Here is a 53292-nt window from a genome sequence, read left to right as displayed (position 1 = left end):
CTGGAGGCCGCCCGCCACCAGGCGCGGCGCGCCGTCGACACCGCGGCCGCCCTCAAGGCGGGCCGCACCGCCTGACCCCGGGCGGCGCTCCCCGCCGGCCCGGGGAGCGCCGCCGCACGGCGGCGCGCGGTCACTCGCCGTCGCTCTGGAACGTCGCCCATCGCTTCAGCGCGGCGCGGCTGGGGAAGCGGCCCACGTTCTTGTCGAGGGGGGTGGAGGTGTACTGGTGGAAGAGCCAGTCGTCGTCCTTGACGCGCGGTTCGCCGGCCTTCCGGTAGTCGGCGATCCAGAGGCCGTCGCCGGTGTGGTCGCCGGTGCCGGGGTCGGTCCACAGGTCGCGGTTGCAGTACAGGACGATGCGGTGCTCCGGGCGCAGCTCCTTCACCTTGCGGAGGAACTTGTCCTTCTGCGCGCTGGTGGCGCGCCGGCCCTGGGGATCGGTCTCCCAGTCCAGCGCCAGGATGTCGCCGTCCCGGGCCTGGCAGTGCTTGACGAAGTGCTTCGCCTGGGCGGTGATGCGGGCCGGCCGCAGCCCGCGGCCGGGCTTGAGGAAGTGGTAGAAGCCGACCACGCAGCGGGCCCTGCGGGCGGTCTTGGCCTGCTCGTCGCGGCGGGGGTTGGTGTACGAGGTGCCCTCGGTGGCCTTGATGAAGACGAAGTCCAGGCCCTTGGCCTCGTACTCCGGGTTGTGGGAGGAGACGTCGACGCCGTCCAGCATGGGTCCTCTCTCGTCGCGTTGAGAACTGCCTGTCCCCTTCTTGCGTTTCCGCTGCCGCTCCGAGTAAGGGTTACCGTGGGTTACAGGATGTTCGCCGTCCGTCATGGACCTCTGGCGGTAGGTACGCTGCCCCCATGGACGTCGCCGGCGAGACGGCCCGGATCCGCGCGGCGCTGCGCGACCAGGGCGACGCGGAACGCGCGGAGTACGAGCAGCGCTACCTCAGGAGCGGCCTGCTCCACTACGGCGTGCCGGTCCCGGCCGTGCGCAGGACGGCCCGCTCGGCGGCCCGCACCCGCGACGAGGTGCTCGCGCTCGCGGGCGCGCTCTGGGCCGTGACCGAGGACGGCCGCCGCGTCCACGAGACCCGCATGGCGGCGATCGAGGTGCTCGTTCGCGGCACCCCGCTCCTGGAACCCGCCGACCTGGCCGTCGCCGAACGCCTGATCCGCGACTCCGCGAGCTGGGTCTACGTGGACGGCCTCGCCGAGAAGGTCGCCGGCCGGCTGGTCCTGCGGTTCCCGCCGCTCGCCGCGACGCTCGACGGATGGGTCGCCGATCCGTACCTGTGGATCCGGCGCTCGGCGCTGCTGGCGCTGCTCCCGGGCGTCCGTACAGGAAGCCCGGACCTGGACCGCCTCGCCCGCTACGGCGACGCCCTGCTGGGGGAGTCCGAGTTCTTCATCCGCAAGGCCCTGGGGTGGGTGCTGCGGGAGCACTCCAAGAAGGACCCGGCCTGGGTCGCCTCCTGGGTGGCCCCGCGCACGTCCCGGATCTCCGGCGTGACCCTCCGCGAGGCCGTCCGCCACCTCCCGGCGGAGTCCGCCGAACCGCTCAAGGCCGCCTACAGGGCCGGTTGAGGCGCCGGCGCGGTGGGGACCGCCGGTCGCGGGCCCGCACCGCGCCAGCGCCTCGGTGCGGGACGGTTACCGGTCGAACCAGTCGTCGTCGTCATCGTCGCCGAACCAGAACTTCTCCCACCAGTCCCAGAAGCCGTCCTCGTCGCGGTCGTACCAGTCGGCGGTGACGGGGGCGGAGGGCGCCGCCGCGGGCGCGGCGGCGTGCGCGGGCGCGCCGCCCAGGAGGACGGTCGCGACGAGCGCCGAGAGGGCGAGGCCGGGGGCGAGTATCTTCTTCACTGCGTTCCTTTCCGTGGGTGTTTCGCTTCGGGGTCGGGGCCGACCGCTCGCGGCAGGGGATCTCGCGTCCGCGGGTCCCGGCCGGAGGCGTTCAGGCTTGCCTGCGGTCATGAGCTGGGGCTTGGGCATTGAGCGCTGGTCTCTCGTACTTACCCCCTGCGTGCTCTCTGTAGCCCTGGATGTGCGGAGAGTAATGTCTCTTGAGGGTTCGCCATCGTGTCCCGCCGGTGCGATCCGGTGGCGGCGGTCTCAGGGCAGCGAGGCCGCCTCCTCCGTGATGGCGTCGGCGAGGCGGTCGGCGAACCGGGCCTGGCGGGAGTCCGCGTAGACGGAGATCGTGACGTCCTCGCCGTGGCCGTGGAGCATGATCCCCAGGCCGGTGGACGGGGACACCAGGGTGGTGCCGTAGATCCCGAGCACCGCGCGGCCGTGCCAGGTGTGCGCGCCCGGCGGGATCGGGGTGTTGGAGCAGATCACGTCGGCGTAGGCGCCGCCCGTCATGTACCGCGCCGCCGGTGCCTGGACCCGCCTGCCGCGGGCGGCGGCCGAGGCGCCGTTCGCCGCCACCGCCGCGGCGAGATCGCCGTGCTTGGCGCGGGCGGTGCGTTCGCGCACCGCCTGGATCCGCTCGCCGAGGCGGTGCCGTCCCAGCGGCGGCTCGATCCGGAACGGCGAGGCCCCGTTGCCGAGCTGGAGGAGGCCGCCGGGTGCCCGCACGTCGCTGGGCACGGAGATGTGCCGGACGGCGCGCGCCGCGTCCGGGCCCAGCGTCCTGGACAGCGCGCCGGCGACGAGCGCCAGGTAGACGTCGTTGAGCGTGGCGCCTCCGGTCCGGGCCCGTTCCATCGCGGCCCGGGGGAGCGTCGCCCAGGCCAGGTGGCGGCCCTGGCCCGGGGGACCGGTGAGCGACGACCTGCCGATGGAGGGCAGTGACGCGCCGGTGACGGCGAGCCGCTCCCTACGCGTGACTTCGCGCAGCGTGGGCGCCGCGCCACACTCCGGGAGCGGCTGCGCACCGTCGCGATCGAGCAGCCGCTGGAGGACGTGGGCGTTCGAGACCCCGTCCATGAGCGCGTGATGGGTGCGTACCAGGACGGTGAACTCGTCCTCGCTGTAACCCTCGACGAGGTCGATCCGCCAGGGCGGCCGCCCGGACAGGGGAAGGTTCTGCGCGAGCAGCTCCGCGAGCCGTGCCCGGAGCCCGGCCTCCCCGGCGGCGGCGACGCGGGCGGACACGTGCGCCGCGGGATCGAATCCCGGCAGGGCGATCCACTGCGGGCGGCCGCTGGACGGCGCCAGCGAGTAGCGCAGGATCTCCAGCGGCGCCAGCCGCCTGCGGACCGTGCCGGCGAACTCCTTGAGCGCCGGCGGGCTCCCCTCGATCCGCGCCCAGAACCCGAACGTCATCGGGTCCGGAGCCGGCGGCGCGGCCAGCGACCAGAAGACCATGTCCAGCGGGGACAGGGGGCGCCCGCCGCGCTCGGCGGATGAGGGCGGCGGGCCGGCCGCGGCGCCGGAACGGGAACGGGAGTGGGAGCGGCGCGGGGCCGCCGCCGTGCCGCCGTTCCTGAGGAGCGCCGCCACGGCGTTCTGCCGTCCCAGCATGCTGATGATCCTGCGCGCCACGTGAGCCTCCGATCGGATGGGGTGCTGGCGGGGCCGTCCGGGCACGGTGCGCCGGGAGCGGCGATGGGCCTCCGGGACGTCACTCGGGCGCGCCGCCGAGCGCGATGGCCTCGTCGACCTCGTGCCTGCGCGTGGCCAGTTCCCGCTCGTACCGCTCCTCGTCGGCCTTCTCCGCGATCTCCTCGTCCTGGCGCATCAGGACCTCCAGATCGGACTTGGCGTTGTCGAGCACGCCCATGTCGGCGTACGCGGCCTGCACCTTCTCCCCCCACAGCCCGATGTCGCGCACGCAGGGGACGATGCGGCTGAAGAGCATCGACTGGTAGAGCCGGAACGGTTCGGAGTGCTCGACGTACTCCAGGCACTGCCCGACCGGCAGCCCGAGCCGTTCGAAGATCTCGCGGCCCTGGAACCGGTCGCGCAGGAGGTGGCAGCCCTCGACGACGAACTCCTCGCGTTCGGCGCGTTCCCTGGTGGTGAGTTCGGCGTAGTAGTCCTTGAGCGCGAGCCGGCCGAAGGCGACGTGCCGGGCCTCGTCCTGCATGACGTACGCGAGGAGCTGCTTGACCAGCGCGTTCTGCGAGATGTCGCGGTAGAGCCCGAACGCGGCCAGCGCCAGCCCTTCGATGAGGACCTGCATGCCGAGGTAGGGCAGGTCCCAGCGGGAGTCCTCCAGCGACTCGGCCAGCAGCTTGGCCAGGTCCTGGTTGATCGGGTAGTACATCCCGATCTTCTCGTGCACGAACCTGGTGTACAGCTCGACGTGGCGCGCCTCGTCCATGGCCTGGGTGGCGGCGTAGAACTTGGAGTCCAGGTCGGGGACGGACTGCACGATCCGCGCCGACACGTTCAGCGCGCCCTGCTCGCCGTGCAGGAACTGGCTGAACATCCATGACCCCTGATGTCGCCAGAACTCGTCGCGTTCCTTCTGGGTCATCTTCTCCCAGATGTCGGAGCCGAAGAGGGGACTGAGCTGCTCGGGGAGCTGGGCGACGTTGTCGGGGTCGACCTCCAGGTCCCAGTCGATGCGCTTCTGGGCGTCCCACTGCTTGTCCTTGCCCTTCTGGTACAGGCTCAGCAGCCGGTCGCGCCCGCCGTCGTACTCCCAGGTGAAGCGGGTGTCCCCGCTCATCGAGACGTTCCAGGTGTCCGTCGAAACGGGGGTCGAGTAGAGGTCGTAAGAACTCAAGGGGGAACCTCCGCGTTCTGCCGCCGGCACTGGCCGCCACCAAGAGTAGTGACTAGCGCACCGTGAGTTAGCGGCGCGAGGGTGAGATTCCTGTGGTGGGCGGGTCGCGGTCTCGCGCCGGCCACGGTTGCCTCCCCGTCCGGCCAGCCCGCTGCCGCCGCGCGAGCACTCTTGCTCAAAGTAGCGAGTCACTACTGTGCGTATCGCCATCAGACCTCACCGGCCGTAACGCGCACACGATGGGAAACGAGACGTGACCGAAGTCCTCGCGCAGTTCCAGGGTGACGACACGACCGCCGACGCCGACTCCGCCCTCGCCTTCCTCGACCGCCTCGAATGCAGTCCCATCATGGCCGGGCTCCGCGAGCGCGCCCACGCGCTCATCGGCGACATGACGCGCCCCACGGCGGCCGCCACGCCCCCCAGGGGCGTCGACGTCGGCTGCGGGGCCGGGCGGGCGGTCGCCGAACTGCGCGACCAGGGCCTGCAGGCCACCGGCGTGGACTTCAGCGGCCTGATGCTCGCGGCGGCCCGTCACCGCCACCCGCACCTGCCGTTCCTGGAGGCCGGCGCGGAGGACCTGCCCTTCGAGGACCACTCCCTGGACTGGTACCGGGCCGAGCGCCTCTACCTGCACCTGCCCGACCCGGCCGCCGCCCTGGCGGAGGCCCGCCGGGTGCTGGCACCCGGCGGGGCCATCGTGCTGATCGACCCGATCTGCGACTCGGGGACCGTCGACTCGGCGTACCCCGAGGTCGCCCGCGCCATCGGCGACGCCCTCGTCCAGGCGTGCCCCAACGCCCGCGCCGCCACCCGCAGCCATGCCGACCTGGCCGCCGCGGGCTTCGAGGACGTCACGGTGCACTGCCACACGATCACGGGCAGGGCGCTGGCCGACGCCGCGCCGCTGCTGATCGACCTCGGCCTCGCCACGGCGACGGGCCTCGGCCTGGTGGGGGCCGCCCAGGCCGAGGCATGGCTCGACGACCTGCGGCGGCGCGACGAGGCCGGCGGCACGCTCGCCGTCATGACGTTCACCATCACCGCCGCCCGCGCGCCGGCCGGCTGAGCCCGGCCGCTACCAGGGCAGCGGGCCGTCCTCGCCGAAGAACCCGGCGGTCGGGCCGTTCGCCGGGAGCGTGGCCAGCCGCACCACGACCGCGGCGCCCTGCGCGGGGGTGAGGTGCCCGGTGTGGTCGTTGCTGTCGGTGTCGACGAAACCGGGGGCGACGGCGTTGACGAGGACGCCGTCCTTGCGCAGCTCGTTGGCGTACTGGACGGTCAGCGCGTTCAGCGTGGCCTTCGACGGCGTGTACGCCGCCGACGGCAGCAGCGCCGCGAACGGGCCGTCCGGGTCGCTGGTGAGGGCCAGCGACCCGGCGTGGCTGCCGACGTTGACGATGCGCGGCGCCGCGGACCGCCGCAGCAGCGGCAGCATGGCGTTGGTCACCGCGATCACCCCGAAGACGTTGGTCTCGAACACGGCCCGGACCATGTCCAGGTCGACCGTGCTCGGGATCTGGTCGAGGGCGTCGGCGGGGGAGACCTGCCCGGAGCCGGTGATGCCGGCGTTGTTGACCAGCACGTCCAGGCGGCCGAAGCGCTCCCGGATCCACCGGGCGGCCTCCTGGACGGTGGCGGCGTCGGTGACGTCCAGGGTGACCGCGTGCGCGTCCCCGCCCGCCGCGCGCACCGCCGCGGCGGCGTCCTCGCCGCGGCGCGGGTTCCGTGCGCCGATCAGGACCGTCGTGCCCAGCTCGGCGAGCCGTTCGGCGGTCGCCCGGCCGATGCCCTTGTTCGCCCCGGTGATCAGCGCGACGTTCCGGTCCGGCGCGGTGTGCTCGTTCATCATCTGGCTCCTGCCCGAGAGTGCGCCGCGCGGCTCGTCCGCGCGGCGCCTGACGGGCAATGGATGCCGCCGGCCCGCCGGGTGTGACGGCCCGCCGATGTGACGTGCGCCACCGGACGCCGGGCGGGCCGCTCCTACCAGCTCGACTTGGTGACGCCGGGGAGTTCGCCGCGGTGGGCCATCTCGCGGAACCGCACCCGCGACAGCCCGAAGCGGCGCAGGTGGCCGCGGGGCCGCCCGTCGACGGAGTCGCGGTTGCGGACCCTGGTCGGGCTGGCGTCGCGCGGCTGGCGCCGCAGCTCGCGGATCGCCGCCGCGCGGATCTCCTCGGCGGTGTGCGGGCTGCGGATCAGGCGCTTGAGCTCCGCGCGGCGGGCCGCGTGGCGCGCGACCACGGCGCGGCGCCGCTCGTTGGCGGCGATCTTGCTCTTCTTGGCCATCAGACCTTCCCTCCTCGGGCGCGGACGCGGGCCACGGCGGCCTCGATGCCGATCTCGTCGATCGTCTTGATCGCACGGGCGGACAGCCGCAGGCGGACGTACCGGCCCTCGCTCGGCAGCCAGTACCGCTTGCGCTGGATGTTGGGGTCGCACCGGCGCGGGGTCCGCCGGTGCGAGTGCGACACCTTCCTCTCGGACGACGGCCCGGCGCCAGTGAGCCGGCAACGGGCCGGCATCAGCGCTCCTCCCGGTACGCGACGTGCCTGCGGGCGATCGGGTCGTACTTGCGCAGGGTCAGCCGGTCCGGGTCGTTCCTGCGGTTCTTGCGGGTCACGTAAGTGTGGCCGGTCCCGGCGGTGGACCTGAGCTTGATCACCGGCCGGAGTTCGTTGCGGGCCATCGGTTCTCCTCTCGACACATGCCATGATACCGATAACCGTTTTCATTTGCAGAGGGGGTCCCCGATGTCCGTTCCCGTCGTCCTGGTGGCCGGCCTGCACGGCACGGCCCGCGCCGCCGCCGTCGACCGGCTGCTGCGCGAGCACCCCGGCGCCCTGGCGATCCACCACGACCTGCGCGAGATCGCCGGCGGGCTGGTGACGCGCACCGTCCGGGACGCCGGCTCGACGGTGGAGCGCACCCTCGTCCGGCTGGAGCACGGCTGCGTGACCTGCACCGTCCGCGAGGACCTCGTCCCGCAGCTGCTCCGGTACGCGAACCGGGCGCCGCTGCTGGTGGTGGACCTGTGGGACTGCGTCGAACCGCGCTCGGTCGCCGAGGCCCTCGGCCACCTCGGCGGCATCCGGCTCACAGCGTCGAGGGCACCGGCCCCTGGCTGGCCGCGCTCCCCGAACCCGCCTGGGCGGACGTCCCGCCCGCCGGCTGGCCGCCGCGCTGGACTGGTCGCCCGACCACGGCGACCGCGTCCAGCACCTCGTCCTCACCGGCCCCGGCCTCGACCGGGACCGCATCCATGCCCTGCTCGACTCGTGCCTGCTCGGTCCCGGCGAGCCCGCCACCGCCCTGGACGACCCGTTCGCCGAGATCCTCGACCCGGCGCCCTGAGGGAACGCGGCACCGGCCGGGCCGTGCTCAGGACGCTCCGGCGCCGAGCGTCCCGGCCACGGTCCGGCGGGCCGCGAGGCGCGCCGGCAGGGCGGTGAGCGCCGCCGTCGCCAGCAGGGCCGCCAGCACGGCGGCGAGCACCCACGGCGCCGGGGGCATGCCCACCTCGTCGGCGCTGAAGGGCAGGACACCCAGGGGGATGCCCGCGAGCGCGCCGGGCACGGTCGGCAGGAGCTGCGCGGCCGACAGCCCGGCCGTGATCTGGCCCGGGGTCGCGCCGAGGGTACGGGCGACAGCCATCGTGGGGCGGGCCTCGAGCGCGGTCGTCCAGGTGATCGTGGCGGTGTTCACGAGGGCGAGCACGAGCGCCGTCACGGTGACGGCCAGCAGCATGTGCCGTTCCTGGGCGATGCGCGCCGCGGTCGCCATGGGGGAGCCCGGATAGCCCTTCACGGGCTGCGCGTAGATCGTCAGCAGCGCGGTCGCCACCATCAGCGTGATCGCGATGTTGCATCCGTGCAGGAAGGCGCGCCCGGGCCGGCGGGCGATCAGGCGCAGCCCGAGCAGCAGCGAGGTCGGCAGCAGCGCCGACAGCCCGTTCAGCCAGGGCCGCCGCCTGGGCCGGCGGGCGGTGCCGGCCAGCGCGGTGACGGTCGCGGTCCGCACCGCGCGGACGGTCGGGCCGCAGGTGGTGAGGAGCGCCACGGCCACGGCGACGACGGTCGTGAAGAAGACGGTGTCGCCGGACGGGCCGGCGGGGGCGGAGAGCAGGCTCGCGCTGGGGTTGAGCACGGCGGGCGTCGCCAGCCGCGCAACCGCCAGGCCCAAGGCGTTGGCGAGCAGCGCCAGGGTCAGGTACTCGGCGAGCAGGACCGCGGCGATGAGGCCGGGAGTGGCGCCGACGGCCTTGAGCAGCCCGGCCCGGCGGGCCTGCTTCACCGCCCGGCCCGCCGCCAGGGTGGCCACGCCGCCGATGGCCAGGAAGCTGAGCAGCCAGCTGCCGACGACCAGGATGGGCTGGGTGTCGCGGAACATGACGAAGTCCTGCTCGGCGATGTCCTGCCAGGTCCTGGTGCTCACCCAGGTGCCCTCGAACAGCGGGGCCCAGGCGGGGGCGTGCCGGTTCGCCGCTTCGGCCCCGGCCGGATCCCGCAGCTTCAGGTTGATGAACGAGGTCACCGGGAGATCGGCCGCCGCCAGCGCCCGGGTGTCCCGTTCGGCCAGCCAGACCACGCCGCCGCCGTCGCTCGGCCCGCCGCCCGGCCCGATCCCCAGCCCCCACGGGTAGACGGCGCGGGCCGCGGTCACGGCGATCCCGACGACCGGGATCGAGCGGCCGGCGATGGTGACGCGGTCGCCGACCTCGACGCCCACGGCGCCGGCGAAGCCGCGTTCGAGCACCGCGCCGCCGGGGCGCACCCAGGTGCCCGAGGTCACCAGCGGACGGTCGACCGGGGCCGGCGCCGTGCCGGTGGCGTGCACCACCGCGGCGCCCGTGGAGCCGTGCGCCGTGAGCCTGGTGTAGTACTGGCGGTACGGCCCGCTGTGCGCGACCACCCCGGGCCCGCGCCGCAGCGACTCCAGCGCCGCGAGCGTCTTCCGGTCGGCGCCGGGGGACAGCACCACCAGGTCCGGCCCGGCCGTGGCGTCCCGGGTCTGCCGGTAGAGCGTCTCGGTCCCCCCGGACAGGGACAGGCCGAGGGCCAGGGCGGCGGTGGCGGCGGTGATCGCGACCAGCAGCATCCCGGCCTGGCCGGGGTGGCGGCGCACGTCGGCCAGGACGAGCCGGAACACCAGGAGTACGCGGCCCACGGCGATCAGTCCTCCAGGCCGATGAGACCGGCGAGGCGCCCGGCGCCGTGCCCGCCCAGCCAGGTGTCGTCGACGAAGGCGCCGTCGCGCATCGAGACCAGGCGGTCCGCGGTGGCCGCGACCCGCTGGTCGTGCGTGACCATCACGACGGTCTGCCCGCCGGCCCGCAACTCCTCGAACAGCCGGAGCACGTCGAGCGTCGCCGCGGTGTCCAGGTTCCCGGTCGGCTCGTCGGCCAGCAGCACCAGCGGCTCGTTGGTCAGGGCGCGGGCGACGGCCACCCGCTGCCGCTGGCCGCCCGACAGCTCCCCGGGCAGGTGCCGGGCGCGGTCGGCCAGACCCATCCGCTCCAGCAGGAAGGCCGCTCGGCGCCTGGCCGCACGCGCCGAGCGGCCGGCCAGCAGCGCGGGCAGCTCCACGTTCTCCGCCGCGGACAGCTCCTCCACCAGATGGAAGGACTGGAAGACGAAGCCCACCGTCCGGCGGCGCAGCCGGGCCAGCGCCCGCTCGCCGAGCCGGTCGATCCGCTGCCCGGCCAGCCACACCTCGCCGGCGGTCGGCCGTTCCAGGCCGCCCAGCAGGTGCAGCAGCGTGGACTTCCCGCAGCCGCTGGGCCCCATCACCGCCAGCGTCCGACCCTCCGGAACGTCCAGGTGGACCTCGTCGACCGCCCGGACCAGCCCCTGCCCCTCGCCGTGGCTCTTGCACAGGCCGATGGCCCGCAGCACGGCGCCGCTCTCGTTCAATGCACCCTCGGATTCGTCCGACCATCGCTAACGGCTAGCCATTAGATAGCGGTTAGCTGACGCGGGCGTCAAACGCGGCCGCGTGACCTGGGACGCGCGCGCGGCGCCACCCGGCCGTGCCCGCCGGTGCCGGCCGTCCCTAGGATCGGGCGGATGGAGGAGGAGCCGTTGCGAGCACCGGTGTCGTCGCTGCGGGCCACCCGCTGGTTCGACGACCGGCCGGTGCCCGCGGCGGAGATCGTGCGGGTGCTGGAGGCGGCCCGCTGGACCGGGTCGGCGCGCAACCGGCAGCCGTGGAGGTTCGTCGTCGTCCAGGACCGCAGCCTGCTGCGGGAGCTCAGCCTGCTCGGCGGGTACGCCGCCCACCTGGCCGCCGCCCCCGTGGCCGTCGTGCTCGCCGTGGACCACGCGGCGGGCGGCCAGGACGCCGAGTTCGACGCGGGCCGGGTCGCCCAGAGCCTCATGCTCGCCGCCCACGGCCTCGGCCTCGGAAGCTGCCCGGCCTCCTTCTTCCCCGCCGCCAACGCCGAGCGGGCCGCCCGGCTGTGCGGGGTCCGGCCGCCGTGGAAGGTCCGCACCGCCATCTCGCTCGGCTACCCGGCGCCCGCCCCCCGAGGCAGGTCCGCCATCCCCTCGGGACGCCTGCCGCTGGACGGCCTCACGCGCTGGATCGGCTTCTGACCCTCCCCGTTCATGATCTACTCGTGCGTTCAGCGCACGCGTCCGCGGTGCCATGGATCCGACGGAGTGAAAAGATGGTCGACGACGTCCTCGACCCGGCGACGGGGGCGCACGAGCCGGCCGCCGAACGGCCCGCCGCGGCGCCCGGTCGCGTGCCCCTGGGCCGGCGGCTGGCCGGCATGCTGCCGGCCGCACCGGTCGGCCGGCTGGTGCGGGCCGTCTACCCGCGGCTGGAACCCGAGCTGGCGCGGCTCTCCGACTACGTGCCCGCCGGCGGCACCGCGATCGATGTCGGCGGCTGGTTCGGGCCGTGGACGCGGCGGCTGGCGGGCAGGGCGGACCGGGTGGTGACCGTGGAGGCCGATCCGCGGCTGGCCGGCCTGCTGCGCCGCGCGTTCCCGCGGGTCGACGTCGTGCAGGCCGCCGCGTCCGACGCGTGCGGCGAGATCGACCTGTGGATCCCCGAGACCGGGGCCCTGGCGGGCGTCTCCTCGGTGACGGCCGGGGCCGGCCGTCCCGTCCGGGTACCCCGGGTCACCGTGGACGGCCTGCGGCTCACCGACGTGCGCTTCATCAAGCTGGACGTCGAGGGCCACGAGCCGAACGTCCTGCGCGGGGCGGCCGACACCGTCCGCCGCGACCGCCCCACCCTGCTGGTCGAGGTGGAGGAGCGGCACGGCCGGCTGCCCGAGGTGATCGCCCTCGCGCGCGGCTGGGGCTACACCGGTCATGTGCTGCTGGACTCCGGCTGGGCCCCGCTGGCCGGATTCGACCTGGCCGCCCACCAGCGGAGCGCGGTGCACGAGTTGGACCGCGGCTTCGCCCGCAGGGTCCTGCGCCCCGGCGGGCGCTACATCAACTCCGTCCTCTTCACCATGGACCCTCATGCGCCGCCGTACGCCTGACGCGGTCACGGGCCCGCGGCGCGCCGGAGGAGGACCTCAGAGGATGAGCCCGCCGGTGGCGCGGATGTTCTGGCCGGTGATCCAGCCGGCGTCGGGGCCGGCGAGGAAGGCCACCACATCGGCGATGTCGGACGGGCGGCCGAGGCGCCCCAGCGCCGTGAACGCCACGGTCCGCTCCAGCGCCTCGGGCGGGTTCGTGGCGCGGAGCAGGTCGGTGTCGGTCGTGCCCGGCGACACGGTGTTGACCGTGATGCCGCGGCCGCCGTACTCGCGCGCCGCGACGGCGGTGAACCGTTCGAGGGCCGCCTTGCTCGCCGAGTACATCGCGAGACCGGGCACCGGCAGCGCGGTGTTGAGCGTCGAGATGTTGACGATGCGGCCGCCGTCCCGGAGGACCTCCCCGGCCCGGCGCATCGCCAGGAACGGCACCTTGGCGTTGACCGTCATCACCCGGTCGAACTCCGCCGCCGTGACCTCGGCGATCGGCGCGGGTGAGTTGACCGCCGCGTTGTTGACGAGGATGTCGAGGCCGTCGCCGACCGGCTCGAAGAGCGCCTCGACGCACGCCGGGTCCTCATGGTCCGCGCGCACCGCGACGGCGCCGTCCAGTTCCCGGACCAGCTCGTCCGCCGCCGCCCGGCTCTCCTTGAAGCCGAACACCACCCGGGCGCCGTCGCGGGCGAGCCGCCGTACGATCGCCCGGCCGATCCCGCGCGTGCCGCCCGTCACGAGCGCCGTCCTCCCGGTGAGCGTCATGGCCCGGGAGACTAGCCCGCCGGCCTCCCGTCGTATTGAAGGAATGCGCGCAGCCGCAGCGGCGTGAGGCCGCTCATCGCCCGGACGTCCCGGGTGAGGTGCGGCTGGTCGGCGTACCCGCACGCGGCCGCGAGATCGGGCGCCGCCGCCGGCCCGCTCAGCAGGAGCGCGGCGTGCTGGAACCGCGCGATCCGCGCGACCGTCTTGGGCGGCAGCCCGATCCGCCGCTGGAAGCCGGCCTCCAGGCGGCGCCGGGGGACGCCGAGCTCCCCGGCCAGCTCCTCGATCCGGAGCCGGCCGGCCGATTCCTGGATCCGCCACCACGCGCGGGACACCGCACCGTCCGGAGTCGGGTCCGCGCGCGCCGGCAGCAGCCGTGCCAGCTCCCCGTCCAGGACGGCGAACCGGGCGGCCCAATCCGGTCCCTCGGCCACCCGGTCCGCAAGCCGCCGCGCGCGGCCGCCGATCAGGGCGTCCAGCGGGACCTCGGCGCCGGCCAGCTCGCGCATCGGCACGCCGAGGAGCGCGGCCGCCCCCGCCGACGTCAGCCCGATCGCGATCCCGTGCCGCCAGCCGGACTCGCACACGAGCGGGGTGCTCCGGGGCCCGGTGACCAGGCCGGGCCCGGCGAAGTCGACGATCAGCGTGGCCAGGCTCAGCGGCAGGACCCGGCGGCTCGGGGGCTCCGCCGTTCCCGTGCGGAAGCCCCCGTAGCCCACGACGTACGGGCGAAGCGACGGCCGCGGCCGGGCGGTGACCGTCTCGCAGGGCGCCGCCTCGACCCGTACGGAGATGGAATGGATCACGCGCCCTATCCTGCGTGCCGTTCGAGCAGCCTGCTAGGGCTCGTCCGGCGGATGTGGACCAGGCCGTCGAACGCCCCGCGCAGGGAGGGCACGGTCATGACATGGTCCGAGCCGTCGCCCTCGCCCGCGTACGAGGGGAAGATCATGCGGGCGGCCGCCGGCGCGTCCAGCCAGGCCCGGACCGCGCCCGGCGCGGGGGCGCCGAGGTCGAGCAGGTAGTCGGTGCGGCGCGCCTCGCCCAGGATGGCGTCCAGCAGGCCGGGCGGCGGGGCGGCGATCGGGTACGGCGCCGGGCCCCGCGCGAAGCCGGAGGTGATGACGCCCTCGCGGAACACCGCGCCGATCGAGACGTACCGCCGGCCCAGGCGGTCGTGCAGGTGACCGCCCGCCATCGTGGCCCGCCAGCCCCCGCCGGGGAAGCGGTACTCGATGGCCGGCGCCTTGGACGTGTGCGCGCTCGCCGCCGAGTACACGACCCGGCCGCCGCCCATCGCCGCCCGCCACCAGCGGATGGTGTCGGCGATGAACGCCTCGCGGCGCGGGCTGAAGCCCGGTTCGGCGTACGACTCGTACCAGCCCAGGATCGTCCTCGCATGCTGCTCGGCGTACTCCCGCGCCGTGCGCGGTGCCGTCGCCGGGGCCGCGCGCACCAGGTCGTACGCCGCGCGGGCACGGCGGATGAGGCGGCGGCGCTGGCCGTCCGTCAGGTCCTCCTGGTACCACCTGATCTGGTCGTCACGGGTGGGCCGGAGCGGGTCCAGCAGGCGTTCCAGCTCGGCCAGGCGGCCGGGCGCGACCCGCCGCACGTAGCCGGTGACCTCGTCGAAGCCGCGCTCGCGCAGCCGGGTGAGGTCGGTGCCCAGGAACCGGACCTGCCGGTCATGGGCGACATTGTGCGCGCGCATCCAGCGCACCATGTCGAGGATCTCCTCGCACATCCAGAAGGGGAACCCCATGCCCATGACGATCTCCCGCGGGTCGCCGCGGCCCGTCGCCACGTAGCGGTCGATCTCCACCCCGTGCGTGAAGTCGTGCTCCATCGCGATCGTCCGGAAGCCCATCCGCTCCACGAGGTACCGCGCCATCCGGTGCTTGGCCCGGAACTGCTCCCGGGACCCGTGCGTGGACTCTCCCAGTCCCACCACCGCGGCCTCTCCGGCGATCCCGCGCAGCGCGTCCAGGCCGTCGAGCGGCGCATGCGGGTCGGTGGTCACGGGGACCGCGTTCCGGTCGATCCAGGCGACCACCGCGGGGCCGCCGCCGGCCGGCTCCGCCTGCGCCGGCACGGGGACCGCGACGGCGGTCACGGCCACGGCCGCGCCCACCGCCGACAGGCGCAGCGCGTACCGTCCGGCCGCCGGGGGTTCCTTGCCTCTCATGTTCCGCTCCGTTCGCCGAGTCGTGTTGGCTCGGCCCAGCGTCCGTGAGGGGAACGCCCCGGAACGTCCGCTCTCGGGCGTGTCCGCGCTTACCGCCCCCGACGTACCGCGGCCACCCCGAGGACCGCCCGCCGGCGTACGGCCGCCGCTAGCCCAGCCCGGCGATGAGGGCGTGGACGAACGGCGCGGCGTCCGCGTCACCGTCGCGATGGCCGGGGGAGTCCATGTGGCCGAGGAACGCGTGCTGAAAGCAGGCTCCCAGGAGCAGCCCGGCGGCCGCGTCCGCGTCGACGTCGGGGCGTACCCGCCCGTGCCGCTGCTCGGCGCGCAGGTAGGCGGCCAGCGCCTCGTTGAGCTTGTGCGGGCCCATTCCCTGGGCGCGCAGCTCGTCCTTGTGGGCGGCGAACGTGGCGGGGTCGGCGAACATCGAGGCCAGCATCGGGAACCCGGTGCGGTAGAAGCCGATCGCGGCGCGCGCCACCTGGGCGAGCCGCTCGGCGAGGTCTCCGGTGCCCGGCTCGAGGTCGAGGGCCGCCATCAGCTCGCCGGCCCCGGCGGACCGCTCCCGGATCACCGCGACGATCAGCTCGGCCTTGTTCGCGAAGTGCTTGTAGAGGGCCGCCTCGGTGAATCCGGCCGCGCGGGCGATCTGCCGTGTGGTCACGTTGGCCAGCCCGTGCTCGGCCATCATCGCGGCCGCCGCGTCGAGGATCACGTCCCTGGTGCCCATCCCGTGCCTTCCTGTCCCTGGTCGAATTGACGGGGTGGGTAAACGCTCACTAACCTGGTTAACAAGCGTTTACCTAGCAAGGAGCCTAGCCAGCATGAAGAAGCGGATCACCATCGCGCTGGGCGTGGCGCTGTGCGCCGTCCTCGGCGCGACCGGCCTCGTCGGCTACCTGACCTTCCTCCGGTCGCCCGCCAACACCCCCGCCGACGCCTGCGAGTCCGGGCGCGCCGGTACCGGCCGGCCCCGCCTGGTGGCCGCCGGCGCGAGCATGACGCAGGGCACGCTGGGCGCCGACTGGGTCGGCGCGATCCGCGAGCGGTACCCCCGGTACGAGGTCGTCAACGCCGGGATCAACGGCGACACCAGCGCCGACCTCCGCGAACGCGTCGACTCCGACATCGTGGCGTGCCGCCCGGCGGCCGTCGCGCTGCTCGTCGGCACCAACGACGTGCGCGGCGAGGTCCCCCTGGAGCGGTACCGCGCCAACCTCACCGCGGTCGTGGAACGGGTGAAGGCCACCACCGGGGCACGGGTCGCGCTGCTGTCGCTGCCGCCCCTCGGCGAGGACCTGAACGCCCCGATCAACCGCGTCCTGGCCGGGTACAACGCGGCGATCAAGGACATCGCCGCCCGCACCCGGATCGACTACCTGCCGGTCAACGAGAGGATGGCCGAGCTGCTCGGCCGTTCCGGCCGCGCGCGCCAGGGCTACGACTTCAGCTTCTTCGCCGCGTTCACCGCCGCCGCCCAGCACTACCTGCTCGGGCGCGACTGGGACCGGGTCGCGGAGGCCGCGGGCCGCGAACTCCTCGTCGACCACATCCACCTGAGCGACAAGGGCGGCGCCATCGTCACCGGCCTGGTCGGCCCCTGGCTGGCGTCCGCCTGACGCCCTGCGCGCGGCCGAGCCGCTCGGCCGGCCGGGAGTGTCTAGCGGGTCTTCCGCACGCGGGTGGTCTCGGTGTCGAGGGGGGTGCCGTCGGCGCCGGTCGGGGTGATCTCCGGGACCGGGGTGCCGTGCCGGTCGACGAGGGTGGAGTGGGCCTCGCCGGGGGCGAAGGCGTGGCGCTCTCCCCACTGCCGCAGGGCGACGACGACCGGGAAGAGGTCGTGGCCGGCGCCGGTGAGCACGTACTCCCGCCGGCGGCCGGACGGTGCCGTCCGCTGGGCGAGGAGGCCGTGCGCGGTCAGCTTGCGGAGGCGGTCGGTGAGGATGTTGCGGGCGATGCCGGTACGCCGCTGGAACTCGGTGAACGAGCGCGCCCCGTCCATCGCGTCGCGGATGACGAGCAGGCTCCACCTGTCGCCGACGAGGTCGAGCGTGCGGGCGACGGGGCAGTCCGGGTCCGTCCAGCCGGCGTCCGGGGCGCGCGTGGTGGGGCGCGGCATGGCACCTCCCGATCGGTTGCGGATTGAAACCATTGTGCCGTACGGTCCAATCGGTTGCAATCTGCTACTGATTGGGGGAGCCGGATGGACGTGCGGCGGCGGGTGCTGCTAGCGGTGGTGTGCGGTGTCGCGGTGGCGGGCGTCTACGCCGCGCAGACGGTGCTGGAGCCGATGGGACGCGATCTCGGCGTGCCGGCGGGGCTCGCCGGGTGGATCGTCGCGACCGGCCAGGTCGGCTACCTGGCCGGGCTGGTGCTGCTGGTGCCGCTCGGCGACGTGGCCGACAGGCGCCGGCTCATCGCCGTGCATCTGGCGCTCATCGCGGCGGGCGCGGTGCTGACGGCCGCGGCGCCGGCCGCGTGGGCGGCGTTCGCCGGGCTCGCGGCGGCCGGGTTCTTCGCGGTCGTGGTGCAGACCGCGGTCGCCTACGCCGCGTCGGTCTCGCCGCCCGCCGAGCGCGGCCGGAACATCGGCGCCGTGACCTCGGGCGTGGTGGCCGGCATCCTGGGCGCCCGCGTGGCCGCCGGCGCGCTCGCCGGGATGTGGGGTTGGCGGAGCGTCTATGCGGTCCTCGCGGTGCTGTGCTTCGTCCTGGCGGCGCTCGTCCTCGCGGTGCTGCCGCCGGACGAGCGCCCCCGGCGGCCCGCGGGCTACCGGCGGGCGGTCGCCGCGCTCGGCGGGCTGTTCGGGCAGCGCGTCTTCCTGGCGCGCGGGCTGATCGCGTTCTTCTCGTTCGCGTCGTTCGGGACGCTGTGGAGCGGGCTGTCCCTGCCGCTCGCGGACGCGCCGTGGCGGCTGAGCGAGGGCCAGATCGGGCTGTTCGGCATCGCCGGGCTCGCCGGCGCGCTCGGCGCGGCGCGCGCGGGACGGTGGGCGGACGCGGGACGGGCGGGCCCGGTCACCGGCCTCGCGCTCGCCCTGCTCGTGCTCTCGTGGGCGGCGATCGCGCAGCTGCCGTGGTCGCTGTGGCTCCTGGTGGCCGGGATCGTGGCCCTCGACCTGGCGGTCCAGGCCGTGCATGTGAGCAGCCAGCACCTGCTCACCGCCGCCCATCCGGACCGCGCCGGCGGCGTCATCGGCGGCTACATGGTCTTCTACTCGCTCGGCTCCGCCCTCGGCGCGGCCGCGACCACCGCGGTCTTCGCCGCCCACGGCTGGGCGGGCACCGGGCTCCTCGGAGCCGGATTCGCGGCCTGCGCGCTGGCCGTCTGGGCGGCCGGCGGGATCCGGCGCGCCGGTGACGCCGGCCGCGGGCCGGAGCCCGTTATAGTCAGGAATATTGACCGTCAATATTCATGATGATTTCGGGTGGTGCCCACCATGGCGAGCGAGACCGTGCCCGACCTCGGCGTGCTGACCGGCCGGCTGATGCGCGCGATCCAGGACGAGCTGTTCCAGCGGCTGGCCGAGCGGGGGCATCCCGACGTCAGGCCCCGGCACGGCACGGTGCTGGCCCACCTGAACGAGGGCGGCCTGCGTGCCACCGACCTCGCCGAGCGCTCCGGCCAGCACAAGCAGATCGTCGGGACGATCGTCGACGAGCTCGTCGGGCTCGGCTACGTCCGCCGCGAGCCCGACCCCGCCGACCGGCGCGCCAAGCTCGTCGTCCCCACCGACCGCGGCAAGGACGAGATCGCCGCCGCGCGCGCCATCCTGGCGGCCATGGAGGAGCGCCACCGGGGGGCCCTGGGGAACGGCACGTACGCGGACTTCAAGGACATGCTCGTGCGGATCACCGAGGATCAGCGCGACTGGCGCTCTCACGGGTGACCGCGGGGAAATATAGTCACGAATCTTGACTATCAATAATCGTGACTTTAGTGTGGAGGCAGCGAGATCGGGAGTGGCTCTCCCTCCGCCACGGAGGGTCAGGGGTACCCCGCCGTCCCACCCCGCGCCGGCCCCCGCCGGCGCGGGCCCAGAGGAACTCCTGGAAAGAGCCGCCACCATGAGCACCTTCACCACCGCCCGCCGGCTGCGCGCCGACTTCACCGGACCCGTGCACCTGCCCGGAGACGCCGGGTACGAGAAGCTCCGCGGCACCCCGTTCGCGCCGATCGACCCGCGCCCCGCGCTGGTCGCCGAGGCGACCGGCGCGGAGGACGTGCGGGCCGCGGTCCTCGCCGCCCGCGACGCCGGCCTGCGCCCGGCGGTGCAGGCCACCGGGCACGGCACCCGCGCGGCCTGCGACGGCGGCCTGCTGCTGCGGACCTCCCGGATGGCCGGCGTGCTCGTCGACCCGCACCGCCGCCTCGCCCGCGTCGGCCCCGGCACCCGCTGGGGACGGGTCCTCACGGCCGCCGCGCCGTTCGGCCTGGCCGGCCTCTCGGGATCGCACACCGACGTCGGCGTCACCGGCTACACCCTGGGCGGCGGCCTGGGCTGGCTCTCCCGCGCGTACGGCTTCGCCGCCGACAGCCTGCTGCGCGCCCAGGTCGTCACGGCCGACGGGCGGCTCGTGACCGCGTCCCCCGACGCCCACCCCGACCTGTTCTGGGCGCTGCGCGGAGGCGGCGGCAACTTCGGCGTGGTGACCGCGCTGGAGTTCCGGCTGTACCCGGTGGACCGGGTCTTCGCCGGTACGGCCTGCTACCCGATCGAGCGCGCCGCCGAGGTCGCCGCCCGCTACCGCGACTGGATCGGCGGGGCGCCCGACGAGCTCGGCACCGCACTCGAGCTCACCTCGATGCCCGACACCCCCGAGACGCACCCGTCCGTCCGCGGCCGCCGCGTCCTGCGGCTCAAGGCCATGTACACCGGGAGCGCCGGCCAGGCCCGGCGCCTGCTGCGGCCGCTGGTGCGGGCGGCGGGCCCGGCGCTCGCCGAGGACTTCCGCACCCTGCCGTACGCCGAGGCCGAGATGGGCGGCACCGCCCCCGGCCAGGTGGACCTCCTGCGGGAACTGCCGGACGCCGCCGTCGAGGCGATCGTGCGCGCCGCCGGAACGGACGGCGGGCCGGCCGTGGAGATCCGGCACTGGGCCGGCGCGATGGGACGCCCGGGCCCCGGCGCCGGACCGGCCGGCCCCCGCGCCGCCCGCCTGTCGGTGATCGCCGACCGGCCGGTCCCGGACCTGGCCGCCGCCCTCCGCCCGTACGGCGGCGGGGCGTTCCTGAACTTCCTGCACGACCCGGCCCGGACCGCCGACGCCTACAGCGGCGCCGACCTCCGCAGGCTGGCCGCCGTCAAGCGCCGGTACGACCCCGACAACGTCTTCGGCCTCGGCCACAACATCCCGCCCGCCCCGGCCGCCGCCGCCCGCACCGCCGGCTGAGCCGGCCGGAGGACCTGTTCCGGGACCGGCGCGGCTGAACGGTCGGAACGCGGCGTTCTCCGGAGCTCCGTCACCCCGTCCCGGCGGTCGCGCCGTGGTGGGCGCGGACCAGGGCGATCACCGTGTCGGCGGTGCGGTCGAGGTGGGTGCGGCCGTCGGGCAGCCGCGCCTCCGCGCTGATGTAGCTGCGCCGCCCGATGTGCGTCGCCGGGTCGAGCCGGTGCACGGTGACCTTCCCGGCGCGGCGGGCCCGGTTCCAGCCGCTGCGGCGGAACAGCCGCCAGCGCTGCGGGAAGATCCAGGCGCCGACCCGTTCGATGTGGTCCGCGGCGCTGGTGAGCTGGTGCAGGTGGTCGGCGCCGGTGAGGTCGTTGGCGCCGTTGTGGAACCCGCCGATGTTGATCAGCAGCAGCGGGGCGTCCAGCCGGGTGCGCAGCTCCTCGACCGCGCCGGTGGCGACCTGGGCGCCGCCGCTGTAGCTGAGCAGCACCACCGGGATCCCGCCGCCGGGCCGGTAGCCGGCGTACCGCAGCTGGCCGGCGATCTGGGCGCCCACGGCGCGGTTGTACAGCGGGCGGTACCGGCGGTCGGCGGCGACGAAGATCTGCATGACGTTGTGCAGGAAGAGCAGCAGCCCGATGCGGCGGCGGAGCCACGCCCACACGGGCCGGTCCAGGAGCGGGGCGGCCACCGGGGAGTACGGCTGCACCTGGCCCAGCACCCGCAGCTCGGGAGCGCCGGCGATGATCGCCTTGACCAGCCGGCCCCCGTCGCGGGTGTCGCGGAACCGGCGCTTCCCGATCCCGTCCAGGTAGACCAGGTAGGCGTCCGGCGGACGGTCCGCGTCCGCGCCCCGGGCGTACGGCACGCCCTGCGGGAGCTCGCTGGTGGGCGTCCGCCAGCCGGCGATGAAGACCATCACCTCGTAGCGGGCGAGCAGCGCTTCGGCGAGCAGGACCGCGCCGAGCGCCAGGGCGAGCAGCGGCAACCAGTTCATGTGAGCGGCTCCTGTGCGCTGGTGGCGAGGACCGCCGCGAACAGGCGCCGGACGGCGTCGACGGCGGCGGCCAGCCCGAATCCGGCGAGGGCGAGGCAGCCCGCGGCGGCCCACCAGCCCAGGCCCGCCGCCGCGGCGAGCGGGGCGGCCAGGCCGGCCCCGACCCCCACCAGGAGGAGCAGGTGCAGCAGGGGCCCGAGCAGCGGGAACGCGAGGACTGCGGCGAGGAGCAGCGGCGCGATCAGGCCGGGCGTCCAGGACGGCGCGGGACCCGGCGGGGGAGCGGACGCCACCAGGCCGGCGAGGGCCCAGGCGGTCACCGGCCACAGCGCGATGACGGCGCTCTCGACCACCGCCCCGATCAGCAGCAGCCCGACCATGATGTGCGGCGACATGCCGGACCGGCGGGAGACGAGGGGCAGGATCCGCCCGGCGGCCTCGGACAGCCCGGCGGCCAGCAGCAGGACGGCGACGAGGGGGGACATCGGTCAGCGCTCCCTGGCGGGTGCTGCGGGGGCCGGGCGGCCGTCCCGGCGGACCCGGCACAGGTAGTGCTCGATCTCGTCGGCGGCGCGCACGTACCCGCCGGCCTCGCGCTGGACGTCCCGCAGGGCGGCGGCCGAGTCCCGGAAGCGCGGCTCGCCGAGCAGCCGCCGGGCGAGGGCGCCCACGGACTCCTCGGTGACGTCCCGCACGCCGACCGACAGGCCCGCGCCGAGTTCCACGACCCGCCGGGCCACCAGCGGCTGATCGGCGCCGTGCGGGACCACCAGCATCGGGACGCCCGCGTGCGTCGCCTCGTTGACGCTGTTCATCCCGCCGTGGGTGACGAACATCGCGGCGCGGGCCAGCACCTCCGGCTGCGGGACGAAGCGACGCGCGAGCACGTTGGCCGGCAGCGGGTCCAGCACGGCCGGATCGGTGGACCCGGTGGAGACGACCACCGTCCCGGCCAGCGGTGCCAGCGCGGCGGCGAAGGTGCGCAGCAGCCGCGGATCCGGATCGATCACCGTGCCCAGCGAGGCGTACAGCACCGGGTCCCGCAGGGCGCCGACCGGGAACGACGGGTCGGGCGGCCGCGCGCCGAGGCTCGGGCCGACGAACCGGTACGACGCGTCGAAGGCGTCCGCGCCGGGCTGGAACGTCCGCGAGGTGTAGACCAGGTTGAGCGGCTGCCGCACGTTCGCCAGGTCCACCAGCGGCAGCCCGCCCGTGTCGTAGCGGCGGTGCAGCAGCCACCGCGACCGCAGGTAGGCCGCGGCGGCGCGGGGCCGGGCCGCCGCCTCGGCCAGCAGCTCGCGGGAGGCGCGGGTGGGGCTGGGCACGTCCCCGTTGAACGCGAACGTGGTGAACGACGACGCCGCCGGGACCGCGAGCTCGGCGGCGGCGACCGCGCCCCACGGGCAGGCCGAGCCGTGGACGATCAGGTCCGGCCGGACGCGGCGCAGGCCGGACAGCACGGCGGGCAGCACGCCGGTGGCCGTGCGCGCGAGCCCGGCCAGCATCGTGACCGGCATCGGCGGATCCGGGAGCGGCGGGTCACCGCCGGGGTAGAGCCGCACGTCGGCGCCGGCGGCCTCGATCTCCTTCGCGAACGCGGGCGAGGCGTGGTAGGTGACGGCGTGCCCGCGGCGCACGAGCTCGGCCACGACCGGCAGCGTCGGGTTGATGTGCCCGTGCATGCCGATGTTGAGGAACGCGATGGTGCTCACGGGCCGACCTCCGATACGGAACGGGGCCGCGCCTCCCCGAGACGGGCCGGCGGAACGGCCGGGTCGTCCCGGTACAGGCCGGGCCCGGTGATGCGGAGCCGGTCGAGGAAGCGCCCCGCCGCCAGGGCGGCGGTGTCGATCAGCCGCTGGGAGTGGCCGAAGTCCCACGGCGCGGGCCAGGTGTCGACTCCGGTCGGCGGCACGACGGTCGGGACCCGCCGGGACACCTCGTTCAGGTCGCGCTCGATCTGATGGTGCAACAGCAGCAGCCCGGACCTGACGGCGACCGCGCCGGCCCGCCGCGGCGGCACGGCCGGGCGCAGCGACCACCACTCCGGCCCGGTCGACAGCACCACGATGCTGGCCGCGCCGGCCTCAAGGGCCGCCAGGACCGGGACGTAGGCGATCACGCCGCCGTCGACGAGCGTCCGGCCGTCCCGGACCACCGGGGGCAGGACGCCCGGAATGGCCGCGCTGGCCAGCAGCGCGGACTCCAGATCGCCGCGGTCGAGCAGCACCCGCGCACCGGTGAGCAGGTCCATGGCCACCGCGGTGAACGGGATCTCCAGCTCCTCGATCCGCGCCGGCAGCCCGGCCCGGGCGATCAGCCTGCGCAGTCCCCGGTCGGAGAAGACGCCGCTCCGCCCCGGCAGGTAGCCGAACGGGAACACCTGGCGGCGGCGCAGCGTGGTCCATACGCCCTCCAGCCACGGCGCCGCCCTGCCGGGATGGGCGGCCGCGGTCGCCCCGCTGAGCGCGCCCACCGAGGTCCCGAAGATCATGTCCGGGACGAACCCGCGCCGCTCCAGCGCGTACCCGACACCGCAGTGCGCTGCCCCGTACACGCCCCCGGCCCCCACCACCACCGCCACGGGCCGCGGCAGGTCGCCCAGCCCCGCCGACCCCGCCGGTCCCGTCCCCTCGGCCGGCCGTCCCGGCGGCGACGTTCCATGACCGCGGCCGCCGAGCACCGCGGAGGCCGGTCCCCGACGACGCGTGCCCCTCATGGCTCACCTCTCCCACAGGCGGGATCGTGCTCCCTCGCCAGCTAAGACAGGACCGCCACCGGATCTGTGACAGCGCGCGCGGCGTCGCCGGAAAGGGGACCGCAGGGAATCGGCGACCGCGGAGGCGGGTCAGGTCGTGAACGAGCGTCCGGTGGCGTCGAGGGCCTCGCGGAGGATGCCGACGGCCTTGGGGCCGACTCCGTGCATCGCTCGCAGTTCGGCCTCGGTCAGTTCGGCGACCTGGGCGAGGGTGGTGATGCCGGCGGCGGTGAGCGCCCGGGTGGCGGGGCCGCCGATGGCCTTGGGCAGGTCGCCGCCGGCCCCGGCCGTCGCGGCGTCCGCGGCGGCGGCCCGCGCCGAGAGCCGTTCCGGGGCCCGCGCGATCCACGCGCGCCGCACCCAGTGATTGAGCCGCTGCCCGTCGATGTCCGAGAGCGCGATGCGGACGCCGGCCGCCTTCCCGCCCTCCACGAGCCGCTCGGCCCCCGGGTACGCCGCGAGGAACTCGTCCGCCTCGGCCTCGGGCAGGAACAGGTGCGCGTCGCCGGCGCCGCCCGTCGCCGCGAAGCGTTCGCCGTGCACCGTGAACGCGGCGGCGCCGGACGGCCCGCGCTCCTGGACGGTCTCCGGCAGGGACAGCGCGGTCTTCCGCAGCTGGGCGGACGTCGTCACACGGCCTCCTTCAGGTGTCGTTCCGGACGTTCCGACCATCCAACACCCGGGAACTCATCGGTGCCGCGAGCACGCGATCCTTCCGGACGGCCGCCCGCCGCCGGGAAGCGCGACCGGCCTCGCGTTCCGCCCGGGCGCATGGTCACCTTGGGGTGATGGCCGAGCCTCCCGCGGAAGGTGTCCCCATGGTCCCCGAAGGTCTCGTACGCGCGCTGGACGGATTCGAGGCGGTCCTGGCGGCCGTGCCCCCGGACCGCTGGCTCTCCCCGTCTCCCTGCGAGGGCTGGTCCGCCGCCGACGTGGCGGGCCATGTCATCGCCGGGCTGATGGCCGTCCGTGCCCGCGCCGCCGGCCGGCCCCTGCCGGAGAGCGAGCCCGACCGGCGGGAGGCGGCCGGCGAGGACCCGGCGGCCACCTGGCGGGCGGTGCGCGGCGACATGATCGCCGCGCTGACGCCCGAGGCGCTGGCCCGCCCGGTCGAGCTCGCTCTCGGGGTGGAGGTGACGCTGAACGAGTGGCTGCGGCAGTACCCGCTGGAGTTGCTGGTCCATACGTGGGACCTGGGCAGGGCGACGGGTCAGCCGGTCGTCCTGGACCCCGATCTGGTCGGCCCCGCTCTGGAGACGGCCGGACGCTTCGCCGCCCAGGGACGCGCGGCGGGGATGCTGGGTCCCGAACGCGCCGTCCCCGACGGCGCCGACGACCAGGCGCGCCTGCTGGCACTGTTCGGCCGCGACCCCGCCTGGGGCTGACGGCTCAGCTCAGGCCGCCGTCCACCCGCAGGACCGTTCCGGTGACGTAGGAGGCGCGGTCGCTGAGGAGCCAGGCGGCGGCCTCGGCGACCTCCTCGGGTTCGGCCGCGCGCCGCAGCGCGGTCCGCGCGTTGAGCCGCTCGACGATGCCGGGCGAGACGGCCTCCCGGGCGAACGGCCGCGCCGCGGCGGCGCCGATGCCGCGCCCGGCTCCGGTGATGAAGGCGGCCTTGCCGGCCAGTAGGCCCGTTCTCGTGTTCTCCGTCATGGCATCGAGCCTGGTTTCGGGCGCGCGGTGCTGCCAGGTACCGGCCGTACCTGGCTGAGCGCGGCACCGGCCGGCCGCGGCTCGTCTCGGGATCGGCGACCGGCGTCGACATGCCAGGCCGACCGCCGTACCGCGCGGGCGCTCAGATGCTGCGCAGCACCGACACGACGATGCCGAGGATGACGGCGCCGTCCCCGTCGATGGCGTCGTAGGCGGAATTGCGGGGTTCGAGGAGGACGCGGCCGTCGCGGCGCCGGTACACCTTGACGGTGGCCTCGCCGTCCAGCATCGCGGCGACGATCTGCCCCGAGTGGGCCTCGGGCTGCTGCCGGACCACGACGATGTCGCCGTCGCAGATCGCGGCGTCGACCATCGAGTCGCCGCGGACGCGCAGCCCGAACACGGTGCCGCGCCCGGTGAGCTCGCGGGGCAGCGACAGCGTCTCGCCGGCGTGCTCCTCGGCCGTGATGGGGGCGCCGGCGGCGATGTCGCCGACCACGGGGACGGTCACGCCCTGCCCGGCCGTGCGGTCCGCGCCCTCGTTCAGGAACGCCCGCACGTCGATCGGGCGGGACACCGACGCGCCGCGCCGCAGGAACCCCTTCTCTTCCAGGCTCGCCAGGTGGCGCGAGACCGACGAGGCGGACCGCAGGCCCACGGCGTCACCGATCTGGCGCGTGCTCGGGGGATAGCCGTACCTGAGCACCCAGTCCCGGATCGCGACCAGGATCCGCTGCTGGCGCTCGGGCAGCGCGGACGCGCCCAGGTCCTCGAACGCTTCAAGATCGCCGTATCCGGTCACCCTCGGAAGTGTAGGGGTTCGGCGAGGGGCGGGCATCGGCCGGCAGGAGCAGCGCGAGCGCGAACGCGGCGGCCGGGACGAAGCAGAGCAGGGTGAACACCGGCGGCGTCCCGTGCGCGTCGGCCACCAGCCCGAAGACCGGGGTGAGCAGGCCGCCGACGCTGACGCCGAGCCCCAGCGTCACGCCGGCCGCGGTCCCGGGGCGCGCGGGCAGGTAGTCCTGGCCGAGCCGGACCAGGACCGCGAACGGGACGTTCAGCGCCAGGCCGGCCAGCGCGGCGAACGCCAGCGGCGCCAGCGGGCCGGGCGCCAGCCGCAGCGCGGCGAGCATCGGCACGGCCAGCAGGGCGCCGATCCGTACGGTGCGGACCGGGCCGATCCGGTCGGCGAGCCGCCCGCCGGCGATGGTGCCGGCCACGCCGCCGCCCAAAAAGCACGCCAGCGCCGTACCGGCCAGCGTCTGCGAGCCGCCGAGATGGCGGATCCAGTACAGGCCGATGAAGGTGGCGACGGCGGCGAACACCGCGGAGCGGACCACCGAGATCATGGTGAGGACGGCGAACGGGCCCCAGCGGTCCCGCCCGCCGGCCGGCGCGGAGCGCGCGGCCGCGCGCCGGCGCGTCGCCCGGGCCAGGACGAACGCGGCCAGGACCGCCGGGGGCAGGAACACGACGGTGCCGCCGGCGCCCCAGGCGGTCAGGGCGGGGACGGCCAGTACGGGGGCCAGGAAGAAGCCCACGCTGCCGCCCGCGGCGAAGACGCTCATGCCGGTGACGCTGTCGCCGGCGGCCTCGCGGGCGGCCTTGCCCGCCGCCGGGTGGAACATCGCCGCTCCCAGCCCCGACAGCAGGAGCAGCAGCCACACGGCCGGGTAGGAGTCCGCGAGCCCGGAGAGCCCGAAGCCCAGCCCGGCGAGCAGGACCCCGGCGGCCGCCAGCCGCGGCAGCCGCAGCCGGTCGACGGCCACGCCGATCAGCGGCTGCGGGAGCGCGCTGCCGAGGGTCGCGGCGAGCGTGAGACCGCCGGCGGCGAGGTAGCTGTAGTGCCGTTCGAGGACGAAGTAGGGCACGGCGGCGGGGACGAGTCCCTGGTAGAAGTCATCGACGGCGTGGGCGGCGGCCCACGTCCAGATCCGCCGGGCGGCGGGCGCCGCCGGCGCCTCCGGTCGGTTCCGGGGCACGGTCAGGTCGTTGCTCGCTGTCACGCCGTCCAGGATCATCGCCGCCGGCCGTTGCGGGCTAGCGGTATTCTGCCGAGATATGTCGCCGACCCGCCAAGATCCGGGCGCGGCGCGGCTCCTGCCGCTCGCGCACCGGCAACGCGTCGACTGGCACGACCACCCGCACCACCAGCTCGCGTACCCCAGCCACGGCGTCCTGCGGGTGTCGACGGCCGCCGGCACCTGGGTCGTGCCGCCGCACCGGGCCGTGTGGCTGCCCGCCGGGGTCGCGCACACCCATCAGGCGCACGGGCCGACCCAGCTGCGCACGGTGAACTTCGGCCGGCCGGTCGGCGGGTTCGGCGGGCCGGCGGTGCTGGCGGTGTCGCCCCTGCTGCGCGAGATCATCATCGCCCTGACCGCCGACGAGGCACCGTCCGGCCGGCGCCGCCGCGACCTGGAGCGGGTGGCGGTGGACCAGCTGCGCCAGGTGGAGGAACTGCCCCTGCGGCTGCCGCTCCCCGCCGACGACCGGCTGCGCTCCATCGCCGCCGCCCTGGCCGACGACCCGGCCGACCGGCGCACCCTCGCCGAGTTCGGCCGCGCGGTCGGCGCCTCGGAACGCACCCTGAGCCGGCTGTTCCGCCGCGAGACGGCGATGAGCTTCCCCCAGTGGCGGACCCAGATGCGCCTCCAGCACGCCCTGGTCCTGCTGGCGGACGGCGCGTCGGTCACCCGCGTGGCCGACGCCTGCGGCTACGCGGGCCCGAGCGCGTTCATCCAGGCGTTCCAGAACGCCTTCGGCACCACGCCCGGCCGTTTCGCGAACCGATGCTCCCCCTGCACGCCGACGCCCGCGCGACCAGCCGGATGAGCGCCGCCTACGTCCTGGAGGCGCTGCACGACGAGGACGTCCACGAGCGGGCGCGCCGCGGCCTCCTCCAAGGGCGCGCCCTCGTCGAGCGGCTGGTCCGCGATGCGATCGCCGGCGGGCACATCGACGCCGCCCGCGACCCGGCGATCGAGACCGACCTGCTCCTCGCCCTCACCGGCTTCACCCCCCTGCTCGAACTGGGCGTGATCAGCCCCGAGGCCGCGCTCGCCGCGATCGACCTCCACCTGGACAGGCTCTTCACCACGAGAGGGCCCGGCCCCCTTTGAAGGAGAGAACGCCGGGACGTGGCCGCGGGGGGCGGTCAGGTGTCGGCCGGGCTCCGTTCGGAGTGGAGGGACCCGTCGCCGGCGGCCCAGCTGGCCAGGAGGCGGAGCCTGTCCTCGGAACCGCTGCCGGGCTCGGCGCCGTAGGCGACGAGGGTGAGGTCGTCGGCGGCCAGTTCGAGGGCCTCGTAGGTGAGGTGGAGGGTGCCGGCGACAGGATGGTGGAACGGCTTGGCGCCCTGGTGGTGCTGCCGGACCTCGTGCCGCGCCCAGCGGACGCGGAACGGCTCGCTGCGCGTCGACAGCTCCCCGATGAGGTCGGTGAGGCCCTTGTCGTACGGGTCGCGGCCGGCCTGGGCCTGCAGCAGGGCCACGGTGTCGTCGGCGGCGCGCTCCCAGTCGCCCCAGAAGTCGTGGGACCGGGAGTCGAGGAAGATGAACCGGGCGTGGTTGGGAACGGCGCCGCGGGCGGCGTCGATCATGGGGGCGTACAGGGCGCGGCCGAGGGCGTTGGTGGCCAGGATGTCGCCGCGGCCGTTCATGACCAGCGCGGGGGCGTCGGTCATGGTGTCCAGGAGCCGCTGCACCGTGGGCCGCACGGCGGCCGGGGCAGGCCGGCGCCGCCGGCGCGCGGCGGGGCCGGCCGCCCGCGCGAGGTCCTCCAGGTGGGTGCGGTCGCCGTCGTCCAGCCGCAGGGCGCGGGCCAGGGAGTCGAGCACCTGGTCGGACACCCCGGACAGGTCGCCGCGCTCCAGCCGGGCGTAGTACTCGACGCTGACGCCGGCGAGCTGGGCGACCTCGGATCGGCGCAGGCCCGGCACCCGGCGGGTGCCGTAGGAGGGCAGCCCCGCCTGCCGCGGGGTGATCCGGGCCCGCCGGGAGGTCAGGAACTCGCGGACTTGGCTGCGCTGGTCCATGCCTCCCAGGCTAGGCGCCCCCGCCCCGGGCAGGGGTGCACTGCCAGTACACCCCTCACCGGCACGAACCGTCAGGGCATCCCGCTCACCAGACGCCGTTCCCGCCGCCGAGGCCGCCGCCGTCCCTGACGGGCTCCGACTCCACCGCCGTTCCGCGGACGCGGTAGAGGCGGTCGCCGATCAGCACGGCGTAGCCGTCCCCGCCGCGGCCTTCCACGAGCTCGCCGCCGCCGATCGCCCCGTCCTTCGCCGAGGCGCCGGGCAGCGGCACCCGGCGGGTGATCGTTCCGGTGTCCAGCGAGTACCAGACCATGCGGAGCGTGTCGCCGGTGGCCAGCACGGCGACGACCTCATCGCCGTCGGGGGCGACCGTGCCGACGACGAGCCGGGCCGCGGGGTCCCCGAACGTGACGCGCCGCACGTCGTCGCCGCCGCCGAAGACCCACAGCTCGTACCCGTCGGCCCCGTCCCTGGCCAGCTTGGCCGACACGTGCTCCTCGTCCCGCGCCCAGCGCAGCTGGCTGGCGGTGGCGCCCGGGATCAGGTCGATGTGGGTACGGGCGCCGTTCCCGGTGAGCACGATCGTGATCCGGCCCTCGCTCGCCGCCCCGGGCCCGCACCCCACGGTGGAGTACGCGAGCCTGCCGCCCCCCTTGGCGACGGCCAGGAGGCCGAAGCCGTCCGCGGGACGGCCCGGGATCGCGAGTTCGGGCATCGGCTCCAGCGGTCCCGGCGCGCCGTCCTCGCCCAGGACCAGCCGGTGGAAGCGGACGAGGCAGGCGCGGGCGTCGGCGGTGGCGAGATAGAACGTCCGGTTGTCGCCCGCTCCGGCGGCGTGCAGGAAACCGCCCGAGCCCGCGGGGGCCCGGACCCGCCCGATCGTGCGGCCGGTGGCCACCTCCTCGATCGTCACCTCCGCCGCCGGTCCCATCCCGGTGCCTTCGAGGACGTACTCGGCGCCCGCGTACGCCGCCGGCGACATCGCGGGACCGCCCCGGCCGCCGTCCCACACGCGCGGGACGGCCAGCACGAGCAGGGCGAGCAGGGCGGCGGCGAGCATCGCGACCCCCGGGAACGCCCACCGGAGCCGGAGCCGCCCCCGGCCGCCGGACACGGGGGCGGCGAGCGGGCGGAGGCCGTCCTCGGTGACGGTGCTGGCGGCGTCCTCCAGCGCGGCGCGCACGAGATCGTCGTTCGGCGTGGTCATCGTTCCTCCTCGTAGCGCTCGCGCAGCCGGGCCAGCCCGCGTGCCAGCGTCGACTTGACGGTGCCGGGACGCACGCCCATGGCGGCGGCCATCTCGGCCTCGGAGAGGTCGAGGTAGTAGCGCAGCACGATCGCCTCACGCTGCCGCGGCGGCATCCCGGCCAGCGCCTTCAGCACGCGGCGCCGGTCGTCGGCGATCAGCGCGTCGCTCTCGGCCGACCAGACCGGCGGGGGCGCCGGGACGAGGCGCCTGGTCAGCGCCCGGCGGCGCAGCAGCGTGCGGCACGCGTTGAGCACCGACGCGCGGGCGTAGGCGAGCAGCTCGTCCGGCGGGTCCGGGATCCGGCCGCGGCGCCCGTGCAGGCGGGTGTAGACGTCCTGGACGACGTCCTCGGCGGCGGTCCGGTCGCCGAGCATGAGCAGGGCGAGCCGGACCAGCGCGAGGTGGTGGGCCCGGAACAGCTCCGCGACGCCGTCGCCCGCGGCGGCGCGCCCGGAGGCGGCCGCGGGGAAGGTTCGGTCGAACGTCATGCCAGAAGAACCATCGAGAGGCCCGGAGGTTGCGTCCGTTCAGGAGATTTCTCGATTCCCGCGGGCGGCGCGGAGGACGAGGGCCAGGCGCAGGACCACGGTGACGGCGCCCGCGGCGGCCGCGGCGCACAGGGCGATGAACATCCGGCACCGGCGCCCGATCTCTACCGCGACCCCGCCGGCGTGAACGGCGTGCCCGCCGCCGAACTGGCGGCCTCGATCCTCGACGCCGAACTCGACACCGTCTTCACCGGCCGGTGCCGCCAGTACGGCGAGGACCCCGGCCCCTGATCAGCACACCTCCGCCCGGCACGAGCGCGCTCCGCAGCCGCAGCGCGCGGCCCGCGCGACGTGACCGCCGCCGATGCCGGGGGAGTCAGTTCGGCGGCGCCGGGCGGAGGGGGCGGCCGTTCAGCTCGGTCTCACCCGCGAACGTCCACCACAGCTCGCGGCCGGCGATGAGGTAGGGATGCCGGACCCGTACGGGCCCGCCGGTCTCCAGCGCGTCCGCGGTCTCGGTCAGGTAGGCGCCGAGGGACGGCCACGCGTTCAGGAAACTTCCGGCGTCGTCGTGCGCCGCCGAGCCGAGCCGCCCGTACCCCGGTCCCGGCCGCAGATCGATGATCTGCGAGTCGCCGTCCGACTCGGCGAACGGCAGCCAGAGCGGGTGCCACCAGGGCTCCTCGCCTTCCTCCAGGAACTCCTCGGCGTCGTCCTCCAGCTCCGCGCAGCACATCTCCCAGTGGGCGACGATCCGGGCCACGGGCAGCGGAGGCTTTCCGGGGAAGATGTTCGCCCATTCCAGGAGGCCGTCGTGGCAGAGCAGCGACTCCACGAGTTCCGGCGGGAACGCCAGCCCGGTCGCCTCCTCGGCGGCCCGGACGTCCTCGCGCCGGGCGGGCGGTGCCAGCACGGCCGCGCTGTCCGGGGCGTGCCGCGCCAGCCAGCCGTCGATCCGCGCCCACGCATCGGCCACCGCACCCATGCGGCGATCCTAGAAGCGCGCCACTCCGCGGTGGACCGATTTCCCGCAGAGCGCGGGAGTGCGGGTCCGGCGATTCAGGCGGTTCAGGCGGGCGTTCGCCGGCTCGCGGCCGCCACGTCCCACAGCCTGGCGGTGCCGTCGAGGCACGCGGTGGCCAGGGTCCTGCCGTCCGGGCTGAACGCGACCGCGCCGACGTCGTTGGGGTGCGTGAGCGGCCACCCGGCAGGGGCGCGGGTGGCCAGGTTCCACAACCGCGCGGTGTCGTCGCCGCTTCCGGTGGCGAGGGTCGTGCCGTCCGGGCTGAACGCCAACGAGTCGACGGTGCCGGAGTGCCCGCTGAGGGAGCGGCCCTTGGGCTTGCGGGTGGCCGGGTCCCAGAACTGCACGGCCTCCGTCCGCAACGGCCCGTTGACATAGAGCCCCATGGCGAGGGTCGCGCCGTCGCGGCTGAAGGCCAGCGTGCTGGCGGTGTGCGCCTGGCCGATGAGGGGCCGGTGGGTGGGCGTGCGGCGGGCCACGTCCCACAGCCGTACCTCGAGGCTCGAGGTGGCCAGGGTCCTGCCGTCCGGGCCGAACGCCACGGCGCGGACGCCGCCGTCGTGCGCGAGGGGCTTGCCGACCTGCGTGCGGGTGCGGACGTTCCAGAGCAGCACCCGGTCGTCGTAGCTCGCGGTGGCCAGCGTCCTGCCGTCCGGGCTGAACGCCAGCGACTGGACGACCCCGCTGTGACGGGTGAGGGGTTCGCCGATCGGGGTGCCGGCGGCCACGTCCCACAGCCGCACCGTCTCGTCGTCGCTGCCGGAGGCCACCAGCCTGCCGTCCGGGCTGAAGGCCACCGCGCCCACCCGGCGGGTGTGGCCGGTGAGCGGGCGGCCGATGGGGGTGCCGGCGGCGACGTTCCACAGCCGCACGGTGTTGTCGCCGCCTCCGGTGGCGAGGATCCTGCCGTCCGGGCTGAAGGCCACGGCGAGGACCGCTTGGGTGTGGCCGTTGAGGGGGCGTTCCGTGGCGGGCCCGCCGGTGGGCGCGGTGGCGCGGCGCGAACGGGGGGTCTCGGGCCGCCGGTCGCGGGTGAGGAGGTACCCGGCGGGGACGGCCCCGGCCAGGCCGGCGGAGCCCAGCGTGACGAGGACGGCGCGGCGGGACGGCGCCGGGTACTGCGGGACGCCGAGGAGGCCGGCCGGGTCCGGTGCGATGGCCGTGGGTGCGGAAGCGGGTGCGGAAGCGGGTGCCGTGCCGGCGGGCCCCGCGGGGGCGGGCGGGGCGCCGGCCAGCGCGTTCAGCGTGGCGGCGGCGGCCTCGGCGGTCGGGCGCAGCGCCGGATCGCGCTGGAGCAGCTCGGTCAGGACCGGCGCCAGCCGGCCGGCGCGCTGCGCGGGCGCCGGCCGGCCCTGGGAGATCGCCCACAGCAGGGCGCCCGGGGTGCGGCCGGTGAAGGCGGGCCGGCCCTCGACGGCGGCGTACAGCGTGGCGCCCAGCGACCAGATGTCGGACGCCGCCGTGGCCTCACGGTCGTCGATCTGCTCGGGGGACAGGTAGGCGGGCGTGCCGACCAGGGCGCCGGTGGCGGTGAGGGTGGTCTCGTCCGGGACGACCGCGATCCCGAAGTCGGTGACCACCGCCCGCTCGCCTTCCAGCAGGATGTTGGCGGGCTTGATGTCGCGGTGCACGATCCCCGCCTCGTGCGCGGCCGCCAGCGCCGAGGCGACCTGCGCGCCGATCCGCGCGACCTCCGCCTCGTCCAGCGGGCCGCCGTCGCCGAGGACGGCGGCCAGGGAGCGGCCCCGCACCAGCTCCATCACGATCCAGGGCAGGCCGTCCTCGTCGTGGATCTGGTCGTACACGGTGACGACGCCGCGGTGCTTGAGCATCCCGACCGACCGCGCCTCCCGCTCCATCCGCGCCACCAGGACCCGGCGCGGTCCGGGCTCCAGGCCCGGGGGGAGTTTGAGCTGCTTGAGCGCCACGTCCCGGCGCATCCGCTCATCGCGCGCGCGCCAGACGGCGCCCATCCCGCCCTCGCCCAGCATCTCCACCAGCCGGTACCGGCCGGCCACGACTCTCTCGCTGCCCTGCGCCACAGCGGCACATAACCATGGGCACCACGCGTACCGGAAGTGTCACCGGCCCGATTGTGACCAGTTCGGCGGCCTACGGAGAGCGGCGGCGGCCGGCGCGGCCGCCCCCGGCCCGGGCCGGTTGCCGCCGGCGGTCGGCGGCGAGACAATCAGGCGCTATGCCCGCACCATCGACCTCGTCCAGGACGGACTTGCGCGAGGCGCTCCTGCGCGCCGCCGAGGAGGCGATCGACGAGCACGGCATCGGTCCGGTCGGCATGCGGGCCATCGCCCGGCGGGTCGGCGTCTCGCACCAGGCGCCCGGGCATCACTTCGGCGACCGCCGCGGGCTGTTCACGGCGCTGGCCGCGAAGGGCTTCCGCACGCTGGCGAGGCGGATGCGCTCGGCGCGCCGGCGGATCCCCGACGACGCGACGCCCGCCGAGCGCGTCGCCACGCTCGGCATCGGCTACATGGTCTTCGCCAAGCAGCACCCCGCGCTGTTCGTGGTGATGTACCGGCCCGAGCTGCTCAACGCCGACGATCCGGAGCTCGCCGAGGCGCGTGCGAGCGCGTTCGGGATCCTCCTCGCCGAGATCGACGAGGCTCGCGCCACGGGCTGGGGGAGGGACCACTCCGCGACCGCGCTGGCGCTGACGTGCTGGTCGACCGTTCACGGCGCGGTGATGCTCTGGCGCGACGGCACCCTGGACACCTTCTTTCCCGGCCTCGGCGGCGTCGAGGCCGCGGCCCGGCTGGTGACCGAGACGCTCAACAACGCTCTCGCCGCCGAGGCGGCCGGCTGACCCGGCTCGGCCGTGGGCGCGGGGCCGGCCGGATCACCAGCCGAAGCCGGCGCCCGGGAAGGTGACCTCCAGGGTCGCCTTCGAATCCGGCGCGCACGGGGCGTTCAGGGTCTCCCTCAAGGTCACGGTGCTCGTCGCCGACAGCGTATCGGCGCCGTTGGCGATCGACCCGGTCACCGGCCCCCGGTAGCGGCACTCCCCGCCGAGGGCGTTGGTGATCACGATCGAGATGGTGCCGGTCACCGCGCCCCTCCTGATCCGGAAGTGGAGCGGCACGTCGTGCCCGGCCGCCGTGATGACGCCGGCGCAGGACGCGTCGAACCCGCGGACCCAGACCTTCCCGCCCTGCCGCGTGCGATGGGCTCGCGCGGCCAGGTTCGTCAGGGTGCAGACGGACGGCCCGACGCTGGAGTCCCCGGTGAAGCGGCCGCTGCCCTCGGACGTGCTGTAGTGGCGGCCGGGCGGCGGGGCCGGCGCGGACACGGAGGCGGAGGCGGACGCGGCGGGCGCCGGCATGGCGAAGGCCGCGAGCGCGACCGCGGCCGGGACGGCGCCCTGCTTGAGGATCTTCATCGGAACCCTTTCGCGGATCGTCCGGTCGGCAGGGGCCACGAGCCCCGCCCGTCACTTGACAGCATCAAGCAAAGCTTGACGGTGTCAAGCGACTTGGGCTACGAATCTATGCCGTAGGAGCCGAGCCACGGCGCCGACGCGGCGGCACCGGCCGCAAGGAGAGACCATGACCCTCGCCCCCACCGGCGGCGCCGGCCTGCTGGGATCCCCGCTCACGCTCCGGTCGGGCGGGGTCCTGCCCAACCGGCTGATGAAGTCGGCGCTGAGCGAGGGCCTGGCCGACCCCGGCGGCGCTCCCGGCACCCGCCTGACCAACCTCTACCGCCGCTGGGGCGAGGGCGGGTACGGCCTCCTCGTCACCGGCAACGTCATGATCGATCACCGGCAGCTGAGCGAGCCCGGCCAGGTCATCGTCGAGGACGACCGCCACCTGGCCGCACTGGCCCGCTGGGCCGGGAGCTACCACGAGCACGGCGGGCAGATCTGGGTCCAGCTCAACCACCCCGGCCGCCAGGCCAACCAGCGCACCGGCCGGCACCGGCCGGTCGCCCCCAGCGCGATCGCCGCCCGCGTCCCCGGCGCCGCCAAGCCCCGCGAGCTCACCGACGCGGAGATCCGCGAGATCATCACGCGGTTCGGCACCGCCGCCGCCGTCGTCGAGGCCGCCGGATTCGACGGCGTGCAGATCCACGGCGCCCACGGCTACCTCGTCACCCAGTTCCTGTCCCCCCGCACCAACCACCGCGATGACGGCTGGGGCGGCGACCCCGAGCGCCGCCGCGCCTTCGTCCTGGAGGTCCTGCGCGCCATCCGCGCCAACGTCGGTCCGGGCTTCCGCGTCGCCGTCAAGCTCAACTCCGCCGACTTCCAGCGCGGCGGCTTCACCGAGGAGGAGTCCCGCGAGGTCGTCCGCGCACTGGTCGCCGAGGGCATCGACCTCATCGAGATCAGCGGCGGCTCCTACGAGGCCCCGGCCATGATGGGCGTGCTCGCCGAGTCCACCCGCGAACGCGAGGCGTACTTCCTGGACTACGCCCGCACCGTCCGCGACGTCGCCGGCGACGTCCCGATCGCCGTCACCGGAGGCTTCCGCACCCGCGCCGCGATGGAACGCGCCCTGGCCGACCGCGACTGCGACATCATCGGCATCGGGCGTCCGGCGTGCATCACCCCCGACGCCCCCAGGGCCCTCCTCGAACGCGGCCAGCAGCGCCTGGACGCCCCGACCATCCGGATCGGCGCCCGCGGCCTGGTCGGGCGCCTCACCGACCTGCGTCCCGCGGACAGCGCGCTGAACCTGCTCTGGCACGCCGAACAGCTCCACCGCATGGCCACCGGCCTCGACCCCGACCCCGCCCGCCCGTGGTGGCGCACCCTCGGCTCGGCGGTCCGCATCGGCCCCAGCGCCCTGCGTCCCAAGCGAGGCTGACCCCCCGGAGGCGCTACGCGCCGACCTCGGCCGCCAGCAGCCGCAGCGCGTCGGACGAGGCGGCGCCGTCCGGGGTGTAGACCTCCAGGCGGTGGTCGGGGCTGTCGGGCTGGAGCCACACCTGGTAGTCGACGTCGACCCGGCCGACGGTCGGGTGGGACAGGCGCATCGGGCCCGTCGTGCAGTCGGCCACATCGCCCTCCGCCCACAGCCGGGCGAAGTCGCCGCTGCCCATGGCGAGTTCGCCGATCAGCTCGGCCAGGGCGGCGTCGTCCGGGTAGCGGCCCGCGGTGAGGCGGAGGTACCCGACGTGGGTGCGGGCCAGCTCGTCCCAGTTGCGCAGCGAGTCGCGGGTGAGCGGGTTCAGGAAGAACATGCGCGGCATCGACGGCCGCCGGTCCGGATCGGCCGGCGCGCCGAAGTCGACGTGGGCGGCGTGCAGCGCGTGGCCGGTGCGGTTCCAGGCCAGGACGTCGCCGCGGCGGCCGAGTACGAGGGCGGGCATGGACTCGCCGAGGGACGACAGCAGCGCCAGCACGCGCGGGTGCGGGTGCTCGGGCTCGGGGCGGACGAGGCGGGACGTGGCCGTCCGGCGGGCGAGGTTGCGCAGGTGCGCCGACTCGGCCGCGTCCAGCCGCAGCACCCCGGCCAGCGCGCCGAGGACCTGGTCCGAGGCCAGGCCGGCCTGGTCCTGCTCCAGCCGCGTGTAGTAGCCGACGCTCACTCCGGCGAGGTGGGCCAGCTCCTCGCGGCGCAGGCCCGGCACGCGGCGGGTGGCGCCGTACGTGCGCAGGCCGACGTCGGCCGGCGTGACGCGGTCGCGGCGGGCCTTGAGGTAGGCGCCGAGGCTTTCGAGCTGCATGACCACGAGCCTAGGCGCCAGGGACCGCGAACGAGAGGCCCGAGGGTACCCCTGCGAGGTGTATCCATCCCAGGGGCCTGGCTGGCCGGCCCGCCCCGGCGGAGGGTCGTCGCCATGAACGAGACACGCGCTTCCCGCTCCCCGGGCCTGCGGGCCTGGCTCGGACTGCTGGTGATCCTCGGCCCCGTGCTGCTGGTGGCCATGGACGGCTCGGTGCTGTTCCTGGCGATGCCGCGGATCTCCGCGGAACTGTCGCCGACCGCCGACCAGTCGCTGTGGATCCTGGACGTGTACGGCTTCGCGGTCGGGGCGCTGCTCATCGCCTTCGGCAACCTCGGCGACCGGTACGGCCGGCTGAGACTGCTGATGATCGGGACGGCCGCCTTCGGAGCCGGCTCGCTGGGCGCCGCCTTCGCGCCCACCCCCGAACTGCTCATCGCCTTCCGCGCGCTGATGGGCGTCGCCGGCGCCACGCTGCTGCCGTCCGCGCTGGCCGTGCTCAGCGAGCTGTTCACCGACCGCCGGCAGCGGGCCCGGGCGATCGGCATCTTCGCGGCCGCCTTCGCCGCCGGGTTCGCCATCGGGCCGATCACCGGCGGTCAGCTGCTGAGCCACTTCTGGTGGGGCTCGGTCTTCCTCATCAACCTCCCCGTCGTGCTGCTCTTCCTGGCGTTGGCGCCGGTGCTGCTCCGCGAGGTGCGCTCTGGCGGCACGGGCCGCGTCGACGCGCCGAGCGTGCTGCTGTCGGCCGCCGGCATCGTGCTGAGCGTCTACACGATCAAGCACCTGGCGGGGGAGGGCCCGGCCCCGGCCCTGGCGCTCACCGGCCCCGCCGGCATCGTCCTCCTCGCGGCCTTCGCCCGCCGCCAGCTCCGGCTGCCGCGGCCGCTGGTCGACTTCCGGCTGTTCCGCGACCGGGTGTTCTCGATCGCGGTCGTCACCGGGCTGCTGCCGCTGGCGGCGTGGTCGGCGGTGGCGTACCTCGGCGGCATCCACCTGCAGTCCGTGCTCGGCCTCAGCGCCTTCGACGCCGCACTGGTCGCGGTCCCCGGCGCGATCGTCCTCACCGCCACGTCCATCGTCACCCCGGCGCTGGTCGCCCGCACCGGCACCCGGGCGGCACTGCTGGCCAGCCACTTCACGATCGCCGGAGGGCTGCTCCTGCTGCTGCCCCTGGGCGTCTCCGGCGGCCTCGGCTGGTACGCGGCGTCCACCGCCGTCGCCGGCGTCGGCTACGGGATCTCCTTCGCCGTCGTCGCCGACACGGCCGTCGCCGCGGCGCCGCCGGAGCGGGCCGGTGCCGCCGGGGCCATCGCCGAGACCAGCAACGAGCTCGGCAACGCCCTGGGCATCGCCCTCCTCGGCTCGCTGGCCACGCTCCTCTTCCGCCTCCAGGGCCCCGACCTGGCCGCAACGCTCCCGGAGACCCTGCACCTGCCCGGGATCAGCGCGGCGGCCGTCGCCGACGCCAAGAGCGCTTTCACCACCGGACTGCACGCCGTCGCCGTCACCGCCGCCGTGCTGCACGCCGCCCTGGGCGCCTTCACCCTGCGCCGCGTCCCGCGTCCGGGCTCCAGCGCGCCGCGGCCGGTGGACGACGCGTCCGCGCTCCTGGCAGCGGAGGAGGCGCCATCGAGCCGCTGAAGCCGCTCCGAACTCCGCCGGCACGCGCAACTCTCCCGTTACGTTACAGTAGAGATTGTCGCGGGCCCGGCCCGCGACGATCCCTGGCCTGCGGGACGGCCGATGTGATCCCCGCGGCGGTCCGGCCGCGTCCCGCACCAGCGGACTGAACGGCCTTTCCCGCTCGCCCGGCGACGTGGCCGGGCGCCCGCCCCACGCTCGTCACCCCCGATGGGCCCGCGCCCGCGCCGGCGCGTGCCCGGTCCGCCTGTGTCTGGAGTGCCTTGTCCCTGCCCGCCGTCATGGCCCGCCTGAAGCCGTCCCCGCGGCCGTCGGCACCGATCACCGCCAAGCTGCTGCGCACCGAGGTGCTGGCCGGGCTGGTGGTGGCGCTGGCGCTGATCCCCGAGGCGATCTCGTTCTCCATCATCGCCGGGGTCGACCCCAGCGTCGGGCTGTTCGCCTCGTTCACCATGGCCGTCACCATCGCCATCGTCGGCGGCCGGCCCGCCATGATCTCGGCCGCGACCGGCGCGATCGCCCTGGTCGTCGCACCGCTGTCCCGCGAGCACGGCCTGGGGTACCTGATCGCCGCCGTCATCCTCGGCGGGCTGTTCCAGATCGTCCTGGGCGCGCTGGGCGTGGCCCGGCTGATGCGGTTCGTGCCGCGCTCGGTCATGGTCGGCTTCGTCAACGCCCTGGCCATCCTGATCTTCATGGCCCAGGTCCCCGAACTCCGCGACGTCCCCTGGCCGGTCTACCCGCTCGTGCTCGGCGGCCTGGCGCTGCTGGTGCTGTTCCCCAAGGTCACCAGGGCGGTTCCGGCGCCGCTGGTGTCGATCGTCATCCTCACCGCGCTGACCGCCGGCGCCGGGATCGCCGTCCCCACCGTCGGCGACAAGGGCGCGCTGCCCTCCTCGCTGCCCACCCCGGGCCTGCCGGACGTGCCGTTCACCCTCGGCACCCTGACGCTGCTCGCCCCGTACGCGCTGGCGTTCGCGCTGGTCGGGCTGATGGAGTCGCTGATGACCGCCAAGCTCGTCGACGACATGACCGACACGCACTCCGGCAAGACCCGCGAGTCGATCGGGCAGGGCATCGCGAACATCGTCACCGGGTTCTTCGGCGGCATGGGCGGCTGCGCGATGATCGGCCAGACGATGATCAACGTCAAGAACGGCGCCCGCACCCGGATCTCCACGTTCCTGGCCGGGGTCTTCCTGATGATCCTGTGCATCGTCTTCGGGCCGATCGTCTCCGACATCCCCATGGCCGCCCTCGTGGCCGTCATGGTCCTGGTGTCGGTCGGCACGTTCGACTGGCACTCCATCGCCCCCGCCACCCTCAGGCGGATGCCGATCGGCGAGACCTCGGTCATGGCCGTCACCGTCGCCGTCGTGGTGGCCACCCACAACCTGGCCATCGGCGTCATCGTCGGCTCCCTCACCGCGATGGTGATCTTCGCCCGCCGGGTGGCGCACCTGTCCAACGTCTCCGCAGTCCGCGACCCCGACGGCGGCCAGGCCGTCTACTGCGTCACCGGCGAGCTGTTCTTCGCCTCCAGCAACGACCTCGTCTACCGGTTCGACTACGCCGGCGATCCCGGCCACATCGTCATCGACCTCACCGGCGCCCACATCTGGGACGCCTCCTCGGTCGCCGCCCTCGACGCCGTCACCGCCAAGTACCGGGCCCGCGGCAAGACCGTCGAGATCATCGGCCTGAACGAGGGCAGCGCCAGGATGCACGGCACCCTCAGCGGCGAACTCGCCGGCAGCCACTGACGCCCCGGCGGCCCGGCAGGCGATGGCAAACTTGACCGATCGGACACGGCCGCCGCCGTCCGACGGCCACGGAGGGAACGTGATGGGCGCGGAGCGCATGCAGATCGGCGAGGTCGCCGACCGGACCGGGCTGAGCCTGCGCACCATCCGGCACTACGAAGAGGTCGGCCTGGCCCCGCCCTCGGCCCGTTCCCAGGGCGGTTTCCGCCTCTACACCGAAGCCGACGTGGCCCGGCTGATGGTGATCCGCCGGATGAAGCCGCTGGGCTTCACCCTGGACCAGATGCGCGACCTGCTGGAGATCACCGACCGCCTCGACGCCGAAGGACTGGACGCCGGCGAGCGGGCGGCGCTGCTGGAACGGCTGCGCGGCTACCAGCGGACCGTCGCGCAGCAGATCGACAAGCTGCGGGTGCAACTGGAACGGGCCGAGGACTTCGCCACCACCCTGCGCACCCGCCTGGAGCAGGCCACCGCGCCTGCCCCCGGCACGCAGGAGGACTGACCGCCCCTGCACCGGCCGTTCCGCCGGACGCGTCCTGACGACGGTCATCGACCTGGACTCACCAGGTGATTCTGGCTGCGACCGGGCGGTGGTCGCTGCCGGTGGCGGGCAGGACCCATGAGCTTTTCGGTTGGACGCCGCGGACGAGGATGTGGTCGATGCGTGCTACCGGGAGTGTGGCGGGCCAGGTGAAGCCGAAGCCGTCGCCGGTGGTGTCCTGGGTGGAGTGCAGTTGGGTGGTGAGGGGGTGCAGGGCGCGGTCGTGGGTGGTGGCGTTGAGGTCGCCGAGCAGGACCACCCGCTGGTTGGGTTCGGTGGCGATGGTGTGGGCGAGGGCGTGGGCGTTGCGGTTGCGGTGGGTGGTCCAGAAGCCGGTGCGGGGGGTGAGGCGGGCGGAGCCCAGGTGGGCCACGTACACCGCCAGCGGCCCGTGGGGGGTGGTCACGGTGGCGCGCAGGGCGCGGTTGTAGGCCTGTTTGGTTTCGGGTGCTTTGGTGGCGGCCAGGGGGCCGTGGTCCATCTGGATGTCGACCGGGCGGATGTGGGTGAGCGGGAGTTTGCTCCAGAGGCCGACCGTGCCCTGCACGGTGTGGTGCGGGTAGGTGTGTGCCAGTGCCTTCTCATAGGCCGGCCGTGCTTGGGGGGTGAGTTCTTGCAGGGCCAGCAGGTCGGCGCCGGTGGCGGTCAGGGTGCGGGCGGTGCCGGTGGGGTCGGGGTTGGCGGCGCCGAGGTTGTGGCCGGCCAGGGTGAGGTCGCCGCCCGGGCGGGTCTTGTCGGTGAGGGTTGCGGTGAACAGGTGCAGCCAGACCGCGGCCGGCAGTAGCAGCGCTACCGCCGCCGTGGGTGAGCGGCGCCACAGTGTGGCGGCGGCCAGTGCCGGGATCGGCAGGCCGGTCCAGGGCAGGAAGGTCTCCACCAGGCTGCCCGCGTTCCCGGTCCGGTTCGGGATGTGCGGGTGCAGCAGCATGAACAGGCCCAGCAGCAGCGCGAGCACGGCCAGGACGGGGCCGCGCCTCCACGGCTCCGGCCAAGAGCCGATGCGGATCGTCCGGCCGATGCTCGCGCGGCGGGTCCCGACCCGGGTCCCGGTTTCCAGGCGGTCGCCGCCCGGTTCCGGTACGGCCGTGTCCGCTCGGGCCAGCGCCCGTCCTCGCTCACTGCCGGTCACTTCTGCATCCTCGGGTCCTGGGTGGGGTCGGAGTAGGTGCGCGGGCAGCCGCGACCGGGCGCGTCCGTGCGCAGTTCGTAGTGCCAGGGTTCGTTCCTGTAGATCTGGCACAGCCCGTACTCGGCGCCGTGCCTGGACAGCCATGCCGTCGCTTCGGAGCGGCCGATGTCGACCGCGTCTCCCGACACGTGCGGGGACGTCGCCGGGGTCGCCACCCAGCGGGCGGCCGCGGCTTCGGACCCGTACTTGGAGACCGCCCTGCGGAGCAGCCGGTTCTGGTATTCCGCGGAACGCCAGCCGCTATTGACGTAGATCTCCACTCCGTCGTCCGCGGCGGCCGTCGCGGCCTGGCGGAGGGCCTTGAGCAGATCCGGATCGAGCTTGGCCACGGCCGGGATCGTGTCATCGAAGACCGTCACGCCGTCCGGGACGGCCCCGTCGGCCGTGCCGGGCGCACCACGGCGCTCGCCGCGCGGGGCCTTCGGGGGCGGCGCGGCCGAGGAGGAGGGGGACGGCACGGGCGAGGAGGACCGCAAGGAGGGAGCGGGCGACGAGGAGGGAGGCGAGTCCTGTGACCGGCAGCCGCCGAGGGCCGTGGTGATCGCCGCTGTGACGGCCACCAGGCCGACGGCAGGGGAGCGGTGGATCGGGCGGGGGATCGTTGTTCGCGCCGATGGTCGAGTTCGGGTCATACCGGCAGTCAAGGGAACGCGGCGTTGCCGGCTCGTATGCCTTTTTCGATACGCCGACGATATGTGCCGCCTCGTAGCATCGACCGCATGCGCGTGCTGATCGTCGAGGACGAGCCCTACCTGGCCGAGGCCATCCGCGATGGCCTGCGCCTGGAAGCGATCGGGGCCGACACGGCGGGCGACGGCGACACCGCGCTGGAACTGCTGAGCGTCAACGCCTACGACATCGCCGTTCTCGACCGCGACATTCCCGGGCCTTCCGGTGACGAGATCGCCGAGCACATCGTCGCCTCCGGCGAAGGCATGCCGATCCTCATGCTCACCGCCGCCGACCGGATCGACGACAAGGCCTCGGGGTTCGAGCTCGGCGCCGACGACTACCTCACCAAGCCGTTCGAGCTCCGAGAGCTCGTGCTGCGGCTCAGGGCGCTCGACCGCAGGCGCGCGTACGCCCGGCCCCCGGTCAGAGAGATCGCGGGCCTCCGGCTGGACCCCTTCCGCCGGGAGGTGTTCCGCGATGGGCGCTATGTCGCGCTCACCCGCAAGCAGTTCGCCGTGCTCGAGGTCCTCGTCGCCGCCGGAGGCGGTGTCGTCAGCGCCGAAGAGCTGCTGGAACGGGCCTGGGACGCCAACGCCGACCCCTTCACCAACGCCGTCCGCATCACCGTGTCGGCCTTGCGCAAGCGGCTGGGAGAGCCCTGGGTGATCGCCACGGTGCACGGCGTCGGCTACCGGATCGACACCGGCACGAGCGCCGTCCCCCCTGGCAGCGCTCATGAATAGGCGCCGGGGTCTCAGCGCCCGCCTGAGGCTCACCATCAGCTACGCCGGATTCCTCCTGCTCGCCGGCGCTCTCCTGCTGGCCGTGATGTGGGTCTTCGTGCTGCGCTGGCTGCCCGATGTCCAGCCCGGACCCATCCAGAGGACGTTCGGCGGCGTGATCATCACCGGGCCCAACCGCTCGGACCTCCTGCGCGGCTTCGCCCCCGCCGCGGCCATGGCGCTGGCCTTCCTCCTGGTGCTGGGCCTGCTGGGGGGATGGGTCCTCGCCGGCCGGATGCTCGCGCCGCTCACCCGGATCGCGGACGCGGCGCGGATGACCGCGAACGGATCACTGTCCCACCGGATCCGGCTCCAGGGCCGCAAGGACGAGTTCCGCGAACTCGCCGACGTGTTCGACGCCATGCTCGAGCAGCTCGAATCCCACGTCACCGAGCAGCAGAGGTTCGCGGCGAACGCCTCCCACGAACTGCGCACCCCGCTGGCCATCTCCCAGACCCTCCTCGACGCCGCCCGCGACGACCCGGCGCGGGATCAGGGCGAACTCATCGAACGCCTTCGCACGGTCAACACGCGGGCGATCGATCTCACCGAGGCCCTCCTGCTGCTCAGCCGCACCGATCGCAAGAGTTTCACGCGCGAAGTGGTCGATCTGTCCCTTGTCGCGGAAGAAGCCGCCGAAACGCTGCTCCCTCTCGCCGAAGAACGCGAAATCGTTCTCGACGTCACCGGCGAGAAGGCGCGGACGGCCGGCTCGGCGGAACTCGTCCTGCGGATGGTGACCAATCTCGTCCAGAACGCCATCGTCCACAATCACCCCGCAGGCGGCACCGTGACCGTCCACACCGAAGTGGTGGACGGCGCTTGCGTTCTGCGGGTCGAGAACACCGGCCGGCCGGTCCCGCCGGACCTGATACCGACCATCACCGAACCCTTCCAACGCGGAACGCAACGCGTACGTGCAGGTGAGCATGCCGGCGTCGGCCTCGGGCTGGCGATCGTGCACAGTATCGTCCGAGCGCACGACGGGACCCTCGACCTCACACCCCGCCCCACCGGCGGCGGCCTCGTCGTCACGATCCGACTTCCCGGTGTTCGGTCCGGACATGGCGCTGGCGGCGCGGGACCCGTGCACATGGCTCGAGCATTGGAAACGGTGAGAGATCAGCCACACTGATGGACGCGGGCCTTCACCGGCCCACCGCTTTCTCCGCCCCGGTCCCTCCGCCGACGCCGACCGGATCGTCAAGCAGATCGACGGCGCCCTCGCGAGCAGGGACCACAGGGCCGCCGATCAGGCGGTCGAAGAGCTGCGGCGGCTCGTCCAGAGCGCCCGGGACACCGCGCGAACGGGACGCGGCCAACGCACGCCTGACAGTGGCCGGACGATCACGCCGATCGGATACCCGCAACGTGACTTCCGTCACAACGGCAAGAAGTGTCAGTGAGGCCGCCGCATCCGCCCTGTTCAAGGCTGCCCGGCGGTGTCCCCGCCCGGGCGCGCCGCCGCCCGTTTCCCATCCCCAAAGGAATGAGCGAGAACGCCTTCATGTGGTTCGCTTTCCCTGGAGAGAAAAGGTGGGCATGTGAGTACTGACGAGCAGGCGCCCTCGGGCATCGACCCGAGCGTCCCGAGCGTGGCGCGGATGTACGACTACTACCTGGGGGGCAAGGACAACTTCCTCTCCGACCGGGAGGCCGCGGACAAGGTCATCGCGATCAGCAGGGAGGTCGGCAACGACGTCCGGCTGGCCGCCCGCGCGAACCGCGCCTTCCTCGGCCGTGCCATGGAGATGCTGACCGGCCTCGGCCTGCGGCAGTTCCTCGACATCGGCACCGGGCTGCCCACCCAGGAGAACGTGCACCAGGTCGTCCTGCGCGGTGCCCCCGACGCGCAGGTCGTCTACGTCGACAACGACCCGATCGTGCTCGTCCACGCGCGGGCGCTGCTCGCCGACAACCCGCAGACCCTGGTTCTGGACGGCGATCTGCGCGATCCGGACGCGCTGCTCGCCGACCCCGCCCTGCGCGCCCGGATCGACTTCGATCAGCCCGTCGCGCTGATCCTGTGCGCCATCCTGCAGTTCGTCTCCGACGACGCGGAGGCCCGGCGGATCGTCGGCCGGCTGCGCCAGAGCCTGCCGTCCGGCAGCCACCTGGTCATCTCGCACGTGTTCCCGGGCGAAGGACACGACGACGAACTGGCCGAGGTCGACGGAGTCTACAGCCGTACCAAGGCGGGGAACTTCACGCTGCGCAGCCGCGCGCAGATCGAGGCCCTGTTCGCGGGAACCGAGCTGCTGCCGCCCGGCCTGGCCCCCGTCGAGGACTGGCGACCGGGCGGCAACGGCAGCTTCGACTTCACCAGGGCCACCTACCTCGGCGCGGTCGCCCGCGTTCCGTGAGCGTGAGCCGCCCCGGCGTCACTGGCCTCGCGAGGCCCTAAGCCCGAGATCTGCGTAAGCCCGCCGCACTCTCACGGCCAAGCCGGCGCCCACCGACCGTCCCCCTGCCCGCCGACTTTCCGAACACCGTCCGCGCCGTCGGCGGTGACGTCGAAGAGCTCGGCCCGCGACCAAAGGAAGGGCAGCGAGGCGACGGCGGCGGCAACCGCGATGACACGTCTCATGCGACAACCACTGCCCTGGCCGCAGCGCCGCGCCCGCCGAAACCACGTCCATGCAAACAGAACGTGCCGCTAGGGGAGTTGCTTGTCCGCGTAAAACGGAGGGGGCGAGGCTTAGGGGTGGTGTTTCCGGGACGGGCGGGGTATCGGGTGCTCGGAGGCCGAGCGGGCCAGCAGGCCGATCCCGAGCAAGCCGACGAATGCCGTTCCCATGGAGTTGGCGATCGCCTGACCCCATTCGGGTGCGCCGTTCAGGGCCTGGACGAACGGGCCGACGTCGCGCACGCGCACCCGCTGACCGACTTCGACCGCATCCTCGTTCGCGCCCCGCAGTTCGAGGTCGCGGACCGGAGCGCCGCCGGTGTCACCGGTGAAGGTCCCGTACCAGGAGCAGGACTTGCCGCAGCGCCACTCCTCGACCAGCAGCGTGCCCGGCCGCCCTTGCCCGGCGGCGGCCTCGCGCGTCGCGCCGATCTGAACGACGGCGCTCCACAGCAGCCAGGCCGCCACGCCCAGGAACCCGGCGGCCGCCAGCCAGCTCGCCGTCCCGGGCGCCCACCGGCGTATCCTCATCGTCCTCTCGGAGAGCCTCGCCAACGGCACCTCCCGTACGCCCCGGGCCGGCGGAACGGCCGGTGCGCCGGGCGGCCGGCCGTGATCCAGTTTCCCGCGCCGGCGCGATCGGTGCGTCATGCCTGCCACTACCGGCCACTTCGGGCCGGATGGTTCACGCGTCCAGGGCATGCGGGCCCGCGAACGGGAGGGGTGTCCTGTCATTACACCTTTCAGCAGTGCCTTCTAGGCGGCCTGAGCAGGTTCTTTCATGGGTGGTGGCCGATCCCGCCCGGCCCGTCGCGGCCGGGTACGACCCAAGGAGAGATGTTCGTGCGAGTTCACGCTTACGCCGCGCCGGCCGAGGCCGAGCCGCTGGTGCCGACGACCATCGAACGGCGCGCGGTGGGTCCCCGCGACGTGCTGATCGAGATCAGGTACGCCGGTATCTGCCATTCCGACATCCACACGGTCAACGGCGACTGGGGGCCGCAGTCGTACCCGCTTGTCCCGGGCCACGAGATCGTCGGCGTCGTCGCCGAGACCGGCGCCGAGGTCACCCGGTACGAGGCCGGTGACCGCGTGGGGGTCGGGTGCATGGTCGGCTCCTGCGGCCGGTGCGATGCCTGCCGTGGCGGCAGCGAGCAGTACTGCGCCGAGGGGATGGTGGAGACCTACGCGGGCGTCGACCGCGATGGCACCCTCACCCAGGGCGGCTACTGCACGCACGTGGTGGTGGACGCCGACTACGTCCTGTCGGTGCCCGAGGGCCTGGACCTGGCGGCCGCGGCGCCGCTGCTGTGCGCGGGGATCACCACCTACTCGCCGCTGCGCCGCTGGGGTGCGGGCCCGGGCCGCAAGGTCGCCGTGGTCGGCCTGGGCGGGCTCGGCCACATGGCCGTCAAGATCGCCCACGCCCTGGGCGCCGAGGTCACGGTGCTGTCGCAGTCGCTGAAGAAGCGGGAGGACGCTTTCCGGCTGGGGGCCGACCACTTCCACGCCACCGGCGACCCCGGCACGTTCGAGCGGCTGGCGGGACGGTTCGACCTGATCCTCAACACCGTCAGCGCCCCCATCGACATCAACGCCTACCTCGGCCTCCTGGCCGTCGGCGGCACCCTGGCCAACGTCGGCGCCCCCGCCGAGCCGATGAGCGTGAACGCGTTCGCGCTCATCTCCGGCGGCCGGTCCTTCGCCGGATCGATGATCGGCGGCATCGCCGAGACGCAGGAGATGCTGGACTTCTGCGCCGCGCACGGCCTCGGCGCCGACATCGAGCTCATCCCGGCCGACCAGATCAACGAGGCGTACCAGCGCGTGCTGGCCTCCGACGTCCGCTACCGGTTCGTGATCGACACGGCCACCATCGGCTGACCCGCCCCGCCGCCGCGGTCGATGTACGGTGCCGGGCCCTCGTGCGGCACCTCCGGCCAGATGCCGCACGGGTCGCGGCGTTACCGGCCGCCCCCTGACTCCTGCCGAACGAGCAGCAGGGTCTTCCCCAGGGCGGTGCGGTTCTCGATCGCGGCGTGCGCGTCGGCGGCGCGTTCCAGCGGGAAGGTCTGCCCGATGACCGGCCGGACGAGCCCGGCGGCGGCCTGGGACATCATCCGCTCCGCCCACCGCGCCACGTGCGGCCCGAAACCGAAGAGCTGCTCGATGCCGATCAGCTCCACCTCCCTGGAACGGGCTTCCGCGGCGTCGACCGGGGTGACCTCGCCGCTGGACGCCCCGTGCACCGAGAACCGGCCACCGCGGGCCGTCACCTCGAACGCGGCCCGCCCGATCCGTCCGCCGACGCCGTCGAACACCACGTCCGGGCCCGCGCCGCCGGTCGCTTCGAGCACCCGCTCCGTCCAGCCCGGCTCGGAGTAGTCGACCGCGGCGTCGGCGCCCAGCTCCCGGACCAGGTCGAGCTTGCGCGCTCCGCGGGCGGCTCCGATGACCCGGGCACCCGCCGCGCGGGCGAGCTGCGTGAGCAGGCTGCCGACGCCGCCGGCCGCCGCCTCGACCAGCACCCGGTCGCCGGGGCCGACGGCGGCCGTCTCGATCAGGCCCTGGGCGGTGCTGCCATCGCTGTGCAGGGCGATGGCGTCCGGCAGGTCGAGGCCGTCCGGCACCGGGAACAGTTCCTCGGCGTCGGCCACGGCACGCTCGGCGAAGCCGCCGGTGTCCCCGGTGTCGGCGATGACCCGGCGCCCGAGCCAGGACGGATCCACCCCCGCCCCGACCGAACCGACCTGACCGGCCACCAGGCCGCCCGGCACGTACGGCAGCGGCGGCCTGGCATGCCACTCGTCGACACCGCGCCGGATCTGCGTCTCGACGAACGTCACGCCCGCGACCGCCACATCGACCACGACCTGGCCCGGCCCGGCGACCGGATCCGGCGCCTCACCGGGCACCAGCACCTCCGGACCCCCGAACCGCGACGCCTGGACCACGCGCACACTGACCACCCCTGATCGTTGACCGACGAGTAACCCGACCATGCAACGTCAACCGCACTTGAGATCAAGGCGCGGGCCCGGCCGCTGGCGCCGGCGGGGTCGTTTCCGGCCGGTGGAACCGGATCGGCCGGCGCGATCTCTGAACAACGGAACAGCGGATGAGGGGACTCGTGTGAAACGCAGAGATGTGCTCAAGGCCGGCCTCGCGGCCCCGATCGGGCTGGCCGTGGCGGGCCGTCCGGCGACGGCGGCCGCCGCGGAGGCGTGGGAGGTCGTCAAGGCCAGGGGGAACGTGCCTCCCGCCCTGGTGGAGTTCGACCGTGCGATGAAGAAGTACATGTACGAGCGCGAGATCTCCGCCGGACAGCTCGCCATCGCCCGCGAGGGCAGGCTCGTCTTCACCCGTGCCTACACCTGGTCCACGGCGCGGAAGCCGGTGCCGGCGGTGACGCCGACCAGCCTGTTCAGGGTCGCGAGCCTCAGCAAGCACATCACGGCCACCGCGGTGCTGCGGCTGGCGCAGGACGGCGAGCTGGACCTCGGCGCGCCGGTCACCGAGTACCTCGACCTGCGGCCCATGCCGGGGAGGCAGGCCGATCCGCGGCTCGCGAACGTCACGCTGTGGCGGCTCCTCCAGCACTCCGGAGGATGGGACCGGGACATCTCGGACGACCCCGCGACCATCGAACGGAAGATCGCCGAGACCCTCGGCAAGGGCCTGCCGAACGACCACGCCGACGTGATGACGTACATGACGGGGCTGCCCCTCGACTTCACGCCCGGCTCCAGGTTCGCGTACAGCAACTACGGCTACAACCTGCTCGGGCGGGTGATCGAGGCGGTGACGCGGCAGAGCTACCAGGGGTACGTCGCCGCGCGGCTGCTCGCCCCGCTGCGGATCACCCGCATGCGGTCGGGCCGCACCCTCAAGGCCGAGACGCCGGGCGAGGTGCCGTACGAGTCGTCGCTCACCGCGAAGACCGTGCTGGACGACTCCGGCACGGAGGTCCCGTTCCCGTACGGCGGGTTCAACATGGCCAACAAGGACGCCAGCGGCGGCTGGGTGGCCTCGGCCATGGACCTGGTCCGGTTCGAGCGGATCTTCGACCTTCCGGCCGCCACGGGCCTGCTCGACCCCCGTTCGATTTCCAGGGCCCATGCCAGGCCTGAGTGGGGCACCTTCTCCTCCGGCTCCTGGTACGGGGCGGGCTGGTACGTCCGCGAGCTGAGCGGCGGGTACAACACCTGGCACCACGGCGGGATGGCGGGAACCTCCACGTTCCTCGGCAGGAGGTACGACGGCGTCACCTATGCCGCGCTCTTCAACCGGCGCGACGAGGAGGGCGGCGCCTCCGACTTCGGCGCCATCGAACCGCTCCTCTACGGGATCAGCGCCGGCATCGGAACGTGGCCGTCGGTCGACTACGGGTCCCTCTACTTCTAGGACACGCGCCGCCCGCGGACCTGGTCGCCGGCGTCCGCGCGGTCGCGTCCGGCGACGCCGTGGTGGCGCCCAGCGTGACCCGCCGCTTGATCGACGCCGCTAGGGCAAGGCCGGGCGGATGTCGAGGCGTCGGTCCAGGCCGGTCGTCCGCAGGACGCGGGCCGGTTGCGGGGCGGGGGCCAGCAGCACCAGTTCGCCCGCGGCGGCGCCGATGATGCGCCGGGTCCGGACGATGGCGTTCAGGCCCGAGGAGTCGCAGAAGCTCAGGCGCCGCAGGTCCAGGGCCATGGCGAGCGCGGCGCCCTGCGCGTTCAGCAGCGCGATGATCCTGGTCACCGCCCGCACCAGGGCGGGTGCGGTGACCAGGTCCAGCACGCCGTCCAGGCTGAGGACGGTCCAGCGGCCCTGCCGGCGGGCGTGGATCGCCAGCGGTCTCGCCGGCTCCGGTTCCCGAGACGGCGCGGACGCGTGCGGCCGCCTCGTCGCTTCCCCCGAGATGGTGTCCATGATGCTCCTTCCCCGGTTCCCCCGCGTTTACATGCCCGTCACCCTTTGGATAAACGGGAGGTTCGCCGGAACGTTCGAATGCACGGCCGGGGTGTGGGTAAAGCGCCCCCAGTCGTCGTCGTTCGAAGGAGTCAAGGCCATGGTCATCGTCGCCATCGTGGCGGTCTGCGCGGTCCTGCTGGTGCTGGCGTTCCTGCTGCCGCGGCTCTCGCGGCACCCGCAGCGCGGTACCCAGCGCGCCCTCGGCATCGGCTCGCGTGCGGGCTCCTCGGCGCCCGGCGGGCTGGGACGGCTGCTGAGCAAGCCGTTCCGCAGTTCCTCGCGTGCCGTCAGCCGCAGCGGATCGGCCGGGCGGCGCGCCCGCGGCCGCTCCCCGTTCTAGGCCGGGGTTGACCCTGACGCAGGGTCAACCTCTCAGCATGGTCGCCGTGGCCCGGTCGTGGCCACGGCGACCATGCTGAGAGGCGACACGATGATGCGGAACTTCACGGTCCACCATGACGGCGTCACGATCCCGGTGTCCCGGGGCGGCCGGGGACGGCCGCTGGTCCTGTGCCCCGGACTGAACTCGACGCAGGCCGATCTGCACGAGCTGGCCGGGCTGCTGCGGCGCGACCATGACGTGGTGACCTTCGACCTGCGAGGGCATGGCCTGGCCTCGGCGGCCGCCCGCTACTCCTTCGCAGCGTTCCTCGGTGATCTGAACGCCGTGATGGCGGAACTCCGGCGCCTGGAGCCGGACGCGCCGCCCGTGCTCGCGGGCT

At 74.4% G+C, this 53292-nt stretch carries 61 protein-coding genes (2 of these 61 running past the window's edge); 25 read left to right on the top strand and 36 right to left on the bottom strand.

What is annotated here, in order from left to right; translation table 11 throughout:
* A protein-coding gene (gene wrbA / locus ACA361_RS17675) for an NAD(P)H:quinone oxidoreductase (protein ID WP_375013087.1) crosses the window boundary here: on the top strand, positions 1–75 show its final stretch. It extends 534 nt beyond the left edge of the window; only the last 75 of its 609 coding nucleotides appear in the window; the start codon falls outside the window, past its left edge; its stop codon occupies positions 73–75.
* Positions 76–130: 55 nt separating this feature from the next.
* On the opposite strand, the gene ACA361_RS17670 is transcribed toward wrbA, so the two are convergent.
* Positions 131–718, bottom strand: a complete 588-nt coding sequence (locus ACA361_RS17670; RefSeq protein WP_375013086.1) for a glycoside hydrolase family 25 protein — start codon at positions 716–718, stop codon at positions 131–133.
* A gap of 134 nt (positions 719–852) precedes the next feature.
* Here ACA361_RS17670 and ACA361_RS17665 point away from each other — a divergent pair, with 134 nt between their 5' ends.
* Complete coding sequence (locus ACA361_RS17665) at positions 853–1578, top strand: DNA alkylation repair protein (protein ID WP_375013085.1); 726 nt, start codon at positions 853–855, stop codon at positions 1576–1578.
* A 66-nt stretch (positions 1579–1644) separates the two neighbouring features.
* Here ACA361_RS17665 and ACA361_RS17660 read toward each other — a convergent pair whose 3' ends face one another.
* From ACA361_RS17660 to ACA361_RS17650, 3 genes are all read right to left on the bottom strand, one after another.
* Positions 1645–1857 carry a hypothetical protein gene (locus tag ACA361_RS17660; protein ID WP_375013084.1) on the bottom strand — a complete coding sequence of 71 codons (213 nt, stop codon included), beginning with the start codon at positions 1855–1857 and terminating at the stop codon, positions 1645–1647.
* Positions 1858–2106: 249 nt separating this feature from the next.
* Positions 2107–3483 carry a wax ester/triacylglycerol synthase domain-containing protein gene (locus ACA361_RS17655; RefSeq protein ID WP_375013083.1) on the bottom strand — a complete coding sequence of 459 codons (1377 nt, stop codon included), beginning with the start codon at positions 3481–3483 and terminating at the stop codon, positions 2107–2109.
* A 79-nt stretch (positions 3484–3562) separates the two neighbouring features.
* A complete protein-coding gene (locus ACA361_RS17650; RefSeq protein WP_375013082.1) occupies positions 3563–4672 on the bottom strand; it encodes a ferritin-like domain-containing protein in 1110 nt (369 codons plus the stop codon).
* 253 nt (positions 4673–4925) lie between these two features.
* Here ACA361_RS17650 and ACA361_RS17645 point away from each other — a divergent pair, with 253 nt between their 5' ends.
* Positions 4926–5741, top strand: coding sequence for a methyltransferase domain-containing protein (locus ACA361_RS17645; protein ID WP_375013081.1), 816 nt, complete (start codon positions 4926–4928; stop codon positions 5739–5741).
* 9 nt (positions 5742–5750) lie between these two features.
* Here the strand turns inward: ACA361_RS17645 and ACA361_RS17640 are convergent, their stop codons facing one another.
* The 5 genes from ACA361_RS17640 to ACA361_RS17620 all read right to left on the bottom strand — a co-directional run bounded on the left by ACA361_RS17640 (position 5751) and on the right by ACA361_RS17620 (position 7936).
* Positions 5751–6524, bottom strand: a complete 774-nt coding sequence (locus ACA361_RS17640; protein ID WP_375013080.1) for an SDR family NAD(P)-dependent oxidoreductase — start codon at positions 6522–6524, stop codon at positions 5751–5753.
* 131 nt (positions 6525–6655) lie between these two features.
* On the bottom strand, positions 6656–6961 hold the full coding sequence (gene rpsN, locus ACA361_RS17635; RefSeq protein WP_375013079.1) for a 30S ribosomal protein S14: 306 nt from the start codon (positions 6959–6961) through the stop codon (positions 6656–6658).
* Positions 6961–7197 carry a 50S ribosomal protein L28 gene (gene rpmB / locus ACA361_RS17630; RefSeq protein ID WP_375013078.1) on the bottom strand — a complete coding sequence of 79 codons (237 nt, stop codon included), beginning with the start codon at positions 7195–7197 and terminating at the stop codon, positions 6961–6963. The genes rpsN and rpmB overlap by 1 nt, the downstream gene beginning before the upstream one ends.
* On the bottom strand, positions 7197–7361 hold the full coding sequence (rpmG, locus tag ACA361_RS17625; RefSeq protein ID WP_375013077.1) for a 50S ribosomal protein L33: 165 nt from the start codon (positions 7359–7361) through the stop codon (positions 7197–7199). Before rpmG ends, rpmB begins: the two co-directional genes overlap by 1 nt.
* 407 nt (positions 7362–7768) lie before the next feature.
* Positions 7769–7936 carry a hypothetical protein gene (locus tag ACA361_RS17620; protein WP_375013076.1) on the bottom strand — a complete coding sequence of 56 codons (168 nt, stop codon included), beginning with the start codon at positions 7934–7936 and terminating at the stop codon, positions 7769–7771.
* Between ACA361_RS17620 and ACA361_RS17615 the strand changes: the two genes are divergently transcribed.
* Positions 7856–8026, top strand: coding sequence for a GTP-binding protein (locus ACA361_RS17615; RefSeq protein ID WP_375013556.1), 171 nt, complete (start codon positions 7856–7858; stop codon positions 8024–8026). The two genes, ACA361_RS17620 and ACA361_RS17615, sit on opposite strands and share 81 nt — an antisense overlap.
* A gap of 27 nt (positions 8027–8053) precedes the next feature.
* Here ACA361_RS17615 and ACA361_RS17610 read toward each other — a convergent pair whose 3' ends face one another.
* Together ACA361_RS17610 and ACA361_RS17605 are read right to left on the bottom strand one after the other, a co-directional pair.
* On the bottom strand, positions 8054–9838 hold the full coding sequence (locus ACA361_RS17610) for an FtsX-like permease family protein (protein ID WP_375013075.1): 1785 nt from the start codon (positions 9836–9838) through the stop codon (positions 8054–8056).
* Between the two features lie 5 nt (positions 9839–9843).
* Positions 9844–10584: an ABC transporter ATP-binding protein gene (locus tag ACA361_RS17605; RefSeq protein ID WP_375013074.1), complete on the bottom strand. Its 741-nt coding sequence runs from the start codon at positions 10582–10584 to the stop codon at positions 9844–9846.
* A gap of 153 nt (positions 10585–10737) precedes the next feature.
* On the opposite strand from ACA361_RS17605, the gene ACA361_RS17600 reads away from it, so the two are divergent.
* Positions 10738–11265 carry a nitroreductase family protein gene (locus ACA361_RS17600; protein ID WP_375013073.1) on the top strand — a complete coding sequence of 176 codons (528 nt, stop codon included), beginning with the start codon at positions 10738–10740 and terminating at the stop codon, positions 11263–11265.
* Positions 11266–11339: 74 nt separating this feature from the next.
* A complete protein-coding gene (locus tag ACA361_RS17595; RefSeq protein WP_375013072.1) occupies positions 11340–12170 on the top strand; it encodes an FkbM family methyltransferase in 831 nt (276 codons plus the stop codon).
* Positions 12171–12206: 36 nt separating this feature from the next.
* Here ACA361_RS17595 and ACA361_RS17590 read toward each other — a convergent pair whose 3' ends face one another.
* The 4 genes from ACA361_RS17590 to ACA361_RS17575 form a co-directional block, all read right to left on the bottom strand.
* On the bottom strand, positions 12207–12926 hold the full coding sequence (locus ACA361_RS17590; RefSeq protein WP_375013071.1) for an SDR family oxidoreductase: 720 nt from the start codon (positions 12924–12926) through the stop codon (positions 12207–12209).
* Positions 12927–12937: 11 nt separating this feature from the next.
* A complete protein-coding gene (locus ACA361_RS17585; RefSeq protein ID WP_375013070.1) occupies positions 12938–13732 on the bottom strand; it encodes a helix-turn-helix domain-containing protein in 795 nt (264 codons plus the stop codon).
* Positions 13733–13737: 5 nt separating this feature from the next.
* Positions 13738–15111 carry an erythromycin esterase family protein gene (locus tag ACA361_RS17580; protein WP_375013069.1) on the bottom strand — a complete coding sequence of 458 codons (1374 nt, stop codon included), beginning with the start codon at positions 15109–15111 and terminating at the stop codon, positions 13738–13740.
* Positions 15112–15259: 148 nt separating this feature from the next.
* Positions 15260–15841 (bottom strand): TetR/AcrR family transcriptional regulator, encoded by a 582-nt coding sequence (locus tag ACA361_RS17575; protein ID WP_375013068.1) that lies wholly within the window; start codon positions 15839–15841, stop codon positions 15260–15262.
* Positions 15842–15935: 94 nt separating this feature from the next.
* On the opposite strand from ACA361_RS17575, the gene ACA361_RS17570 reads away from it, so the two are divergent.
* Positions 15936–16730, top strand: a complete 795-nt coding sequence (locus tag ACA361_RS17570) for an SGNH/GDSL hydrolase family protein (RefSeq protein ID WP_375013067.1) — start codon at positions 15936–15938, stop codon at positions 16728–16730.
* Between the two features lie 41 nt (positions 16731–16771).
* Here ACA361_RS17570 and ACA361_RS17565 read toward each other — a convergent pair whose 3' ends face one another.
* On the bottom strand, positions 16772–17230 hold the full coding sequence (locus ACA361_RS17565; RefSeq protein WP_375013066.1) for a winged helix-turn-helix transcriptional regulator: 459 nt from the start codon (positions 17228–17230) through the stop codon (positions 16772–16774).
* 84 nt (positions 17231–17314) lie between these two features.
* Here ACA361_RS17565 and ACA361_RS17560 point away from each other — a divergent pair, with 84 nt between their 5' ends.
* The 3 genes from ACA361_RS17560 (at position 17315) to ACA361_RS17550 (ending at position 20504) form a co-directional block, all read left to right on the top strand.
* Positions 17315–18529: an MFS transporter gene (locus tag ACA361_RS17560; RefSeq protein WP_375013064.1), complete on the top strand. Its 1215-nt coding sequence runs from the start codon at positions 17315–17317 to the stop codon at positions 18527–18529.
* 21 nt (positions 18530–18550) lie between these two features.
* Complete coding sequence (locus ACA361_RS17555; RefSeq protein WP_375013062.1) at positions 18551–19000, top strand: MarR family winged helix-turn-helix transcriptional regulator; 450 nt, start codon at positions 18551–18553, stop codon at positions 18998–19000.
* A gap of 178 nt (positions 19001–19178) precedes the next feature.
* On the top strand, positions 19179–20504 hold the full coding sequence (locus ACA361_RS17550; RefSeq protein WP_375013061.1) for an FAD-binding oxidoreductase: 1326 nt from the start codon (positions 19179–19181) through the stop codon (positions 20502–20504).
* A 70-nt stretch (positions 20505–20574) separates the two neighbouring features.
* Here ACA361_RS17550 and ACA361_RS17545 read toward each other — a convergent pair whose 3' ends face one another.
* The 5 genes from ACA361_RS17545 to ACA361_RS17525 all read right to left on the bottom strand — a co-directional run bounded on the left by ACA361_RS17545 (position 20575) and on the right by ACA361_RS17525 (position 24892).
* On the bottom strand, positions 20575–21501 hold the full coding sequence (locus ACA361_RS17545) for a hypothetical protein (protein WP_375013060.1): 927 nt from the start codon (positions 21499–21501) through the stop codon (positions 20575–20577).
* Positions 21498–21986, bottom strand: a complete 489-nt coding sequence (locus ACA361_RS17540) for a hypothetical protein (protein WP_375013059.1) — start codon at positions 21984–21986, stop codon at positions 21498–21500. Before ACA361_RS17540 ends, ACA361_RS17545 begins: the two co-directional genes overlap by 4 nt.
* A gap of 3 nt (positions 21987–21989) precedes the next feature.
* On the bottom strand, positions 21990–23213 hold the full coding sequence (locus tag ACA361_RS17535) for a macrolide family glycosyltransferase (RefSeq protein ID WP_375013058.1): 1224 nt from the start codon (positions 23211–23213) through the stop codon (positions 21990–21992).
* Entirely contained in the window at positions 23210–24220 is a 1011-nt protein-coding gene (locus ACA361_RS17530) for a patatin-like phospholipase family protein (RefSeq protein ID WP_375013057.1), read from the bottom strand. The genes ACA361_RS17535 and ACA361_RS17530 overlap by 4 nt, the downstream gene beginning before the upstream one ends.
* Before the next feature lie 129 nt (positions 24221–24349).
* Complete coding sequence (locus ACA361_RS17525; protein WP_375013056.1) at positions 24350–24892, bottom strand: hypothetical protein; 543 nt, start codon at positions 24890–24892, stop codon at positions 24350–24352.
* 185 nt (positions 24893–25077) lie between these two features.
* On the opposite strand from ACA361_RS17525, the gene ACA361_RS17520 reads away from it, so the two are divergent.
* The gene (locus tag ACA361_RS17520; RefSeq protein ID WP_375013055.1) at positions 25078–25644 is read left to right on the top strand and encodes a TIGR03086 family metal-binding protein; all 567 of its coding nucleotides are present in this window, start codon (positions 25078–25080) and stop codon (positions 25642–25644) included.
* Positions 25645–25648: 4 nt separating this feature from the next.
* On the opposite strand, the gene ACA361_RS17515 is transcribed toward ACA361_RS17520, so the two are convergent.
* The 3 genes from ACA361_RS17515 to ACA361_RS17505 all read right to left on the bottom strand — a co-directional run bounded on the left by ACA361_RS17515 (position 25649) and on the right by ACA361_RS17505 (position 27918).
* Positions 25649–25912: an SDR family oxidoreductase gene (locus ACA361_RS17515; protein ID WP_375013054.1), complete on the bottom strand. Its 264-nt coding sequence runs from the start codon at positions 25910–25912 to the stop codon at positions 25649–25651.
* 142 nt (positions 25913–26054) lie between these two features.
* Entirely contained in the window at positions 26055–26714 is a 660-nt protein-coding gene (gene lexA / locus ACA361_RS17510; RefSeq protein WP_375013053.1) for a transcriptional repressor LexA, read from the bottom strand.
* The gene (locus ACA361_RS17505; RefSeq protein ID WP_375013052.1) at positions 26692–27918 is read right to left on the bottom strand and encodes an MFS transporter; all 1227 of its coding nucleotides are present in this window, start codon (positions 27916–27918) and stop codon (positions 26692–26694) included. Before ACA361_RS17505 ends, lexA begins: the two co-directional genes overlap by 23 nt.
* A gap of 55 nt (positions 27919–27973) precedes the next feature.
* Between ACA361_RS17505 and ACA361_RS17500 the strand changes: the two genes are divergently transcribed.
* Together ACA361_RS17500 and ACA361_RS17495 are read left to right on the top strand one after the other, a co-directional pair.
* Positions 27974–28747, top strand: coding sequence for a helix-turn-helix transcriptional regulator (locus ACA361_RS17500; RefSeq protein WP_375013051.1), 774 nt, complete (start codon positions 27974–27976; stop codon positions 28745–28747).
* On the top strand, positions 28705–29034 hold the full coding sequence (locus ACA361_RS17495; protein ID WP_375013050.1) for a TetR family transcriptional regulator C-terminal domain-containing protein: 330 nt from the start codon (positions 28705–28707) through the stop codon (positions 29032–29034). Before ACA361_RS17500 ends, ACA361_RS17495 begins: the two co-directional genes overlap by 43 nt.
* A gap of 35 nt (positions 29035–29069) precedes the next feature.
* On the opposite strand, the gene ACA361_RS17490 is transcribed toward ACA361_RS17495, so the two are convergent.
* The 5 genes from ACA361_RS17490 to ACA361_RS17470 form a co-directional block, all read right to left on the bottom strand.
* On the bottom strand, positions 29070–29948 hold the full coding sequence (locus ACA361_RS17490) for a helix-turn-helix domain-containing protein (RefSeq protein WP_375013049.1): 879 nt from the start codon (positions 29946–29948) through the stop codon (positions 29070–29072).
* Between the two features lie 85 nt (positions 29949–30033).
* Entirely contained in the window at positions 30034–31155 is a 1122-nt protein-coding gene (locus tag ACA361_RS17485; protein ID WP_375013048.1) for a hypothetical protein, read from the bottom strand.
* Entirely contained in the window at positions 31152–31685 is a 534-nt protein-coding gene (locus tag ACA361_RS17480) for a SigE family RNA polymerase sigma factor (protein ID WP_375013047.1), read from the bottom strand. The genes ACA361_RS17485 and ACA361_RS17480 overlap by 4 nt, the downstream gene beginning before the upstream one ends.
* Positions 31686–32061: 376 nt before the next feature.
* Complete coding sequence (locus ACA361_RS17475) at positions 32062–32670, bottom strand: SMI1/KNR4 family protein (RefSeq protein ID WP_375013046.1); 609 nt, start codon at positions 32668–32670, stop codon at positions 32062–32064.
* Positions 32671–32753: 83 nt separating this feature from the next.
* On the bottom strand, positions 32754–34751 hold the full coding sequence (locus ACA361_RS17470) for a WD40 repeat domain-containing serine/threonine protein kinase (RefSeq protein WP_375013045.1): 1998 nt from the start codon (positions 34749–34751) through the stop codon (positions 32754–32756).
* 188 nt (positions 34752–34939) lie between these two features.
* On the opposite strand from ACA361_RS17470, the gene ACA361_RS17465 reads away from it, so the two are divergent.
* Entirely contained in the window at positions 34940–35533 is a 594-nt protein-coding gene (locus ACA361_RS17465; protein ID WP_375013044.1) for a TetR/AcrR family transcriptional regulator, read from the top strand.
* A gap of 33 nt (positions 35534–35566) precedes the next feature.
* Here the strand turns inward: ACA361_RS17465 and ACA361_RS17460 are convergent, their stop codons facing one another.
* Positions 35567–36106 carry a hypothetical protein gene (locus ACA361_RS17460; RefSeq protein WP_375013043.1) on the bottom strand — a complete coding sequence of 180 codons (540 nt, stop codon included), beginning with the start codon at positions 36104–36106 and terminating at the stop codon, positions 35567–35569.
* Between the two features lie 166 nt (positions 36107–36272).
* On the opposite strand from ACA361_RS17460, the gene ACA361_RS17455 reads away from it, so the two are divergent.
* Positions 36273–37535 carry an NADH:flavin oxidoreductase/NADH oxidase family protein gene (locus ACA361_RS17455; protein ID WP_375013042.1) on the top strand — a complete coding sequence of 421 codons (1263 nt, stop codon included), beginning with the start codon at positions 36273–36275 and terminating at the stop codon, positions 37533–37535.
* A gap of 13 nt (positions 37536–37548) precedes the next feature.
* On the opposite strand, the gene ACA361_RS17450 is transcribed toward ACA361_RS17455, so the two are convergent.
* The gene (locus tag ACA361_RS17450) at positions 37549–38397 is read right to left on the bottom strand and encodes a helix-turn-helix domain-containing protein (RefSeq protein WP_375013041.1); all 849 of its coding nucleotides are present in this window, start codon (positions 38395–38397) and stop codon (positions 37549–37551) included.
* A 114-nt stretch (positions 38398–38511) separates the two neighbouring features.
* Between ACA361_RS17450 and ACA361_RS17445 the strand changes: the two genes are divergently transcribed.
* From ACA361_RS17445 to ACA361_RS17435, 3 genes are all read left to right on the top strand, one after another.
* On the top strand, positions 38512–40041 hold the full coding sequence (locus tag ACA361_RS17445) for an MFS transporter (protein WP_375013040.1): 1530 nt from the start codon (positions 38512–38514) through the stop codon (positions 40039–40041).
* A gap of 281 nt (positions 40042–40322) precedes the next feature.
* Entirely contained in the window at positions 40323–41804 is a 1482-nt protein-coding gene (locus ACA361_RS17440) for a SulP family inorganic anion transporter (RefSeq protein ID WP_375013554.1), read from the top strand.
* Positions 41805–41886: 82 nt separating this feature from the next.
* Entirely contained in the window at positions 41887–42309 is a 423-nt protein-coding gene (locus ACA361_RS17435) for a MerR family transcriptional regulator (protein ID WP_375013039.1), read from the top strand.
* A gap of 58 nt (positions 42310–42367) precedes the next feature.
* Here the strand turns inward: ACA361_RS17435 and ACA361_RS17430 are convergent, their stop codons facing one another.
* Together ACA361_RS17430 and ACA361_RS17425 are read right to left on the bottom strand one after the other, a co-directional pair.
* Entirely contained in the window at positions 42368–43354 is a 987-nt protein-coding gene (locus tag ACA361_RS17430) for an endonuclease/exonuclease/phosphatase family protein (RefSeq protein ID WP_375013553.1), read from the bottom strand.
* Positions 43355–43473: 119 nt separating this feature from the next.
* Positions 43474–44097 carry a M15 family metallopeptidase gene (locus tag ACA361_RS17425; protein WP_375013038.1) on the bottom strand — a complete coding sequence of 208 codons (624 nt, stop codon included), beginning with the start codon at positions 44095–44097 and terminating at the stop codon, positions 43474–43476.
* A gap of 159 nt (positions 44098–44256) precedes the next feature.
* On the opposite strand from ACA361_RS17425, the gene ACA361_RS17420 reads away from it, so the two are divergent.
* The 3 genes from ACA361_RS17420 to ACA361_RS17410 all read left to right on the top strand — a co-directional run bounded on the left by ACA361_RS17420 (position 44257) and on the right by ACA361_RS17410 (position 47354).
* Positions 44257–44952 (top strand): response regulator transcription factor, encoded by a 696-nt coding sequence (locus ACA361_RS17420; RefSeq protein WP_375013037.1) that lies wholly within the window; start codon positions 44257–44259, stop codon positions 44950–44952.
* Positions 44945–46126, top strand: a complete 1182-nt coding sequence (locus ACA361_RS17415; RefSeq protein WP_375013036.1) for a sensor histidine kinase — start codon at positions 44945–44947, stop codon at positions 46124–46126. The genes ACA361_RS17420 and ACA361_RS17415 overlap by 8 nt, the downstream gene beginning before the upstream one ends.
* A gap of 409 nt (positions 46127–46535) precedes the next feature.
* Entirely contained in the window at positions 46536–47354 is an 819-nt protein-coding gene (locus tag ACA361_RS17410) for an SAM-dependent methyltransferase (protein WP_375013035.1), read from the top strand.
* A 335-nt stretch (positions 47355–47689) separates the two neighbouring features.
* On the opposite strand, the gene ACA361_RS17405 is transcribed toward ACA361_RS17410, so the two are convergent.
* A complete protein-coding gene (locus ACA361_RS17405; protein ID WP_375013034.1) occupies positions 47690–48148 on the bottom strand; it encodes a hypothetical protein in 459 nt (152 codons plus the stop codon).
* 306 nt (positions 48149–48454) lie between these two features.
* Between ACA361_RS17405 and ACA361_RS17400 the strand changes: the two genes are divergently transcribed.
* Positions 48455–49501 (top strand): NAD(P)-dependent alcohol dehydrogenase, encoded by a 1047-nt coding sequence (locus tag ACA361_RS17400; RefSeq protein ID WP_375013033.1) that lies wholly within the window; start codon positions 48455–48457, stop codon positions 49499–49501.
* A gap of 80 nt (positions 49502–49581) precedes the next feature.
* Here ACA361_RS17400 and ACA361_RS17395 read toward each other — a convergent pair whose 3' ends face one another.
* Positions 49582–50586 carry a zinc-binding dehydrogenase gene (locus ACA361_RS17395; protein WP_375013032.1) on the bottom strand — a complete coding sequence of 335 codons (1005 nt, stop codon included), beginning with the start codon at positions 50584–50586 and terminating at the stop codon, positions 49582–49584.
* A 163-nt stretch (positions 50587–50749) separates the two neighbouring features.
* On the opposite strand from ACA361_RS17395, the gene ACA361_RS17390 reads away from it, so the two are divergent.
* Entirely contained in the window at positions 50750–52021 is a 1272-nt protein-coding gene (locus ACA361_RS17390) for a serine hydrolase domain-containing protein (protein ID WP_375013031.1), read from the top strand.
* Positions 52022–52120: 99 nt separating this feature from the next.
* Here the strand turns inward: ACA361_RS17390 and ACA361_RS17385 are convergent, their stop codons facing one another.
* Positions 52121–52528: an STAS domain-containing protein gene (locus ACA361_RS17385; protein ID WP_375013030.1), complete on the bottom strand. Its 408-nt coding sequence runs from the start codon at positions 52526–52528 to the stop codon at positions 52121–52123.
* A 139-nt stretch (positions 52529–52667) separates the two neighbouring features.
* Here ACA361_RS17385 and ACA361_RS17380 point away from each other — a divergent pair, with 139 nt between their 5' ends.
* Both ACA361_RS17380 and ACA361_RS17375 read left to right on the top strand, forming a co-directional pair.
* A complete protein-coding gene (locus ACA361_RS17380; RefSeq protein ID WP_375013029.1) occupies positions 52668–52910 on the top strand; it encodes a DUF6411 family protein in 243 nt (80 codons plus the stop codon).
* A 90-nt stretch (positions 52911–53000) separates the two neighbouring features.
* Positions 53001–53292: the 5' end (the start) of an alpha/beta fold hydrolase gene (locus ACA361_RS17375; protein ID WP_375013028.1), read on the top strand. The gene runs 518 nt beyond the window's last position; the window shows 292 of its 810 coding nt (coding positions 1–292); the start codon lies at positions 53001–53003; its stop codon lies off the right edge, out of view.

The sequence above is a fragment of the Actinomadura sp. 21ATH genome (assembly GCF_041951345.1).
In the GTDB taxonomy this organism is placed as follows: Bacteria; Actinomycetota; Actinomycetes; order Streptosporangiales; family Streptosporangiaceae; genus Spirillospora.
The sequence above is the reverse complement of the archived record's forward strand: the minus strand, read 5'-3'. Positions and strand labels throughout refer to the sequence as shown.

Bases quoted from the DNA above. Each gene is read 5' to 3' on its own strand.
- ACA361_RS17670 (WP_375013086.1), bottom strand. From the start codon at position 718: ATGCTGGACGGCGTCGACGTCTCCTCCCACAACCCGGAGTACGAGGCC.
- ACA361_RS17665 (WP_375013085.1), top strand. From the start codon at position 853: ATGGACGTCGCCGGCGAGACGGCCCGGATCCGCGCGGCGCTGCGCGAC.
- ACA361_RS17640 (WP_375013080.1), bottom strand. From the start codon at position 6,524: ATGATGAACGAGCACACCGCGCCGGACCGGAACGTCGCGCTGATCACC.
- rpsN (WP_375013079.1), bottom strand. From the start codon at position 6,961: ATGGCCAAGAAGAGCAAGATCGCCGCCAACGAGCGGCGCCGCGCCGTG.
- rpmB (WP_375013078.1), bottom strand. From the start codon at position 7,197: ATGCCGGCCCGTTGCCGGCTCACTGGCGCCGGGCCGTCGTCCGAGAGG.
- rpmG (WP_375013077.1), bottom strand. From the start codon at position 7,361: ATGGCCCGCAACGAACTCCGGCCGGTGATCAAGCTCAGGTCCACCGCC.
- ACA361_RS17620 (WP_375013076.1), bottom strand. From the start codon at position 7,936: ATGGATGCGGTCCCGGTCGAGGCCGGGGCCGGTGAGGACGAGGTGCTG.
- ACA361_RS17600 (WP_375013073.1), top strand. From the start codon at position 10,738: ATGGAGGAGGAGCCGTTGCGAGCACCGGTGTCGTCGCTGCGGGCCACC.
- ACA361_RS17595 (WP_375013072.1), top strand. From the start codon at position 11,340: ATGGTCGACGACGTCCTCGACCCGGCGACGGGGGCGCACGAGCCGGCC.
- ACA361_RS17590 (WP_375013071.1), bottom strand. From the start codon at position 12,926: ATGACGCTCACCGGGAGGACGGCGCTCGTGACGGGCGGCACGCGCGGG.
- ACA361_RS17580 (WP_375013069.1), bottom strand. From the start codon at position 15,111: ATGAGAGGCAAGGAACCCCCGGCGGCCGGACGGTACGCGCTGCGCCTG.
- ACA361_RS17575 (WP_375013068.1), bottom strand. From the start codon at position 15,841: ATGGGCACCAGGGACGTGATCCTCGACGCGGCGGCCGCGATGATGGCC.
- ACA361_RS17570 (WP_375013067.1), top strand. From the start codon at position 15,936: ATGAAGAAGCGGATCACCATCGCGCTGGGCGTGGCGCTGTGCGCCGTC.
- ACA361_RS17565 (WP_375013066.1), bottom strand. From the start codon at position 17,230: ATGCCGCGCCCCACCACGCGCGCCCCGGACGCCGGCTGGACGGACCCG.
- ACA361_RS17560 (WP_375013064.1), top strand. From the start codon at position 17,315: ATGGACGTGCGGCGGCGGGTGCTGCTAGCGGTGGTGTGCGGTGTCGCG.
- ACA361_RS17555 (WP_375013062.1), top strand. From the start codon at position 18,551: ATGGCGAGCGAGACCGTGCCCGACCTCGGCGTGCTGACCGGCCGGCTG.
- ACA361_RS17550 (WP_375013061.1), top strand. From the start codon at position 19,179: ATGAGCACCTTCACCACCGCCCGCCGGCTGCGCGCCGACTTCACCGGA.
- ACA361_RS17545 (WP_375013060.1), bottom strand. From the start codon at position 21,501: ATGAACTGGTTGCCGCTGCTCGCCCTGGCGCTCGGCGCGGTCCTGCTC.
- ACA361_RS17540 (WP_375013059.1), bottom strand. From the start codon at position 21,986: ATGTCCCCCCTCGTCGCCGTCCTGCTGCTGGCCGCCGGGCTGTCCGAG.
- ACA361_RS17530 (WP_375013057.1), bottom strand. From the start codon at position 24,220: ATGAGGGGCACGCGTCGTCGGGGACCGGCCTCCGCGGTGCTCGGCGGC.
- ACA361_RS17520 (WP_375013055.1), top strand. From the start codon at position 25,078: ATGGTCCCCGAAGGTCTCGTACGCGCGCTGGACGGATTCGAGGCGGTC.
- ACA361_RS17515 (WP_375013054.1), bottom strand. From the start codon at position 25,912: ATGACGGAGAACACGAGAACGGGCCTACTGGCCGGCAAGGCCGCCTTC.
- ACA361_RS17500 (WP_375013051.1), top strand. From the start codon at position 27,974: ATGTCGCCGACCCGCCAAGATCCGGGCGCGGCGCGGCTCCTGCCGCTC.
- ACA361_RS17495 (WP_375013050.1), top strand. From the start codon at position 28,705: ATGCTCCCCCTGCACGCCGACGCCCGCGCGACCAGCCGGATGAGCGCC.
- ACA361_RS17490 (WP_375013049.1), bottom strand. From the start codon at position 29,948: ATGGACCAGCGCAGCCAAGTCCGCGAGTTCCTGACCTCCCGGCGGGCC.
- ACA361_RS17485 (WP_375013048.1), bottom strand. From the start codon at position 31,155: ATGACCACGCCGAACGACGATCTCGTGCGCGCCGCGCTGGAGGACGCC.
- ACA361_RS17480 (WP_375013047.1), bottom strand. From the start codon at position 31,685: ATGACGTTCGACCGAACCTTCCCCGCGGCCGCCTCCGGGCGCGCCGCC.
- ACA361_RS17475 (WP_375013046.1), bottom strand. From the start codon at position 32,670: ATGGGTGCGGTGGCCGATGCGTGGGCGCGGATCGACGGCTGGCTGGCG.
- ACA361_RS17460 (WP_375013043.1), bottom strand. From the start codon at position 36,106: ATGAAGATCCTCAAGCAGGGCGCCGTCCCGGCCGCGGTCGCGCTCGCG.
- ACA361_RS17455 (WP_375013042.1), top strand. From the start codon at position 36,273: ATGACCCTCGCCCCCACCGGCGGCGCCGGCCTGCTGGGATCCCCGCTC.
- ACA361_RS17450 (WP_375013041.1), bottom strand. From the start codon at position 38,397: ATGCAGCTCGAAAGCCTCGGCGCCTACCTCAAGGCCCGCCGCGACCGC.
- ACA361_RS17445 (WP_375013040.1), top strand. From the start codon at position 38,512: ATGAACGAGACACGCGCTTCCCGCTCCCCGGGCCTGCGGGCCTGGCTC.
- ACA361_RS17440 (WP_375013554.1), top strand. From the start codon at position 40,323: ATGGCCCGCCTGAAGCCGTCCCCGCGGCCGTCGGCACCGATCACCGCC.
- ACA361_RS17435 (WP_375013039.1), top strand. From the start codon at position 41,887: ATGGGCGCGGAGCGCATGCAGATCGGCGAGGTCGCCGACCGGACCGGG.
- ACA361_RS17420 (WP_375013037.1), top strand. From the start codon at position 44,257: ATGCGCGTGCTGATCGTCGAGGACGAGCCCTACCTGGCCGAGGCCATC.
- ACA361_RS17415 (WP_375013036.1), top strand. From the start codon at position 44,945: ATGAATAGGCGCCGGGGTCTCAGCGCCCGCCTGAGGCTCACCATCAGC.
- ACA361_RS17405 (WP_375013034.1), bottom strand. From the start codon at position 48,148: ATGAGGATACGCCGGTGGGCGCCCGGGACGGCGAGCTGGCTGGCGGCC.
- ACA361_RS17400 (WP_375013033.1), top strand. From the start codon at position 48,455: ATGTTCGTGCGAGTTCACGCTTACGCCGCGCCGGCCGAGGCCGAGCCG.
- ACA361_RS17385 (WP_375013030.1), bottom strand. From the start codon at position 52,528: ATGGACACCATCTCGGGGGAAGCGACGAGGCGGCCGCACGCGTCCGCG.
- ACA361_RS17380 (WP_375013029.1), top strand. From the start codon at position 52,668: ATGGTCATCGTCGCCATCGTGGCGGTCTGCGCGGTCCTGCTGGTGCTG.